40 protein-coding genes and 2 pseudogenes (2 of these 42 running past the window's edge) are annotated in these 57,671 nt (G+C 60.1%); 17 read left to right on the forward strand and 25 right to left on the reverse strand.

Features of this window, described 5'->3' with window-relative positions; translation table 11 throughout:
- The 7 genes from lpdA to sdhC all read right to left on the reverse strand — a co-directional run.
- A protein-coding gene (lpdA, locus tag ACYZT1_RS17110; RefSeq protein ID WP_462015867.1) for a dihydrolipoyl dehydrogenase crosses the window boundary here: on the reverse strand, positions 1-1,166 show its 5' portion. The gene continues 271 nt to the left of window position 1, outside the view; only the first 1,166 of its 1,437 coding nucleotides appear in the window; its start codon is at positions 1,164-1,166; its stop codon lies beyond the left edge, outside the window.
- 108 nt (positions 1,167-1,274) lie between these two features.
- Entirely contained in the window at positions 1,275-2,498 is a 1,224-nt protein-coding gene (gene odhB, locus ACYZT1_RS17115; RefSeq protein WP_462015868.1) for a 2-oxoglutarate dehydrogenase complex dihydrolipoyllysine-residue succinyltransferase, read from the reverse strand.
- Positions 2,499-2,540: 42 nt separating this feature from the next.
- A complete protein-coding gene (locus ACYZT1_RS17120; protein ID WP_462015869.1) occupies positions 2,541-5,372 on the reverse strand; it encodes a 2-oxoglutarate dehydrogenase E1 component in 2,832 nt (943 codons plus the stop codon).
- Between the two features lie 254 nt (positions 5,373-5,626).
- Positions 5,627-6,331, reverse strand: a complete 705-nt coding sequence (locus ACYZT1_RS17125; RefSeq protein ID WP_028621697.1) for a succinate dehydrogenase iron-sulfur subunit — start codon at positions 6,329-6,331, stop codon at positions 5,627-5,629.
- Between the two features lie 11 nt (positions 6,332-6,342).
- Positions 6,343-8,115 (reverse strand): succinate dehydrogenase flavoprotein subunit, encoded by a 1,773-nt coding sequence (sdhA, locus tag ACYZT1_RS17130; RefSeq protein ID WP_462015870.1) that lies wholly within the window; start codon positions 8,113-8,115, stop codon positions 6,343-6,345.
- Between the two features lie 3 nt (positions 8,116-8,118).
- A complete protein-coding gene (gene sdhD, locus ACYZT1_RS17135) occupies positions 8,119-8,487 on the reverse strand; it encodes a succinate dehydrogenase, hydrophobic membrane anchor protein (protein ID WP_462015871.1) in 369 nt (122 codons plus the stop codon).
- On the reverse strand, positions 8,481-8,855 hold the full coding sequence (sdhC, locus tag ACYZT1_RS17140) for a succinate dehydrogenase, cytochrome b556 subunit (RefSeq protein WP_028621700.1): 375 nt from the start codon (positions 8,853-8,855) through the stop codon (positions 8,481-8,483). Before sdhC ends, sdhD begins: the two co-directional genes overlap by 7 nt.
- Positions 8,856-9,217: 362 nt before the next feature.
- Between sdhC and gltA the strand changes: the two genes are divergently transcribed.
- Entirely contained in the window at positions 9,218-10,507 is a 1,290-nt protein-coding gene (gene gltA, locus ACYZT1_RS17145; RefSeq protein WP_462015872.1) for a citrate synthase, read from the forward strand.
- A gap of 151 nt (positions 10,508-10,658) precedes the next feature.
- On the opposite strand, the gene ACYZT1_RS17150 is transcribed toward gltA, so the two are convergent.
- From ACYZT1_RS17150 to ACYZT1_RS17160, 3 genes are all read right to left on the reverse strand, one after another.
- Complete coding sequence (locus ACYZT1_RS17150) at positions 10,659-11,909, reverse strand: IS256 family transposase (RefSeq protein ID WP_462015873.1); 1,251 nt, start codon at positions 11,907-11,909, stop codon at positions 10,659-10,661.
- A gap of 62 nt (positions 11,910-11,971) precedes the next feature.
- A complete protein-coding gene (locus ACYZT1_RS17155) occupies positions 11,972-12,427 on the reverse strand; it encodes a DMT family transporter (RefSeq protein ID WP_462015874.1) in 456 nt (151 codons plus the stop codon).
- Positions 12,427-12,903: a DMT family transporter gene (locus ACYZT1_RS17160; RefSeq protein WP_462015875.1), complete on the reverse strand. Its 477-nt coding sequence runs from the start codon at positions 12,901-12,903 to the stop codon at positions 12,427-12,429. Before ACYZT1_RS17160 ends, ACYZT1_RS17155 begins: the two co-directional genes overlap by 1 nt.
- Before the next feature lie 146 nt (positions 12,904-13,049).
- Between ACYZT1_RS17160 and ACYZT1_RS17165 the strand changes: the two genes are divergently transcribed.
- Complete coding sequence (locus ACYZT1_RS17165) at positions 13,050-13,985, forward strand: LysR family transcriptional regulator (RefSeq protein ID WP_462015876.1); 936 nt, start codon at positions 13,050-13,052, stop codon at positions 13,983-13,985.
- A 230-nt stretch (positions 13,986-14,215) separates the two neighbouring features.
- Here ACYZT1_RS17165 and ACYZT1_RS17170 read toward each other — a convergent pair whose 3' ends face one another.
- Together ACYZT1_RS17170 and ACYZT1_RS17175 are read right to left on the reverse strand one after the other, a co-directional pair.
- The gene (locus tag ACYZT1_RS17170) at positions 14,216-15,295 is read right to left on the reverse strand and encodes a methyl-accepting chemotaxis protein (protein WP_462019269.1); all 1,080 of its coding nucleotides are present in this window, start codon (positions 15,293-15,295) and stop codon (positions 14,216-14,218) included.
- 43 nt (positions 15,296-15,338) lie between these two features.
- On the reverse strand, positions 15,339-16,655 hold the full coding sequence (locus ACYZT1_RS17175) for a Na+/H+ antiporter family protein (RefSeq protein ID WP_462019270.1): 1,317 nt from the start codon (positions 16,653-16,655) through the stop codon (positions 15,339-15,341).
- A 458-nt stretch (positions 16,656-17,113) separates the two neighbouring features.
- Here ACYZT1_RS17175 and ACYZT1_RS17180 point away from each other — a divergent pair.
- Positions 17,114-18,184 (forward strand): annotated as a pseudogene (locus tag ACYZT1_RS17180) (methyl-accepting chemotaxis protein); the annotation flags it as partial.
- Positions 18,185-18,526: 342 nt separating this feature from the next.
- Positions 18,527-19,042, forward strand: a pseudogene (locus tag ACYZT1_RS17185) (methyl-accepting chemotaxis protein); the annotation flags it as partial.
- A gap of 86 nt (positions 19,043-19,128) precedes the next feature.
- On the opposite strand, the gene ACYZT1_RS17190 reads toward ACYZT1_RS17185, so the two are convergent.
- Genes ACYZT1_RS17190 through ACYZT1_RS17205 form a run of 4 tightly spaced genes read right to left on the reverse strand, consistent with a single transcriptional unit; the run spans position 19,129 to position 21,739 of the window.
- On the reverse strand, positions 19,129-20,442 hold the full coding sequence (locus ACYZT1_RS17190) for a sensor histidine kinase (protein ID WP_462015877.1): 1,314 nt from the start codon (positions 20,440-20,442) through the stop codon (positions 19,129-19,131).
- The gene (locus ACYZT1_RS17195) at positions 20,439-21,107 is read right to left on the reverse strand and encodes a response regulator transcription factor (protein ID WP_462015878.1); all 669 of its coding nucleotides are present in this window, start codon (positions 21,105-21,107) and stop codon (positions 20,439-20,441) included. Before ACYZT1_RS17195 ends, ACYZT1_RS17190 begins: the two co-directional genes overlap by 4 nt.
- A gap of 3 nt (positions 21,108-21,110) precedes the next feature.
- Complete coding sequence (locus ACYZT1_RS17200) at positions 21,111-21,431, reverse strand: PepSY domain-containing protein (RefSeq protein ID WP_462015879.1); 321 nt, start codon at positions 21,429-21,431, stop codon at positions 21,111-21,113.
- Positions 21,431-21,739 carry a PepSY domain-containing protein gene (locus ACYZT1_RS17205; protein WP_462015880.1) on the reverse strand — a complete coding sequence of 103 codons (309 nt, stop codon included), beginning with the start codon at positions 21,737-21,739 and terminating at the stop codon, positions 21,431-21,433. Before ACYZT1_RS17205 ends, ACYZT1_RS17200 begins: the two co-directional genes overlap by 1 nt.
- A gap of 243 nt (positions 21,740-21,982) precedes the next feature.
- Between ACYZT1_RS17205 and ACYZT1_RS17210 the strand changes: the two genes are divergently transcribed.
- From ACYZT1_RS17210 to ACYZT1_RS17230, 5 genes are all read left to right on the forward strand, one after another.
- Complete coding sequence (locus ACYZT1_RS17210) at positions 21,983-23,062, forward strand: patatin-like phospholipase domain-containing protein (RefSeq protein ID WP_462015881.1); 1,080 nt, start codon at positions 21,983-21,985, stop codon at positions 23,060-23,062.
- A gap of 94 nt (positions 23,063-23,156) precedes the next feature.
- Positions 23,157-23,513 carry a 6-carboxytetrahydropterin synthase QueD gene (queD, locus tag ACYZT1_RS17215; protein ID WP_059405420.1) on the forward strand — a complete coding sequence of 119 codons (357 nt, stop codon included), beginning with the start codon at positions 23,157-23,159 and terminating at the stop codon, positions 23,511-23,513.
- A 111-nt stretch (positions 23,514-23,624) separates the two neighbouring features.
- The gene (locus tag ACYZT1_RS17220; protein WP_462015882.1) at positions 23,625-24,446 is read left to right on the forward strand and encodes an alpha/beta fold hydrolase; all 822 of its coding nucleotides are present in this window, start codon (positions 23,625-23,627) and stop codon (positions 24,444-24,446) included.
- A gap of 226 nt (positions 24,447-24,672) precedes the next feature.
- On the forward strand, positions 24,673-25,917 hold the full coding sequence (codA, locus tag ACYZT1_RS17225) for a cytosine deaminase (RefSeq protein ID WP_462015883.1): 1,245 nt from the start codon (positions 24,673-24,675) through the stop codon (positions 25,915-25,917).
- Positions 25,918-26,182: 265 nt separating this feature from the next.
- Positions 26,183-27,334 (forward strand): MFS transporter, encoded by a 1,152-nt coding sequence (locus ACYZT1_RS17230; RefSeq protein WP_462015884.1) that lies wholly within the window; start codon positions 26,183-26,185, stop codon positions 27,332-27,334.
- Between the two features lie 217 nt (positions 27,335-27,551).
- Here ACYZT1_RS17230 and ACYZT1_RS17235 read toward each other — a convergent pair whose 3' ends face one another.
- The 5 genes from ACYZT1_RS17235 to ACYZT1_RS17255 all read right to left on the reverse strand — a co-directional run bounded on the left by ACYZT1_RS17235 (position 27,552) and on the right by ACYZT1_RS17255 (position 34,063).
- On the reverse strand, positions 27,552-30,773 hold the full coding sequence (locus tag ACYZT1_RS17235; RefSeq protein ID WP_462015885.1) for a transporter substrate-binding domain-containing protein: 3,222 nt from the start codon (positions 30,771-30,773) through the stop codon (positions 27,552-27,554).
- Positions 30,774-31,397, reverse strand: coding sequence for a response regulator (locus tag ACYZT1_RS17240; RefSeq protein ID WP_462015886.1), 624 nt, complete (start codon positions 31,395-31,397; stop codon positions 30,774-30,776). It abuts the gene before it with no gap.
- Positions 31,398-31,502: 105 nt separating this feature from the next.
- Positions 31,503-31,916: a response regulator gene (locus ACYZT1_RS17245; protein ID WP_462015887.1), complete on the reverse strand. Its 414-nt coding sequence runs from the start codon at positions 31,914-31,916 to the stop codon at positions 31,503-31,505.
- Positions 31,917-32,096: 180 nt separating this feature from the next.
- A complete protein-coding gene (locus ACYZT1_RS17250; protein ID WP_462015888.1) occupies positions 32,097-33,434 on the reverse strand; it encodes a lysine N(6)-hydroxylase/L-ornithine N(5)-oxygenase family protein in 1,338 nt (445 codons plus the stop codon).
- Between the two features lie 146 nt (positions 33,435-33,580).
- Positions 33,581-34,063, reverse strand: coding sequence for a sigma-70 family RNA polymerase sigma factor (locus tag ACYZT1_RS17255; protein ID WP_462015889.1), 483 nt, complete (start codon positions 34,061-34,063; stop codon positions 33,581-33,583).
- Between the two features lie 320 nt (positions 34,064-34,383).
- Between ACYZT1_RS17255 and ACYZT1_RS17260 the strand changes: the two genes are divergently transcribed.
- The 3 genes from ACYZT1_RS17260 to ACYZT1_RS17270 are packed head-to-tail and all read left to right on the forward strand — an operon-like array spanning position 34,384 to position 38,932.
- Complete coding sequence (locus ACYZT1_RS17260; protein WP_462015890.1) at positions 34,384-35,556, forward strand: efflux RND transporter periplasmic adaptor subunit; 1,173 nt, start codon at positions 34,384-34,386, stop codon at positions 35,554-35,556.
- A complete protein-coding gene (locus ACYZT1_RS17265; protein ID WP_462015891.1) occupies positions 35,557-37,530 on the forward strand; it encodes a MacB family efflux pump subunit in 1,974 nt (657 codons plus the stop codon). It begins immediately after the preceding gene.
- A gap of 7 nt (positions 37,531-37,537) precedes the next feature.
- Positions 37,538-38,932, forward strand: a complete 1,395-nt coding sequence (locus ACYZT1_RS17270) for an efflux transporter outer membrane subunit (RefSeq protein WP_462015892.1) — start codon at positions 37,538-37,540, stop codon at positions 38,930-38,932.
- A gap of 47 nt (positions 38,933-38,979) precedes the next feature.
- On the opposite strand, the gene ACYZT1_RS17275 is transcribed toward ACYZT1_RS17270, so the two are convergent.
- Both ACYZT1_RS17275 and pvdP read right to left on the reverse strand, forming a co-directional pair.
- Positions 38,980-40,293 carry an IS4 family transposase gene (locus ACYZT1_RS17275; RefSeq protein ID WP_462015893.1) on the reverse strand — a complete coding sequence of 438 codons (1,314 nt, stop codon included), beginning with the start codon at positions 40,291-40,293 and terminating at the stop codon, positions 38,980-38,982.
- Positions 40,294-40,483: 190 nt separating this feature from the next.
- Positions 40,484-42,112 carry a pyoverdine maturation tyrosinase PvdP gene (gene pvdP / locus ACYZT1_RS17280; RefSeq protein ID WP_462015894.1) on the reverse strand — a complete coding sequence of 543 codons (1,629 nt, stop codon included), beginning with the start codon at positions 42,110-42,112 and terminating at the stop codon, positions 40,484-40,486.
- 250 nt (positions 42,113-42,362) lie between these two features.
- On the opposite strand from pvdP, the gene pvdM reads away from it, so the two are divergent.
- From pvdM to ACYZT1_RS17305, 5 genes are all read left to right on the forward strand, one after another.
- Entirely contained in the window at positions 42,363-43,712 is a 1,350-nt protein-coding gene (gene pvdM, locus ACYZT1_RS17285) for a pyoverdine-tailoring dipeptidase-like protein PvdM (protein WP_462015895.1), read from the forward strand.
- A gap of 30 nt (positions 43,713-43,742) precedes the next feature.
- A complete protein-coding gene (pvdN, locus tag ACYZT1_RS17290; protein ID WP_462015896.1) occupies positions 43,743-45,023 on the forward strand; it encodes a pyoverdine-tailoring periplasmic protein PvdN in 1,281 nt (426 codons plus the stop codon).
- A gap of 665 nt (positions 45,024-45,688) precedes the next feature.
- Positions 45,689-46,567: a dihydropyoverdine dehydrogenase gene (pvdO, locus tag ACYZT1_RS17295; RefSeq protein WP_462015897.1), complete on the forward strand. Its 879-nt coding sequence runs from the start codon at positions 45,689-45,691 to the stop codon at positions 46,565-46,567.
- Between the two features lie 257 nt (positions 46,568-46,824).
- Entirely contained in the window at positions 46,825-48,474 is a 1,650-nt protein-coding gene (locus ACYZT1_RS17300) for a cyclic peptide export ABC transporter (protein WP_462015898.1), read from the forward strand.
- 291 nt (positions 48,475-48,765) lie between these two features.
- Positions 48,766-51,231 (forward strand): TonB-dependent siderophore receptor, encoded by a 2,466-nt coding sequence (locus ACYZT1_RS17305; RefSeq protein ID WP_462015899.1) that lies wholly within the window; start codon positions 48,766-48,768, stop codon positions 51,229-51,231.
- 249 nt (positions 51,232-51,480) lie between these two features.
- Here ACYZT1_RS17305 and ACYZT1_RS17310 read toward each other — a convergent pair whose 3' ends face one another.
- Both ACYZT1_RS17310 and ACYZT1_RS17315 read right to left on the reverse strand, forming a co-directional pair.
- Positions 51,481-52,437, reverse strand: a complete 957-nt coding sequence (locus tag ACYZT1_RS17310; protein ID WP_462015900.1) for an alpha/beta hydrolase — start codon at positions 52,435-52,437, stop codon at positions 51,481-51,483.
- A 71-nt stretch (positions 52,438-52,508) separates the two neighbouring features.
- A protein-coding gene (locus tag ACYZT1_RS17315; RefSeq protein ID WP_462015901.1) for an amino acid adenylation domain-containing protein crosses the window boundary here: on the reverse strand, positions 52,509-57,671 show its 3' end. 6,600 nt of this gene lie beyond the right edge of the window; 5,163 of the gene's 11,763 nt are visible here — the last part of the coding sequence; its start codon lies off the right edge, out of view; the stop codon is at positions 52,509-52,511.

The following is a 57,671-nucleotide window of genomic DNA, read 5'->3' on the forward strand; positions in this document are numbered from 1 at the left end:
GCTGCGAACGGGAAGGTGCCAACGTTAACTTCAACGCCTTCGGCCTTCAAGGCCTGCTCGGTTTTGCCGACCCACGCGATTTCCGGGTGAGTATAAATAACAGACGGGATCAAATCATAGTTCATCTGGGCTTTGTGGCCCTTGATGCGCTCGACGACCATGATGCCTTCTTCCGAGGCTTTGTGAGCCAGCATCATGCCACGCACGACGTCGCCAATGGCGAAAACACCCGGTACAGCGGTCTTGCACTGATCGTCGACAGCAATGAAACCGCGCTCGTCGATCTCAACGCCGCAGTCAGAGGCCAACAGATCAGTGGTCACCGGACGGCGACCAACGGCTACGATCAGCCTGTCGAACGTGATGGTCTGCTCGCCGTTGGCATCGGTGTAGCTCACAACGACTTCGTCGCCGTTCACTTTCGAGCCGGTCACACGAGCGCCCAATTTGATGTCCAGACCCTGTTTGGTCAGGGTTTTCAGCGCTTCCTTGGAAACGGCTGCGTCGGCGGCCATCAGGAAGGTGTCCAGCGCTTCCAGAACAACCACTTCTGCACCGAGACGCGACCACACCGAACCCAGTTCCAGACCGATCACGCCAGCACCGATCACGCCCAGACGCTTGGGCACGGTCTGGAATTCCAGTGCGCCAGTCGAATCAACGATTACTTTCTGGTCGACCGGAGCCGGTGGAATGTCGATCGGACGCGAACCTGGTGCCAGGATGACGTTTTCGGCTTCGATGACTTCCACCGAGCCGTCCGGCTTGGTGACTTCAACTCTCTTGCCTGCCAGCAGTTTGCCGTGGCCCTGGATCGAAGTAACGCCGTTGGCCTTGAACAGGGTGGCGACGCCGCCGGTCAGGTTCTTGACGATGCCAGCTTTACGGCCAACCATCGCAGCGACGTCCATTTTTACTTCGCCGGTCGAGATACCGTGAACGTTGAAGCTTTCTTTGGCTTCCTTGTATTTCCAGGAGCTGTCCAGCAGCGCCTTGGAAGGAATGCAGCCTACGTTCAGGCAAGTGCCGCCCAAGGCTTGTTTGCCTTCAGCATCGGTGTACTTCTCGATGCAGGCAGTGGTCAGACCCAACTGGGCCGCTTTGATGGCAGCCACATAGCCGCCAGGGCCAGCGCCGATCACTACTACGTCAAATTTCTGAGTCATGAAAAAGGTTCCCTTTTAGCAGCGAGCTTCAAGCCGCAAGCTGCTTGCTCAAAGCCCACTCACTCGGCTTGAGCTCGGGGCTTGAAGCTTGCAGCTTGCAGCTGCTTTTTAGATATCCAACAGAAGACGAGCCGGGTCTTCCAGCAGGTTCTTGATGGTAACCAGGAAGGTCACAGCTTCTTTGCCATCGATCAGACGGTGATCGTAGGACAGAGCCAGGTACATCATCGGACGGATAACGACCTGACCGTTGATCGCCATGGGACGCTGCAGAATGTTGTGCATGCCCAGGATAGCGGCTTGCGGCGGGTTGACGATCGGGGTAGACATCATCGAACCGAAGGTACCACCGTTGGTGATGGTGAACGTGCCGCCGGTCATTTCGTCCATGGACAGTTTGCCGTCACGCGCCTTCTTGCCGAAGGTGGCGATGCCGCCTTCGATTTCAGCCAGGCTCATCAGTTCGGCGTTACGCAGAACCGGTACGACCAGGCCGCGATCGCTGGACACGGCAACACCGACGTCGGCGTAACCGTGGTAAACGATGTCGGCACCGTCGATCGACGCGTTGACCGCCGGGAAGCGTTTCAAAGCTTCGGTGGCCGCTTTCACGAAGAACGACATGAAGCCCAGGCGTACGCCGTTGTGGGACTTCTCGAACAGGTCCTTGTACTTCGAACGCAGGGCCATGACTTCGGTCATGTCGACTTCGTTGAAGGTGGTCAGCATCGCCATGTTCGATTGAGCTTCAACCAGACGCTTGGCAACGGTGGCCCGTACGCGGGTCATCGGTACGCGCTTCTCGATGCGGTCGCCGGCAGCGAACACAGGAGCAGCGGCAGCCGGCGCAGCAGCCTTGGCAGGCGCAGCAGCAGGAGCGGATTTCTTCGCAGCAACAGCAGCAACCACGTCTTCCTTGGTGACACGACCACCTTTGCCAGTGCCGGAAACGGAAGCGATGTTGATGCCGTTTTCTTCAGCCAGCTTGCGGGCAGCCGGTGCCGCAACAGGATCGTCTTCGCCTTCGCCAGCAGCGGCTGGAGCGGCGGCTTGCGCAGCGGCCGGTGCAGCGGCAGTCGGAGCGGCAGCAGCGCCGCCCGCTTCGATCGAGCCCAGGACTTCGTCGGACAGGACGGTATCGCCTTCATTCTTGACGATAGCGCCCAGCACGCCGTCAGCAGTCGCCAGCACTTCCAGCACAACCTTGTCGGTTTCGATATCGACGATCAGGTCGTCACGCTTGACGGCGTCGCCCGGTTGTTTGTGCCAGGTCGCCACGGTGCCGTCGGCAACCGATTCCGGGAAAGTGGGGGCTTTGATTTCGATAGCCATTATCTGTGGGTCCTTAAATTCGGTTTCAGGTGCGCGAAGGCGTTAAACAGTAAAGGCGTCTTGCAGCAGTTTTTCCTGCTGCTCAGCGTGCATCGATGCATAACCACAGGCAGGTGCAGCAGAAGCATCACGGCCGGCGTATTCGAGTACGAGCGACTTGTTGTGATTGCCAACGATGCGGCGCATGTGGTGTTGGCTGCAGTACCACGCACCCTGGTTCATCGGCTCTTCCTGACACCAAACGATATGTTTGAGATTGGTGTACGGAGCCAGGACTTCGTTCAAGTCGTCCTCAGGGAATGGGTACAGCTGCTCGATACGCACGATGGCGATGTCATCACGACCTTCGGCACGGCGTTTTTCCAGCAGGTCGTAGTAGACCTTGCCGCTGCACAGAACAACGCGCTCGACCTTGCTCGGGTCCAGTGCATCGATTTCCGGGATCACGGTCTGGAAAGAACCTTCAGCCAGATCTTCCAGGGTCGACACGGCCAGCTTGTGACGCAACAGCGACTTCGGTGTCAGCACGATCAGCGGCTTGCGCAGCGGACGAATCACCTGACGACGCAGCAAGTGGTAGATCTGAGCCGGCGTGGTCGGCACGGCTACCTGAATGTTGTGCTCGGCGCACAACTGCAGGTAACGCTCCAGACGTGCCGAAGAGTGCTCCGGACCCTGACCTTCATAACCGTGCGGCAGCAGCATGGTCAGACCGCAAAGACGGCCCCACTTGTGCTCGCCACTGGTGATGAACTGGTCGATCACCACCTGTGCACCGTTGGCGAAGTCGCCGAACTGGGCTTCCCAGATCACCAGCGCCTCAGGCGTGGTGGTCGAGTAACCGTATTCGAACGCCAGAACCGCTTCTTCAGACAGGAACGAGTCGTACAGATCGAAACGTGGCTGGCCTTTGTACAGGTTCTGCAGCGGGATGTAGGTGCCCGCGTCTTTCTGGTTGTGCAAGACAGCGTGACGGTGCGAGAACGTGCCGCGACCGATGTCCTGACCCGTCATGCGAATCGGATGACCTTCGAACGCCAGGGTCGCGTACGCCATGGTTTCGGCGTAACCCCAGTTGATCGGCAGGCCGCCGGCTTGCATCTTCTGACGGTCTTCGTAGATTTTCGAAACCTGGCGCTGAACCACGAAGCCTTCCGGAATTTCCAGCAGCCTGGCAGACAGTTCCTGCAAGGTCTTCAGGTCAAAGCGAGTGTCGTGACGCGCGGTCCAGGCGTGGCCCAGATACGGACGCCAGTCCACGAACAACTCTTTGTTCGGCTCTTTGACCAGGCTTTTTACAACATGCAGACCGTTGTCGAGCGCGTTGCGGTATTCGTCGACTTTCGCCTGAACACGCTCGGCATCCAGCACACCGCCCTGGGTCAGACGATCGGCGTACAGCTCACGGGTGGTGCGCTGCTTGGTGATCTGCTGATACATGATCGGCTGGGTGCCACTCGGCTCGTCGGCCTCGTTGTGGCCGCGACGACGGTAGCAGACCAGGTCAATCACCACGTCACGCTTGAACTGCATACGGTAGTCAATGGCCAGCTGGGTCACGAACAACACGGCTTCCGGATCATCGCCATTCACATGGAGAATCGGTGCCTGAATCATTTTCGCAACGTCGGTGGCGTACTCGGTGGAGCGCGAGTCGAGCGGGTTGCTGATGGTGAAACCGACCTGGTTGTTGATCACGATGTGCACAGTGCCGCCGGTTTTGAAACCGCGGGTTTGCGACATCTGGAAGGTTTCCATCACCACGCCCTGACCGGCGAATGCCGCGTCACCGTGGATGGAGATTGGCAGCACTTTCTCGCCGGTCGGGTCGTTACGACGATCCTGACGAGCGCGCACCGACCCCTCGACCACCGGGGAAACGATCTCCAGGTGGGACGGGTTGAATGCCATGGCCAGGTGAACTTCACCGCCGGTGGTCATCACGTTGGACGAGAAGCCCTGGTGATACTTGACGTCACCGGAACCCAGCTCGACCTTCTTCTTGCCTTCGAACTCGTCGAACAGCTCGCGCGGGTTCTTGCCGAAGGTGTTGACCAGTACGTTGAGCCGGCCACGGTGGGCCATGCCGATGACGATTTCCTTGGTGCCGTACGAGCCGGAACGCTGGATCAACTCGTCGAGCATCGGAATCAGGCTCTCGCCGCCTTCCAGACCGAAACGCTTGGTACCCGGGTATTTGGTACCCAGGTATTTCTCCAGACCCTCGCCGGCGGTGACGCGCTCGAGCAGGTGGCTCTTGACGTCGGCGGAGTAAGTCGGTCGGCCGCGTACGCTTTCCAGACGCTGCTGGAACCACTGGCGCTGCTCGGAATCGGTGATGTGCGTGAATTCAGCGCCGATGGTGCGGCAATATGTCTGCTGCAACGCTTCGTGAATTTCGCGTAGGCTCGCCTCCTCTTTGCCGATGAACAGGTCGCCGGCACGGAAGGTCGTATCAAGATCGGCATTGGTCAAGCCGTAATGATTGATTGACAGGTCTGCAGGTGCAGGACGCCGCCACAGCCCCAGCGGATCAAGCTGGGCTGCCTGGTGGCCACGCATACGGTAGGCCTGGATCAATCGCAGCACTTCAACTTGCTTCTTCTCGTGCTCACTGCTCACGCTGCCGGCGGAAACCGGTTGGGCGCGGCGCTGGTTCTTTGCCAGCAAGACGAAATGGTCGCGAATTGTGGAGTGCGAAACATCGGTGGCAGAGTTGCCGTCGGCGGGCAACTTCTGGAAGTAGGTGCGCCACTCTTCTGGCACAGCGTTAGGGTCGTGCAGGTAGAGCTCGTAAAGCTCTTCCACATAGGCAGCATTACTACCGGACAGGTAGGCGCTGTTCCACATGCGCTGCATCACGCTTTCTTGCATGCTTGGTCACCCTCGGTTAGGGGAACACCACCGGCGTCGACACCGAGCAAACTTGCAGAAGTCCGAATGCAGCGACTAAAACAAGCCACCTAGGATCACGCTGATAGTCCGGGTACCAGCCCGGATGCCCCTGCTTGTCTCATTTCTTCAAAATAAGAGCCGCCGCTTTGCAAGCTGCTGCTCAGGTTAAAACTACGGCGCCGGTTGAAGCCTGCGCCGCAGCATCTACGGGTACAGCGGTTGAAGCAGCCGAATCACACGCCGCTTTGCAGCAGCATGTTACGGATGTGACCAATGGCCTTAGTCGGGTTCAGGCCTTTGGGACATACGTTGACGCAGTTCATGATCCCGCGGCAGCGGAATACGCTGAACGGGTCATCCAGCGAAGCCAGACGCTCGGACGTCTTGGTGTCGCGGCTGTCTGCCAGGAAGCGATACGCTTGCAGCAGAGCGGCCGGGCCCAGGAATTTGTCCGGGTTCCACCAGAAGGACGGGCACGAGGTCGAGCAGCAAGCGCACAGAATGCACTCGTACAGACCGTCGAGCTTTTCACGCTCTTCCGGGGACTGCAGGCGCTCGATGGCCGGAGCCGGCGAATCGTTCTGCAGGTAAGGTTTCACCTTCTCGTATTGCTTGTAGAAGATGCTCATATCGACGACGAGGTCACGGATGATCGGCAGACCTGGCAGCGGACGAACGATCAACTTGTTGCCTTTTACAACGGCAGACAGTGGCGTGACGCAGGCCAGACCGTTCTTGCCGTTGATGTTCATGCCGTCGGAACCGCAAACACCTTCACGGCAGGAGCGACGATAGGAGAAACCTTCGTCCTGCTCTTTGATCAAGGCCAGCACGTCCAGCACCATCAGGTCTTTACCACCGGTATCGACCTCGAATTCCTGCATGAACGGCGCGGCGTCCTGATCAGGGTTGTAGCGATAAACACTGACTTTCAACATGGCGGCCACCCTTAATAAGTCCGAATCTTGGGTTCAAAAGTCGGAACCGTCTTCGGCGAGAAGTTCACGGCACGCTTGGTCACGCGCTTGTCACCCGGGAAGTACAGGGTGTGGCACAGCCAGTTTTCGTCGTCGCGATCTTCGAAGTCTTCGCGGGCGTGAGCACCACGGGACTCTTTACGCACTTCGGCGGCAATGGCGGTTGCTTCAGCCACTTCCAGCAGGTTTTGCAGTTCCAGCGCTTCGATACGAGCAGTGTTGAAAGCCTGGGACTTGTCGTTGATCTTGACGTTGGCGATGCGCACGCGCAGATCGGCCAGCTGGGCAATACCCTTCTGCATGTATTCGCCGGTACGGAATACACCGAAGTAGTTCTGCATGCAGCTTTGCAGCTCGCGGCGCAGGGTTGCCACGTCTTCACCAGTGGTGCGCTCGTTCAGAGCGGACAGACGCGCCAGTGCGGCATTGATGTCGGCGTCGGTGGCGTCATCGTATTCGATGCCGTCGGTCAACGCTTTTTCCAGGTGCAGACCGGCCGCACGACCGAACACTACCAGGTCGAGCAACGAGTTGCCGCCCAGACGGTTGGCGCCGTGAACCGATACGCAGGCCACTTCACCTACCGCGAACAGGCCCGGGATGATGGCGTCAACGCCGTCGTCGCCCTGGGTGATCGCCTGACCGTGAATGTTGGTCGGCACGCCGCCCATCATGTAGTGGCAGGTCGGAACCACAGGAACCGGAGCAACCACCGGGTCAACGTGAGCAAATGTCTTGGACAGTTCGCAGATGCCTGGCAGACGGCTGTGCAGCACTTCCTCGCCCAGGTGGTCGAGTTTGAGCATCACGTGGTCGCCGTTCGGACCGCAGCCGTTGCCGGCAATGATCTCTTTAACCATCGAACGGGCAACTACGTCACGGCCAGCAAGGTCTTTGGCGTTCGGAGCATAACGCTCCATGAAACGCTCGCCGTGCTTGTTGATCAGGTAACCGCCTTCACCACGGCAACCTTCGGTAACCAGTACACCGGCGCCGGCGATGCCGGTCGGGTGGAACTGCCACATTTCGATGTCCTGCACCGGCACGCCAGCACGCAGCGCCATGCCGACGCCGTCACCGGTGTTGATCAGGGCGTTGGTGGTGGACGCGTAGATACGACCGGCACCGCCGGTAGCCAGAACGGTGGCCTTGGCGCGGATGTAGCTGGTTTCACCGGTTTCGATGCAGATCGCGATCACACCAACGAACGCGCCTTCCTGGTTCTTCACCAGATCGACTGCGTAGTACTCGTTGAGGAACGTGGTGCCGGCTTTCAGGTTGCCCTGATAAAGGGTGTGCAGCAGCGCGTGACCGGTACGGTCGGAAGCGGCGCAGGTACGGGCAGCCTGACCACCTTTACCGTAGTCCTTAGACTGACCGCCGAACGGACGCTGGTAGATGCGGCCCTGTTCGGTACGGGAGAACGGCAGGCCCATGTGGTCCAGTTCGAAAACTGCAGCCGGACCTTCCTGACACATGTATTCGATAGCGTCCTGGTCACCGATGTAGTCGGAACCCTTGACGGTATCGTACATGTGCCAGCGCCAGTCGTCGTTTGGATCTGCCGAAGCGATGGCGCACGTGATGCCACCCTGAGCCGAAACGGTGTGCGAACGGGTTGGGAAAACCTTGGTGATCACGGCAGTCTTGTGACCGCCTTGCGCCAGTTGCAGCGCTGCGCGCATGCCGGCACCGCCACCACCAATAATGATGGCGTCGAATGAAATCGTTGGAATGTTAGCCATGAATCAGATACCCCAGAGAATCTGCACACCCCAGACGAAGTAGGCGAACATCGCAATGCCGCATACTGCCTGGAAAAGGAAACGTACTGCAGTCGCGGACTTGCCCAGCGCCATTGGCGTCAGGTAGTCGGTCGCGATGGTCCACATGCCGACCCAGGCGTGAGCGCCCAGGGCCACAAGGGACAGCAGACTGAAGATGCGCATTCCGTTGTGGGCGAACAATGCATGCCATTGGTCGTAACCAATGCCAGGGTTCGCAACGAGGTATCCGATCAGGAAGATGAAATAAGCCGCGAGAACGACCGCAGACACACGCTGCGCCATCCAGTCGTAGAGGCCTGAACGCGACAGGTTCGTAACGCTGGTTACCATATCCAAACTCCCGCCAGAACGATCAACACCGCAGACACGGCGATAATGATTTTCGAGCCCAGCTTGCCGCCTTCCAGCGTCTCGCCGATGCCCATGTCCATGATCAGATGGCGCACACCGGCAACCAGATGATACAGAAGGGAGGACAGCAGGCCCCATGCTACGAACTTGGCCAGCGGACTGGTCAAGGTTGCCTTCACGTCGGCAAAACCTTCCTCGGAACCCAGGGATTTGCCCAATGCATAAAGCATGAAGCCAAGGCCCAGGAAGAGGATGATGCCGGAAACACGGTGAAGAAACGACGTAACGCCGGTGATGGGGAGTTTGATGGTCCTTAGGTCTAGGTTTACAGGTCGTTGGCTATTCACGGCTTTTTTTCACACTGAAGAGCCCCTAACAATCAGGGCAAAGTTGTTGGGGAGTGCACTGGTCAGGTAACCACCACCCAGGGATGCGACCCCCAATAAAGCAGGCCCAAAAGCCCCTGGCGGTCGGTGGCCGAGTATAGACAGTTAGGCTACTAATGACAACGCGTTCACCTTCCCCTAATAGCGGATTGCACAAGTTGAATAAAAGGCGTAAATGGCGGGCAATTTCGAGGAAAAAGTGCGGTTAAAGCCTTCTGGAGCAAGACTTTAGGCAAATTGACATTCGAATTTATCTCACTATAGTGGTGCGGGCCCTGCGTGGGGGGTCTGTCTGATGATTTGAAGCATAAATAGGAGGCCACATGGCTGACAAAAAAGCGCAGTTGATCATCGAGGGCGCAGCCCCCGTCGAGCTGCCGATTTTAACCGGCACCGTTGGTCCCGACGTTATCGATGTTCGGGGTCTTACGACCACGGGCCGTTTCACCTTTGACCCTGGTTTCATGTCGACCGCTTCCTGCGAATCGAAGATCACCTATATCGACGGCGACAACGGCATCCTGCTGCACCGCGGCTACCCGATCGAACAGCTGGCTGAAAAGTCGGACTACCTGGAAACCTGCTATCTGCTGCTCAACGGCGAATTGCCGACCGCAGAACAGAAGGCCCAGTTCGTCAGCACCGTGAAGAACCACACCATGGTCCACGAGCAGCTGAAGACCTTCTTCAACGGCTTTCGCCGCGACGCCCACCCGATGGCCGTCATGTGCGGTGTAGTCGGTGCCCTCTCGGCCTTCTACCACGATTCCCTGGACATCAATAACCCGCAGCATCGCGAAATTTCCGCGATCCGCCTGGTTGCCAAGATGCCGACCCTGGCCGCCATGGTTTACAAGTACTCCATGGGCCAGCCCATGATGTACCCGCGCAACGACCTGACGTACGCGGAAAACTTCCTGCACATGATGTTCAACACGCCGTGCGAGATCAAACCGATCAGTCCGGTACTCGCCAAGGCCATGGACCGGATCTTCATCCTCCATGCCGACCACGAGCAGAACGCATCGACTTCCACCGTGCGCCTGGCCGGCTCTTCGGGTGCCAACCCGTTCGCCTGCATCGCCGCCGGCATCGCTGCACTGTGGGGCCCTGCCCATGGCGGCGCGAACGAGGCCGTTCTGACCATGCTTGACGAGATTGGCGATGTGTCGAACATCGACACGTACATCGCCAAGGCCAAGGACAAGAACGATCCGTTCAAGCTGATGGGCTTCGGTCACCGGGTTTACAAAAACCGCGACCCACGCGCCACGGTGATGAAGCAGACCTGCGACGAAGTGTTGAAGGAGCTGGGTATTCAGAACGATCCGCAACTCGAACTGGCGATGCGCCTGGAAGAGATCGCGCTGACCGACCCGTACTTCATCGAACGTTCTCTGTACCCGAACGTCGACTTCTACTCGGGGATCATCCTCAAGGCCATCGGCATTCCGACCAGCATGTTCACCGTGATCTTCGCGTTGGCACGCACGGTTGGCTGGATTTCTCACTGGAAGGAAATGCTCTCCAGCCCGTACAAGATTGGCCGTCCGCGTCAGTTGTATACCGGTTATGAGTCGCGTGATATCACCAAGCTGGAAGATCGCAAGTAAGCGCTGTGCTGCGATAATCGTTTGAGCTGCATAAAAACGGCCTCTATTTGATAGAGGCCGTTTTTGGTTATGCCGCGCCTGGGATTATGGGGGAGTATCAGATTTTTTGTGTGCGGGCCGGTAATGGCCTGCCGTCAGGCAGGCCGTATTTTTACCAGGTCAGCCTGATAAATCTGTCTCCGTACAGAATTGCAAATTGATTCATTGCACTCTTCCAGTCGTGCGCCGCGCTGCCCCAATTGGCGGTGATGTTTTGTAGTGCCAGCCAGATCAGCTTGGTTGCCGCATCGTCGGTTGGGAAGTGCCCGCGGGTCTTGATGATCTTGCGTAGCTGAGCGTTGATGCTCTCGATTGCGTTGGTTGTGTAGATCACTTTTCGAATGGCGGGCGGGAAGACGAAGAATGGAATTACTCGATCCCAAGCGCGCCGCCAGGCTGCCACTACCGTCGGATACTGCTTGCCCCATGGACCGTTTTCAAAAGCATCCAGCGCCTGTTCGGCCGCTTCGGCGGTGACTGCCTGATAGACCGGCTTGAGCGCTTTGGCCAGTTCCCGGCGCTTATCCCACGCCGCGTAATCAAGGCTATTGCGGATCAGATGAACGATGCAGGTTTGCAACGTCGTCGCCGGAAACACCGCGCTCAAGGCTTCTGGCATGCCTTTTAGGCCGTCTGTTACAGCGATCAGCACATCACCGACGCCGCGTGTCTTGAGGTCGTTGAAAACCTTCATCCAGAACTTTGCACCCTCAGTGTTCTCGATCCAGATCCCCAGAATATCGCGCGTTCCATCGGGCAAAACCCCTAATGCCAAATAGATTGCCTTGTTGCGCACCAAGCCCTCTTCACGGATTTTGACGCGCAGGGCATCAAAGAAAATGACCGGGTACATCGGTTCTAAAGGCCGCTGTTGCCACGAAGTGATTTCGTCCATGACTTCGCTGGTGACAGAGCTGATGAAGTCAGGCGAGACATCCGTCCCATATTGCTCGGAGAGAAATGCACGGATTTCCCGGACAGTCATTCCACGGGCATACATGGCGATGATCTTGTCGTCGAAGCCGGTGTACCGCCGCTCGTGTTTCGGAATCAGAATGGGTGAAAAACTACCGTCTCGGTCGCGGGGAATATCCAGCCGCAGCGGGCCGTCACCGGTCAGAACCGTCTTAGCGCTTTTACCATTGCGCTGGTTGGTTTCATCCTCGGGGCGCTGCGCGCCCGGCGGATAGCCCAGATGATGGCCGAGTTCGGCGTTCAAGGCGCGCTCGATCAGAGCCTTCTTGAACGCCGCAGACGCATCCTCGATGGCTTCAGCGGTCATCGGCCCGTCAGCAAACTGCTCGAGCAGCTCTTTCGGTATTTTTGGTAATTCTCGCAACGCGGGTTTCTTTTTGGTTGGCATACATGCACCTCTTGCTCATGTTATGCCCGAACACAAAATTTCTGACAGTCCCGATTATGGCGTCAAACGTCGCGCGAACTGCTGCGATACATGAAAACCAGCGCCAACCCCAAAAGCACCATCGCCAGTACTCGACTCCCCGACAATTCAATCGCCGGATTACCCAGCCAGCCGAAGTTGTCGATCAACATCCCCATCCCCAGTTGCCCGACGATAACAGCGACTGTCGCCACGGCGGTCCCGACGCGGGGCACGGCGCCGACCATCACTACCATGTAAACCACTCCGAACAAGGCGCCACCGAGCTGCCATTTCGGTACGTCCAGCAAACTCAACGTATGCGCCGGTTCAAAAAACAGGATCAGCAAACCGGTTACCACGGCACCCACTGCGAACGTCAGCAAACTGCTGCGCAACACGCCGACCGTCTCACCCAGACGCCCGTTGATTGCCGCCTGCACGCTCAGCACCGCACCGGCAGCTACAACCACCGCCAACAAAATAATCAGATTCATCATCAACCTCGAGCAATCAGAACAAGCGCTGCCACAATCAGCAGCAAGGCCAGCCAACGTTCACCGTTGACCTTTTTGCGCGTGGTGCCGAACCAGCCGAAATGGTCGATTAACACGCTTTTGCCGACCTGCCCGGAGAGAATCGCAATCATGGTCATGGCTACGCCGATATGCGGGGTCGCCATCGTCAGCACCACCACGTATATCGGCCCGAGAAACCCGCCGATCAACTGCCAGCGTGGCAACTCGCTCAACGCAGGCCCCTGTCGCGGACCACTGAACAACAGCAGCAGAAACAGAATCGCTGTGCCTACGCCGAAGATGCTCAAGGTCGCCCACAAGTGCCCGACCTGCACGCCGAGCGGCCCCAGCAGGCCCGCCTCCACGGACAGGCCCATGCCGGCGAGTATCACCAGTGGCAGTAGCAACAGCCGCAGCCCCGGTTTGGTCGCCGCGGTTTCGATTGAAGAAGTTTGCATTGGCGCACACCTACCCGTTATCAAATGGACAGCACGATCACCTACAGGCATGTGCCGAATTGCGCGCATTATCGGATGGCCGAGCTTTGCGATAAATGGGATCATCTCGACAACACCTTTGCGCATTACGCACAGCAGGATTGCCCATGCACGGCTTCAATGATTTGGGATTCAAGTCGCTTCGCCTGTTCGTCGCGGTGCTCGACCATGGCAGTTTTTCCGAAGTCGCCCGTCGCGAAGGCCTGGCGCCCTCCTCGATTTCCCGACAGATTCAATTGATGGAGCAGGCCCTGAGCCAGCAATTGCTTTATCGCCACACTCGCGCGGTCACGCCCACCGAGGCCGGGCGCATGCTCGGTTACCACGCACGACGAGTGCTGGCGCAGCTGGAGGAAGCCGAACAAGCCCTGCAGGAACAGCAGAGCGAACCGGGGGGACTGGTGCGGATCAATGCGCCGGTGGTGTTCGGGCAGCGGCACCTGACGCCCTGGCTAGGGCAGTTGTGTGAGCGATATCCGAAATTGCAACTGGATATCCAGCAGACCGACCACTACATCGATCCGCTGCACGAAGGCGCTGACCTGCTGTTTCGCATCGGCACGCTGCATGATTCGAGCATGCAGGCGCGGATTCTGGCGCCCCATCGCTTTCAAGTGGCGGCAAGCCCCGCCTACCTCGCCCGCCAGGGTACGCCGCAACATCCCCACGACCTCGCGGCTCATCAATGCCTGGCCTACAAAGGCGCAGCGGGACAGCAGCGCTGGTTTTTTCGCCGCGATCAGCAGGACTGGACGCCCTGGTCAGTCAAAGGACCGATCACCGGCAACCACGCCGACACGCTGACGCAAGCCGCCGAGCAAGGGCTGGGGCTGGTGATGTTTCCGTCGTGGCTGATTGGCGAAGCGGTGCGCAATGGCACGCTGGTGCCGGTATTGACGGAATATGAGGTGTCAAACAGCCTCGAGCCGCAGCAGATCGCTGTCTTGTGGCCCGGGAGTCGGCGGCTGTCGGTGAAGGTGCGGACGGTAATTGATTTTTATCTGGAGTGTTTTGGCGCGGTGCCGTATTGGGACAGGCCGTAGCCACCAGTCGAACACGATACTGTGGCGAGGGGCCATGTGGCGAGGGGGCTTGCCCCCGTTCGAGTGCGCAGCGCTCGCCAGATTCTGGGGCCGCTGCGCAGCCCAACGGGGGCAAGCCCCCTCGCCACAGAAGCCCCTCTCCACAGCCCCCCTCATTACAGAAGCCTCCTCACCACAGAAGCCTTCTTGCCACAGAAGCCCATGTCCACAGAAGCCCTCCCCCAGGTGGGTCAGATACGGAACTGACCGACCAGCCCGCCCAAGCGTTGGCCGAGGTCGGCCAGGCTGCGGGTGGTCTGGGCGCCGAGTTGGGTTTCGTCGGCGACGCTGTCCACAGCAACAGCGATTTGATGCACGCTGCGGTTGATCTCCTCGGCCACGGCGGTCTGTTCCTCGGCAGCACTGGCGATCTGAGCGTTCATCGAAATGATCGTCGCGATCAACTGCGCCATGGTGTCCAGTGAAGCCCCCGCTTCATTGGCCTGCGCCGACGTACCGTCCCCCGCCTCGCTGGAACGACGCATGGCTTCCACTGCCGATTGGGTGCCGGCCTGCAAGCGGTCGATCATGCTCTGAATTTCCTGGGTGCTGATCTGCGTACGGCTGGCCAGCGCCCGAACCTCATCCGCTACCACCGCAAAACCACGCCCGGCCTCCCCGGCACGGGCGGCTTCGATGGCAGCGTTAAGCGCCGACAGGTTGGTCTGCTCGGCAATCGAACGGATGACCCCAAGCACGCTGACAATCGACGACACATCCTTTTGCAGGCTGTCGAGCGACACACCGCTGCTACGGATGTCGTCCACCCATGCATGAATCTTGACGATGCTGCCTGCGACCACACGCTTGGCGGCCTGGCCTTCTTCATCGGTCTGTTGCGCGGCGACCGCAGCGTTTTGCGCACTTTTGGCCACTTCCTGCGCAGCGGCAGACATCTGGTTGATCGCCGTGGCGACCTGATCTGTTTCGTGACGCTGACGCTCCATCGCCTGATCCGAACGCTGAGCCTGAGCGGAGACCTGATTGACCAGCCCGGTCAGTTGCGAGGTCATTTCCGTGATCTGCCGGACCAGGCCATGAATCTTGTCGACGAAACGATTGAACGAACCGGCCAGTTCGCCGAGTTCATCCTGGCTGGTGATAGTCAGGCGCCGGGTCAGGTCGCCCTCGCCCGCCGCGATGTCGTCGAGATTGGCCTTCATCAGGTTCAGTGGCCGCAGAATGGCGTTGGCCAGCAGCATGCCGGCAACGGCGATCACCAGCGGATCAAAAGTTGAATGCTGGGGGCCGCTCCGCGACCCAACGGGGATAAATCCCCTCGCCACACAGGCTCGCCCCCACAAGCGACAAGGATTAAAGGACCATCGCAGCCACCCAGCCGAATGCCAGCAATGGCAGGTTGTAGTGCAGGAATGTCGGAACGACGGTGTCCCAGATGTGGTGATGCTGGCCATCGATGTTCAGCCCGGAGGTCGGGCCGAGGGTCGAGTCCGAGGCCGGCGAGCCCGCATCGCCCAATGCACCGGCGGTGCCGACGATACAGACGATGGCCATCGGGCTGAAACCCAGTTGCACGCACAGCGGCACGAAGATCACCGCCAGAATCGGCACGGTGGAAAACGACGAGCCAATGCCCATGGTCACCAGCAGACCGACCAGCAACATCAGCAGCGCGCCGATGGCCTTGCTGTGGCCGATCCACGACGCCGAGGTTTCGACCAGGGTCTGCACGTGTCCGGTGGCTTTGATCACTTCGCCGAAGCCCGATGCGGCGATCATGATGAAGCCAATCATCGCCATCATCTTCATGCCTTCGGTGAACAGGTCATCGGTCTCGCGCCATTTGACGATGCCCGACGCCGAGAAAATCAGAAAGCCTGCCAGCGCACCAATGATCATCGAATCCAGCAGCAACTGAACGATGAACGCCGCAGCGATGGCCACACCCGCAACCATCAGGCTTAACGGGTTGTATTGCACCGCGACCTGCTCGACCCGTTCGATTTTAGCCAGATCGTAAACGCGCTTCTTGCGGTAGCTGATAAACGCCACACCCAACCCCACCAGCATGCCCAGCGCCGGGATGCCCATGGCGTGGGTGACGTTGATGCCACTGATATCGACGCCGCTGCGGGCGACATTGGCCAGCAGGATTTCATTGAGGAAGATGTTGCCGAAGCCCACCGGCAGGAACATGTACGGCGTGATCAGGCCAAAGGTGATGACGCAGGCGATCAAGCGACGATCCAGTTGCAGCTTGGTCAGCACATAGAGCAGTGGCGGCACCAGCAGCGGAATAAACGCGATGTGGATCGGCAGGATGTTCTGCGAAGCGATGGCCACCACCCAGAGCAAACCGATCAGCAGCCATTTGACCCGACCGCTGCCGCTCGCGTGATGGCGATCGACCATGGCCAGCGCGCGGTCCGCCAAGGCATGGGCCAGGCCAGACTTGGCAATCGCCACGGCGAAAGCGCCGAGCAACGCGTAGGACAACGCCACGGTCGCACCGCCGCCGAGGCCGCTATTGAATGCCTTGAGCGTTGCGTCGATGCCCAGACCACCGGTCAAGCCACCGACCAGCGCGCCCACGATCAGCGCAATCACGACGTGCACGCGGCACAGGCTGAGTATCAGCATGACGCCAACCGCGGCAATTACTGCATTAATCATCTTTACCTCAGGCCAAACGAAATGAGTCCGGCAGGCGTGCGAGGCGCCGCCAGCGGGGTGAACAACGGGTTTTATCAGAGGGCGCGCACTGTGCAGGATGCAGCGGCGAGCTGCAAGTCCAAAGCTGCCAGCACGCGTGTTTTTCACCTGCACCTCGCAGTTTCCAGCTCAAGTAAGCGGCTGTCGGGCCGCTACAGTGCCAAGTCTCAGATATTTATCGAATAAGGACGTTTCCCATGTCGCTCCGACAACTCTCCATCCAATGGAAGATCACCTTGCTCGCCGGGCTGTGTCTCGCCGGCATCGTGACCTTGCTGGTCGGCCTTTCGCTGTATCGCATGGATCACAGCTCCAAAATGGTAAAAGCTTCGAGCACGCAGATGCTGACCGAAGCTGCCCAGGCGCGGATCGAATCCCAGGGCGAAAACCAGGCGCTGGGGATTCGTCAGCAGTTCATGGATGCCTACCAATACGGTCACGGCTTCTCGCGGCAGGTGCTGTTCCTGCGCGATCAGGCCGAAAAGCGTTTTCTTGACGCGTTCGACCTGCGTGAAGACCTGACACGCCAGGTTCAGGCGGCGCTGCAGGCCAACCCGGAGTTGCTGGGGCTGTCACTGGTTTTCGAACCCAATGCGCTGGATGGCAAGGACGAACTGTTCGCCGGTCAGGCGGAACTGGGCAGCAACGACAAGGGCCGCTTTGCCTTGTACTGGTCACAACCGACCCCGGGCAAGGTGACCGCGATGGCGCTTCCGGAAAGTGACATGGTCGACACCAAAACAGGCCCCAGCGGCGAAGCGGCCAATGCCTGGTTCACCTGCCCGCGCACCACGCTCAAACCCTGTGTGATCGAACCGTATTTCTACGTGATCGACGGCCAGAACGTACTGATGACCAGCATCGTTTTCCCGTTGATGGTCAATGGCAAGGTGATCGCTTCGCTGTCGGCGGACATCAACCTCAACAGCCTGCAAGCGATCAGTCAGGGCGCGAGCAAAAAACTCTATGACGGCCAGACCAACGTCAGCATCGTCAGCCCGGCCGGCCTGCTTGCCGCCTACAGCCGGGACGCCAGCAAACTCAGCCAGCGCCTCGACGCCGTGGACACCGCCAGCGGTGCCGAACTGATTCGTTTGCTCGCCACTAGCCACCAGACCGTAAGCCTGCACAGCGATCGTCAGCTGAAAGTACTGGCACCGTTCGAGACGATTCCGGGCGGCAAATCCTGGGGCGTGCTGCTCGATGTGCCGGAGCGCGTACTGATCGGTCCGGCGGAAGCGCTGGAAAAACAACTCGATGACAGCAACACCGCAGGCGCGTTGGTGGAACTGGGCCTTGGCGCACTGGCCGCGCTGATCGGCCTGCTGCTGGTGTGGTTGATGGCGCGCAGCGTGACCAAACCGATTCTGGGTGTGGCGCACATGCTCGAGGACATCGCCAGTGGCGAAGGCGACCTCACCCGGCGTCTGGCCTACGACAAGCAGGACGAGCTCGGCCAGTTGGCCGGCTGGTTCAACCGCTTCCTCGACAAGCTGCAACCGATCATCGCCGAAGTGAAGCGCTCGGTGCAGGACGCGCGCAGCACAGCGGACCAATCCTCGGCCATCGCTACCCAGACCAGCGCCGGCATGGAACAGCAATATCGTCAGGTCGATCAGGTCGCCACGGCTTCTCACGAGATGAGCGCCACCGCGCAAGACGTCGCCCGCAGCGCCGCGCAAGCCGCCCAGGCAGCGCGCGATGCCGATCATGCGACCCGGCGTGGTTTGACCGTAATTGACCAGACCACTACCAGCATCGACAACCTCGCCGCAGACATGAGTTCGGCGATGGCGCAGGTTGAAGGACTGGCGGCGAACAGTGAGAAAATCGGTTCAGTACTGGAAGTGATCCGCGCCATCGCCGAGCAGACCAATCTGCTCGCGCTCAACGCTGCCATCGAAGCGGCCCGAGCCGGTGAAGCCGGTCGCGGTTTTGCCGTGGTGGCGGATGAAGTGCGCAATCTGGCGCGGCGAACTCAGGAGTCGGTCGAGGAAACCCGCCTGGTGATCGAGCAATTGCAAAGTGGTACTCAGGATGTGGTGGGTTCGATGAATAACAGCCATCGCCAGGCTCAGGGCAGTGTCGAGCAAGTGGGTCAGGCCGTGACGGCGCTGCGCCAGATTGGTGATGCGGTGACGGTGATCAGCGACATGAACCTGCAGATTGCCAGTGCGGCGGAAGAACAGAGCGCGGTGGCGGAAGAGATCAACAACAACGTCGCGACCATTCGTGATGTGACTGAATCGCTGTCGGGGCAGGCCAATGAATCGGCGCGGGTGAGCCAGTCGCTGAACAGGCTGGCGAATCAACAGCAGGGGTTGATGGATCAGTTCAGGGTTTGATCCAGGAATAAGTATCCACTGAAGATCAATTGTGGGAGCGGACTTGCTCGCTCCCACAAGGGAAATCAGATTCGTTCAGAACGATGTCAGCGTTTCGGGAGTTCGATGACGACCTTGAGCCCGCCCCATTCGCTCTCCTCTAACCGCATCACCCCACCCCACGTATCAACGATGTCACGCACAATGCCCAGGCCCAAACCGTGGCCATCGGTCTGCTCATCCAGCCGTGTGCCCCGGTTCAGCACTTGATCGCGCTGTGCCTCGGGTATCCCCGGCCCATCATCTTCCACACTTGACAGAAAGCTTGCGGCCGTCTCGACCACACTGAGTCGCACCTCGGCATCCGCCCATTTGCAGGCGTTGTCCAGCAGGTTGCCGAGCAACTCCAGCAAATCTTCGCGATCCCATGGCAGCAGCAACCCGGCAGGGGTTCGATAGCTCAACTGCAGATGGTCGCCGTGAATCATGTTCAACGTCGCGAGCAGCCCCGGCAATTCTGCGTCGCAATCAAACAACGCTCCCGGCAACGCATCGCCGGACAAGCGCGCACGGTTAAGCTCACGGTTGAGGCGTTGCTGGACCTGTTCCAGTTGTTCCTTGAAGATTTTGCGCAGTTCGGGATGGGCGTCGAGTTTTTCGCTGGACGCCAGGCTCAACAACACCGCCAAGGGCGTTTTCAGTGCATGCCCCAGATTGCCCAGGGCATTGCGCGAGCGCTTGAGGCTGTCTTCAGTGTGCGCCAGCAAATGATTGATTTGCGCCACCAGTGGCTCCAGCTCCACGGGCACTTGATCGTCGAGCTGCGAGCGCTGACCTTGCTGCAACTGAGCAATCTGTTCGCGGGCTTTTTCCAGGGGCCGCAACGCGCGCCGCACGGTGATCCGCTGCAACAGCAGAATCAGCAGCAGCCCCGCCAGGCCCAAGCCCAGACCGATCTGCCGCATGCGCTGGAAACTCTCGCGTACCGGTGTGTAATCTTGCGCCACGCTGATCGAAATCGACTGACCGAGGCGTCGGTAATCCGAGCGCAGCACCAGCAATTGCTGACCTTCCGGGCCCAGTTGCAGATTGCTGTGCAGGCCGGGATGGTCCAGGCGCGGCAGTTCCTGATCCCACAACGAGCGGGAACGCCAGTGGCTGTCAGCAAAATCGATACGGAAATAATGCCCGGAAAACGGGCGTTGGTACGCTGGCGACAAATGCCGCTCATCCAGCTGCAGGCCCTGCGGCCCGCGCACCAGCGCCATCAGCAGGCTTTCACTGTCGTTGCGCAACCCTGCCTCGAGGTAGCGCTGCAGGCCCACCTCGAACAGCCACAAGCTGGTTTGCGCGAGCACCAGGCCGACGATCACCATCACGCTGATCAGGCCCAGGCTCAAGCGGCGCTGGATCGACCTCACTGCGCTTGCCCGCCGAACAGGTAACCCTGGCCGCGACGGGTTTCGATAACGCTGCGCCCGAGTTTGCGTCGCAGGTGGTTGACGTGGACTTCCAGCACATTGGAATCGCGCTCGGTTTCGCCGTCATAGAGGTGTTCGGCGAGGTGGCTTTTCGAGAGGATTTGTTCCGGGTGCAGCATGAAATAGCGCAGCAGGCGAAATTCCGCAGCGGTGAGCTGGATGTCGGCGCCGTCACGGGTAACGCACTGACGCCCTTCATCCAGATGCAACCCGGCCGATTGCAGTGTCGGCTGATTGACCTGACCATGGGAGCGGCGCAGCAACCCCTGGATGCGCAAGTGCAGTTCTTCGGGATGAAACGGCTTGGTCAGGTAATCATCGGCGCCGGCCTTGAGCCCTTCGATGCGTTCGGCCCACGAGCCGCGCGCCGTGAGAATCAACACCGGCGTGGCCAGCCCGCCGGCCCGCCACTGCGCCAGCACATCAAGCCCCGGCACCCCCGGCAGGCCGAGGTCGAGGATGATCAGGTCGTAGGGTTCGCTCCTGCCCTGATGCACCGCGTCGCGACCGTCCGCCAGCCAATCGACTGCGTAACCCTGGCGGTTGAGGCCGGCGATCAGTTCGTCGGCCAAGGGCACGTGGTCTTCCACCAGAAGCAAACGCATCGGTCAATCTTCCTTGTCTTTCAATAACAGGCCATTGGTAGCATCGAGGTCGAGTTCACGGACCACGCCTTCGGGGGTCAGCAGTTCGACTTCATAAATGTAGACGTCGTGTTTTTCTTCCAGCTCGGCTTCGAGCAGTTTCGAGCCGGGGTAACGGTCCAGCGCCTGCTCCAGCAATTGCTCGAGCGGCATGATCACACCTTGCTGACGCAGGCGCAGGGCTTCGTCCTGATCCAGATCGCGGGCCATGGCCAATGAGCAAAACGCCAGGAGCGCCAGGGTCAATCGGCTGCTGACGCTCCATTTCGAAGAAAACACCTTCATTACGTATCCTGATGATCCTTGAGAACCGCACCGCTCACCGCGTCAAGCTCCAGGTCCCACTCGACGCCTTGCGGGTCGCGCATTTCGACCTGATAGATGTACTTGCCGTACTCTTCTTCCAGCTCGGTTTCGGTGATGGTTGAACCCGGATGCTTGGCGATGGCCGTGGCGTTGAGCTTCTCGAAAGACACAATGGTACCAGCGTCGCGCAGCCGCAGGGCTTCGTCGGGGCCGAGGTCGCGGGCGTGAGCGATGCTGGCAGTCATGCCGATGATGGAGGCGGTAAACAGGGCAGTCAGGATTTTCATGGGTGTCTCCGTATTTTTATGTGTTGCGTACGGGGGCTACCTTAGTGAGTCGAACTTAACTGAAACTGAATTGCCATCATTGGTCACGATCTCACGATTTTTTGTGGGAGCGAGCTTGCTCGCGATGGTCGATTGAGCGCCACGTGCCGTTCAGGAATCACGCACTCTCATCGCGAGCACACTCGCTCCCACAGCAGGCGAGGCGCGCCTATAATCCCCCGCTTGCCACACACCGAGGCCGGTATGACCGCCATCCATATCAAATTCCCGTCCCTGACGCTCAAGGCCGGTCCCAGGGCTTTTGCGCGCATCCGTGAAAATGGCTTGAGCGCCGCCGACGTCGGCACACTGCCCGGTGCCGCCGGTGGGCCCAAGGCATTAGGCATTCAAGGTCTGGACCTGGCGCTGTTCGGCGAATGGCTGCCTGCCGCGCCGCGCGAACGCTCGCTGATCGGTGCATCGGTCGGTTCCTGGCGCTTCGCCAGCGCCTGCCTGCCGGATGCCGCCGAAGGGATTCGCCGCCTCGGGCATTTGTACACCGAGCAGAATTTCAACAAAGGCGTGACCATGGCGCAAATCAGTCGGAGCTCGCAAGGCATGCTCGATGAATTGCTCGACGGCCGCGATGCGTCGATTCTGGACAACCCGCATTATCGCTTGAACATCATGGTGGTCAGAAGCCAGGGCCTGCTGGCGGACGATCACCGTGGGCGACTGGGCCTCGGCCTGTCCTCCGTCATTGCCGACAACCTGCGGGGTCGCGCCCGGCTCGCCAGGCATTTCGAACGGTTGATCATTCACGATCCGCGCCTGGCGCCACCGCTCGATGCGCTGAATGATTTTCCGTCGCGCTTCGTTGCACTGAACGCCGGCAACCTGCGTCAGGCCTTGCTCGCTTCGGGTTCGATCCCGATGGTCATGCAAGGCGTGCGTGATTTGCCGGGGGCCGGCGCAGGGATGTTCCGTGACGGCGGCCTGCTCGACTACCACCTCGACCTGCCCTACAGCGGCAACGACATCGTGCTCTATCCCCACTTCACCGACCGGGTGATTCCCGGCTGGTTCGACAAGACCCTGCCGTGGCGTCGCGCCTGCCCTGCGCGCCTGCAGGATGTCTTGCTGCTGGCGCCGTCGAAGGATTACCTGGCGCGCCTGCCCTACGGCAAACTGCCGGACCGAAACGACTTCAAGCGCTTCATGGGCGATGCTCCGGGCCGGCAAAAATACTGGCGCGCCGCGATGGAAGAAAGCCGCCGGCTGGGCGACGAGTTTCTCGAACTGGCCGCCACGGGTGGTTTGGGCGAGCGCTTATTGACCCTTTAGTCAGTGTTTTCCCGCAAGCGCAAACGCAAGCTGTTAAACTCGCCGCCTGCCCACATCGCTGCGGCGATCGCCACCTGACAGAGCTGAAAACACTGTGGAAATTTTCAAAGAATTTACCTTCGAATCCGCCCACCGCCTGCCCCACGTACCGGACGGCCACAAGTGCGGTCGCTTGCATGGCCACTCGTTCAAAGTGGCAATTCACCTGAGCGGCGACCTCGATCCGCACACTGGCTGGATTCGTGATTTCTCCGAGATCAAGGCGATTTTCAAACCGCTGTACGAGCGTCTGGATCACAACTATTTGAATGACATTCCTGGCCTGGAGAATCCGACCAGTGAAGTGTTGGCCAAATTCATCTGGAAAGAGCTCAAGCCTTTGTTGCCTGAACTCAGCGCGATTCGTATCCACGAAACGTGCACCAGCGGCTGCATTTATCACGGCGAATAATTCGACCTCGCAGACACATGCGTTTCGTCAGCTGTGCATCAAACCACCTTTAGAGGTGGTTTTTTATGCCTATGCTTTTTGCACGATCGCCGACCGAGAGGCACCTCCTTCATGACTGACTGGCCGCTACCGCAAACTTTCCACTTCAACGGGCACGCTGTTCGCTTTGCCGTGCGCGGTGACGGGCCGCCGCTGGTGTTTGTGCACGGCACACCGTTCTCTTCTTATGTGTGGCACCGGATTGCGCCGCATTTCATCGCTACGCATCGGGTGCATTACTTCGATCTGTTGGGGTATGGGCAGTCGGAAAAAATCGACGGCGATGTCTCGTTAGGTGTGCAAAACGAGCTGCTCGCGCAACTGCTGGATCATTGGGGGCTGAAGCAACCTGACGTGGTCGCCCACGATTTTGGTGGGGCCACGGCGTTGCGCGCGCATCTGTTGAACGACAAGGATTATCGCAGCCTGACGCTGATCGACCCGGTCGCGCTGACGCCGTGGGGTTCGCCGTTTGTGCAGCATGTGCGCCAACACGAAGCGGCGTTCAGTGGCGTACCGGATTACATCCAGCAGGCGATTGTGCCGGCTTATATACGCGGGGCGATCAAGCGAACAATCCCGGATCATGAACTCGCCCCTTACGTCCAGCCGTGGCTGGGCGCGTCTGGGCAAGCGGCGTTTTACCGGCAGATTGCGCAGATGGACCAGCGCTACACCCGTGAAGTCGAAACGCTGTATCCGTCCGTTCGCTGTCCTGTGCAAATTCTGTGGGGCGAGGACGATCAGTGGATCCCCATCGAGCGCGGGCGCGCCCTGCAGCAGTTGATTGCGGGGGCGCAGTTTCAGGCAATCCCCAATGCCGGGCATCTGGTTCAGGAAGATGCGCCAGAGGCCATTGTTGCGGCGTTACTCAGATTCCTGCCGCAACCCTGAAGACACCGCTGTCACTGTAGATGCGCGGGTTTGCTCCGGGCGGCGATCCGACAATAGCGACCTGACACTCAACACAATGGTTGACCGGTCGGTCCTCATCGCGAGCAGGCTCGCTCCCACAGGGGGGCGCGCCGCTGGCAGGCATTGCCGCTGCGCGGTAACGTATGTGTTATCGAAGTTCGAAGCGCCAACGCACCACTGCAAGATCTCTAAAAGGATTCGCCTGATGCACATCATCAACGCTCGCCTGCGCAACCAGGAAGGTCTGCATGAACTGCACCTGGAAAACGGCCTGATCAGCAGCATCGCCCGCCAGACCGAAGCGCCGACCCTGGGCCCCGACGATCTCGACGCCGGCGGCAATCTGGTGGTGCCGCCGTTTGTCGAACCGCACATTCACCTCGACGCAACACTGACCGCCGGCGAGCCGCGCTGGAACATGAGCGGCACGCTGTTCGAAGGCATCGAGTGCTGGGGCGAGCGCAAAGTCACCATCACCGAGGAAGACACCAAAACCCGCGCGAAGAAGACCCTCCAGAATCTCGCCGCGTACGGCATCCAGCATGTGCGCACCCATGTTGACGTTACCGACCCGCAACTCACTGCGCTCAAGGCGATGCTGGAAGTGCGCGAGGAAAGTCGTCACCTGATCGACATGCAGATTGTCGCGTTTCCACAGGAAGGCATTGAGTCTTACCGCAACGGCCGTGAGCTGATGGAAGAAGCCATCAGCATGGGCGCCGATGTGGTCGGCGGCATTCCGCATTTCGAGTACACCCGCGATCAGGGCGTGAGTTCGGTGAAATACCTGATGGACCTGGCCGAGCGCACCGGTTGCCTGGTGGACGTGCATTGTGATGAAACCGATGACCCGCATTCGCGCTTTCTGGAAGTGCTGGCCGAAGAAGCCCGTAGCCGCGACATGGGTTCCCGAGTCACGGCCAGTCACACCACCGCGATGGGCTCCTATGACAATGCGTACTGCGCCAAGCTGTTCCGCCTGCTCGGTCATTCGGGAATCAGTTTTGTGTCGTGCCCGACCGAAAGCATTCACCTGCAAGGGCGCTTCGACAATTTCCCGAAACGCCGAGGCGTTACCCGGGTGAATGAGTTGCTGGAAGCCGGCATGAACGTGTGTTTTGGCCAGGATTCCATCGTCGACCCGTGGTACCCGCTGGGCAACGGCAACATATTGCGAGTGCTTGAGGCCGGTCTGCACATCTGCCACATGCTCGGCTATCGCAACCTGCAAAGTGCGCTGGATCTGATCACCGACAACAGCGCCAGGGCCATGGCCCTCGGCGACCGTTATGGACTGGAGCGCGGGCGCCCGGCGAATCTGCTGATTCTGTCGGCGGACAGCGATTACGAGGTGATCCGCAGTCAGGGCTTGCCGCTGTATTCGGTGCGCGGCGGGAAGGTGCTGATGAAGCGGCAGATGCCGGTGGTGGAATTCAGCGGGCTGAGCTGAGTTTCACCGGCGAGGAAACCACTTCGCACCGGCGGGGTTGGTTGTGATGACGCCTTCGCGAGCAGGCGCGCTCCCACACGGAACGCGCTGACCTGTGGTTTCAGCCAAATCCCCATCCCCAAGCGCTGGCGCCCCTCCAGTCGGCGCACCTGTCGCGAAGCAGTGACGGGCTGTGCAAGGATGTCAGCCAGACTGACCCACTGATCGAACCACATTGGTCAGTCACTGTCCCTTGGGGACGCGACGATTTTTGCCAAGGATTGATATGACCAGTCTCAATACCCAGACCACCTTCGTGCCCGGCCGCCTGGAGCAAATGTCCACGCGCGTGGCTTTTTTTATTGCCGGTGTCGGGATTGCCGCCTGGGCGCCGTTGGTGCCGTACGCAAAGGCTCGCGCCGGGCTGGATGAAGGAACGCTCGGGCTGCTGCTGTTGTGCCTCGGCGTGGGCTCTATTCTGGCGATGCCGATGGCCGGGCTGTTGGCGACGCGCTTTGGTTGTCGTCGTGTGGCGGTCGGCGGCACCTTGTTGATCTGTGCTGCTTTGCCTTTATTGGCGACGGTGACTTCGATACCGGCGCTCATCGCGACGTTGTTCATGTTCGGTGCAGGCCTGGGCACAGTGGACTCGACGGTAAACCTGCAAGCGGTGATCGTCGAGCGGGCGAGCGGCAAAAACATGATGTCGGGCTTTCACGGGCTGTTCAGCCTCGGCGGAATTGTCGGTGCGGCGGGTGTCAGCGCTCTGCTCGGTCTGGGCCTGTCACCTCTGGGAGCGATGGCGGTGGTGATTGTCGTGCTGCTGCTGGCGTTGCTGAAAGCCGCGCCGCATATGCTGCCGTATGGCAGCCAAAGTTCGGGGCCTGCCTTTGCCGTGCCGCACGGCATCGTGCTGTTTATCGGCGGGATGTGTTTCATCGTGTTCCTCGCCGAAGGGGCGGCGCTTGACTGGAGTGCGGTGTTTTTGACACAGGAACGCGGAATCGAGACGGCATACGCCGGGCTCGGTTATGCCGCGTTCGCGCTGACCATGACCGTCGGCCGTTTGACCGGCGACCGAATTGTCCGCCGCCTGGGCGCCACGCGAGTGATCGTGTTTGGCGGATCGACTGCGGCTGCGGGTCTGTTTCTGGCAACGTTTGCGCCAACCTGGGAACTGGCGCTGACAGGTTACGCGTTGCTCGGTGCGGGTTGTTCCAACATCGTGCCGGTGTTGTACACCGCGGTGGGCAAACAAACGGTCATGCCTGAAAGCATCGCGGTGCCGGCCATCACCACGATGGGTTATGCGGGCATTCTCGCAGGCCCGGCAGTGATCGGCTTCATCGCCCACGGCAGCAGTTTGAGTTTTGCCTTCGGGTTGATGGCATTGTTGCTGGTGGCGGTGGCGATTGGTGGAAAGGTGTTGAAGGTCTAAGGCTGGGTGAATGTGACACCGCCTTCGCGAGCAAGCTTTGCTCCCGCGTGACACCGGTTTTGTGTGGCGGCAAAGGGAGGAATCTCCGCTTCATGCACCCCACGGCGTACGTGAAAGCTGCGTTGGCGGTCAGGCCGTCATTCTCAGGCGGCGGGTCCAGATGCCAATCCACTCTTCGTCGGGATTAAACCTGTTGCGGGTCGTCGGTACCGGCGCATCAGTCCCGTGCGAGGTATTGATCCAGACGGGTCATGGCCTGTTGCAACTGGTCGACGGCGGCGTCGATCAGCGCGGCATCGCCGTCGCTGCAAGCTTGCTCCAGTGCTTCGCAGCATTGGACCAGATGATCCGCCCGTACCATCAACGCACCACCCTTGATGCGGTGAGCGAGGGTGCTCAATTCATGTGAATGACCGCCGGCATGAGCCTTGAGCAGATCTTGCCGGTCTCTGCGATTGGTCTCGGCCAGATCTGCGAGCAACTGCGTGATCAGCTCACGGTCAGTACCGGCGTAACGTTGCAGACCGCTCAGATCGATTTCTGGCGGTGCCGCTTCCTCGACCGGCACGACCGTTGCGAAGCGTGCCGCCAGCCAGGTGCTCAGGTCCGCCAGGCGAATCGGTTTGAACAGACAGTCGTCCATGCCCGCTTCCAGGCAGCGGGTTTTTTCACCGGGTTGTGCATTGGCGGTGAACCCCAGGATCAGTGTGGGTGGCAACCCTTGGGCACGTTCATCATCGCGGATGGCAGCGGCGAGTTCATAACCGCTGAGCACCGGCATGTTGCAATCGGTAATGAGCACATCGAACTCATGCTTGCGCCACTTTTCCAACCCTTGCTGGCCATCCTCGGCGTCCATTACGCTGTGGCCCAGATAGCTCAATTGCCGCGTCAGCAACAGTCGATTGGCCGAGTAATCGTCGATCACCAGAATCGTCAACGGGCGCGTCGCCACCGCTGCTTTCTCGGTCGGCTCGCTCGCCGGCAAGGCCTGCAAGGTCGGCAGATCGAGGCTGAGTCCTATCCGCGTGCCGCCCCCCAGAATGCTGTAGAGCTGCAATCGGCCGCCCATCATCTCGCACAAGGTGCGACTGATCACCAGCCCCAGACCAGAGCCCTGCCGGGCAGAGTACGGGTTATTGCCGGCCTGCACGAACGAGCTGAACAACCGCTGCTGATCACTGGCGCTGATGCCGATGCCGGTGTCTTCGATCCATACTCGAACCTGCAAATGCCCCGGTAATCCGGGTTCGATTTGCAGTGTCAGGCTCACTTGGCCTTCGCGAGTGAACTTGATGGCGTTGCTCAGCAGGTTGGAGAGCACTTGCTTGAATCGAGTGGGGTCAACCCATACTTCCTGATCGCTGCGTTCATCGAGTTCGACGCGCCAGTCGAGTTTTTTCTGCCTCGCCAGACCTTCAAACACCCGGCACACCGACTCGGTCAATGAACGCAGGTTGGCCCGCTCCGGGGCCAGCGTCAGACGCCCGGACTCGATTCGGGCGATGTCCAGAATGTCTCCGATCAGCCCCAGCAATTGCTGCCCGGCATCCGAAGCCACCTCAATCGCCGAGCGATCGACGAGCCCCTCATCCGCCTTTTTCAATGCCAGTTCGAGCATGCCCAGCAACGCACTCATGGGTGTGCGAATTTCATGGCTCATGGTCGCCAGAAACGTGGTCTTGGCGCGATTGGCATCATCGGCGACATCCTTGGCTTCCTGCAGCTGGCTGAGCAGCTGCTGGCGCAGACGAATCTGGCGACGCTGCCAGACGATCCACGATAACGCCAGCACCAGCAATAGGCCGGCAGCGGCAAACGCCTGAATAATGCCTTGGCGATTACGCAGCCAGAAGCTTTGTTCCACCATCAGATCGTTGCGCCAGTACAGCGTGAGTTCATCGATTTCTTCAGGTGCGATGCTCAGTAGCACCTTGTCGAGAATCGAATGCAGCTCGACCGCATCGCGACTGGTCGCCAGCGTGGCGCGGGCCGGATCGGTGCCAACCGTGCTGGTCACCTGCAGCCTGTCTCGGTAGAGCCGGGAAATCATGTAACGCGCACCGATCAGGGAGTTGATGGCGCCATCTGTCTCGCCGGACGCGACCATCGCCATCGCTTCCGCAGTCAGTGGCGCGTCGACCAGTTTGATCTGCGGGAAATACTGGCGAATGAATTCCCCGGCACTGTTGCCCTGGGTAATGGCGAGCGTCTTGCCGGCCATGTCGTCGAGTGTCGCCGGATTGCCGGGACCGATGCGCGTGACCAGCACGATGGGACTGGTCAGAAACGGCCGGGTGAAACGCAGGTGAGTTTCCCGCTCGATGCTGGGGCTGACCCCCGCCACCAGATCGACCTGCCCGGTGTTGATCCATTCGAGCATTTGCGCCACTGATTTTGTAGGCCGTATGTCGAAGTGCAGACCGGTGCGCAGACTGACCTTTGCCAGCACGTCGGCGGCGATACCGAGCAGCTTGCCTTCACTGTCAAGGAAAGAGACCGGCATCAGGTTCTGATTGATCGCCACGCGCAAGCGTGGATGGCGGTCGAGCCACTGTTGTTCGGCGACGCTGAAATTCATCGTCTGCGTGGCCACGATGGAAGCGCCGTTCGCCCCCCAGCGACGCAGGATATTGAGGCGCTCGTTGGTCGGTACCAACGCCAGCGCCTGGTTGACGATGCGCTGCAATTGTTCGTTGGTGCGGTTCATTGCAAACGCGAAACCGCCCGGCTCGATGTGCGAAAAATCAGCCATCTGCACGTTGTTGAGGTAGTTTTTGCTAATCAGGTGATGGGTGCTGATCGCATCGCCCAGGTAGACGTCGGTCTGCCCAAAAGCCACTGCCCCGACCGCTTCCAGGGTCGAGGGGAAGAGCTGAACATGCGCCTTGGGGTAAAAGGCCTGAACCTGTTGTTCTGGCAGGTAGTGATAAAGCATGGCCAACCGTTGCCCGGCGAGGCCGGGTTGCAGGGCGTGCGGCAAATCGGTTCGCGTCACCAGCACCGGTTGATCATCGGCATAGACTGCGGACATGCGCAGTTGCGGGTCCTCAACTTCGTACCGGTTGGCGGTTCCCAGCAGATCCGCAGTGCCCAGCTTGAGCGCCCGCACCGCCTCACCACGCGTTGCGTAGCGCTGAACGACGATTTCCACCTGCAATAATTGCTGGAGCAAACCGGCATAATCCGCAGTCAGGCCTTCGTAATCTCTGCCCGTTGTAGTGATATCGAAGGGCGGGTAGTCCGGTGCAGAGACCGCCAGCACCAACCGGCCCTTCTCACGCAGCCAGCGAGCGTCGTCTTGCGCAAGCTTGACACCCGGCCCGTCAACAGTGGAGCGACCCAGCAGCGTCAGCGTGCGCGGCTCGGCGCAGATGCCTGTTGCCCATAGCAAGGTGCTGAACAGAAGTGCCGCAAGATACTTCACTGAAGCCTTCATTCAGATCAGGTGATTGCGTTTGGCGAAATCACGCAGATGTACGGCAGAGTCGACGCTGAGTTTTTCGATCAAACGGGTCTTGTAGGTGCTGATGGTCTTATGGCTGAGGTTCATCAGGGAGGCTATTTTCTTGTTGGACATGCCTTGGGCCAGATGCTGAAAAATCGACAGTTCACGGTCGGAGAGTGTCTCGATCATCTGCGCCTCGCTGCGCTGCAGGCTGTTCAACGACACCGAACTGGAGGGCATTTTGACGAAGTAGCTGTAACCGGCCATCACCGCCTGCACGCCCTTGTGCAAATGCTGCAGATCATTGGTTTTGGACACGTACGCTTCCGCGCCGGCACGCATGCAGCGGTCCTGATAAAAGCGCGGCTCCTGTGCGGTGAATACCAGCACCCGGCACTTCACCCCGCTTGCCTGGATCCGCATCAGCACATCGAGGCCATCGAGCGTTGGCATGACCAGATCGAGCACCACCAGATCGGGTTTGTGCTCACGAATCATCGGCAACACTTCGCTGCCGGAGGAGGCTTCGAGGATGCGTTGGAACCCCTCCCCCTTCAACACCATGGCGACGGCGGCGCGGACCACCGGATGATCGTCTGCAATCAGCGCTTGCATGAAATCTCTCTGTACTTGGGGCCATCGATCGGGCTGGACAACCCCGGCGAAGCCGAATTAAACGTAGCGCTGTGCCGTGACTTTCGCATGAAAGCCAAGCGGCATCTACCCGATAGAAACGACGCTCCCGACGAACGGTGACACCTGATCGACGCCGGCCATCAGTTGCCGGACGGTGCACAAGTCCGGCAGCGCCGCGGGGCTGAGCTGGACTGTGCGGCAAGCGCCGGCAGGTATCGATGGCAGGCGCACACGATCACTGTCGTATATAAACGCATGGTTGACCTGGGGGTTGTCGATGAAAAAATCGAGTGGATCGATTGAGGCGCGGGTCATGGCCCCATTCATCAGCACCAGGTCAAACGGCTCGCTGGCGTATTCCACCAAGGTGAGCAGCTCGTCGAGGTCGTGCACGGGGGCAATGCAGAAATAACCCAGCTGATTGAACAGTCGCTCTATGCGCATGCGATGAAAGTGCTGCTCATCGGCAATGAGGATGCGTAAAGTTTTAGTCGGCAAGCTGCCCCCCGGAGGACATGGAATTCGTGGGGGCAAAGCCTACGGAAGACGCTCGGAGCTTGATGTAGGACTATTCCGAAATTCCGTGAGACTTATTTGGTGCGGCCTCGTAGGAGGCCAGGGCGGGAATCAGGTGATGGATGATCGTTCCCACGCGCGTGGGAACGGTCCGGGAGGCGATCAGCTGGCGGCTGCGAGCAACACGTCTATCACCGAACGGCTATGTGTACGGGACTTGCCATGTGCATACAGGGAGCCGGCGATTTCATCGGCGCGAATGGGCAGGATCGACAACAAGGTATCACTCAAACCGTGGCTCGCCTGACAGAAGCCCTGCATGTAAATGCCGGCCTTGCAGCGATCGTCGGTGATCAGTTTGTAATGGCGGTCCACTTCGAAATCGCCTAGATATTCCTGCATCGGCGCCAGCAGGTGACGATGCATTTGGCGTTCATAACCGGTAGCCAGAACCACGGCGTCGTAATGGCCAACTGTCAGCTCGCCTGTGGCGTTGTTCCGCACCGACAACTCAATGCCTCGCTCGGTTGACGTGGCCTTCTCCAGGGTGGTCAGGGTGCGGAACGCGTGACGAGCGATGCCCGAGACTTTCTGCCGATAGAAGATCCCGTAAATGCGCTCGATCAGGTCGATGTCCACCACCGAATAATTGGTGTTGTGATATTCGTTGACCAAGCGTTCGCGCTCGCTGCTGACCTGCTGGAACACCAGGTCGGTAAATTCCGGCGAAAACACTTCATTGACGAACGGGCTGTCATCCGCCGGTTTCAGCGCCGAACCGCGCAGGATCATGTCGACCCGCACCGAAGGGAAGCTGTCATTCAAATCGATGAACGCTTCCGCTGCGCTCTGCCCGCCGCCGATGATCGCAATGCGCATCGGTTTGTTGTTAACGCACGGCTGCCTGGCCATTTGCGCCAGGTACTGCGAATGGTGGAACACCCGGGCGTCGTCCTTCAGCGCTTTGAATGCTTCGGGAATACGCGGCGTGCCACCGGCGCTGACCACCACTGAACGGGTAATGCGTACCTGCTGCTGGCCGTCGGTATCGCGGGAAATCACCCGCAGCGCTTCGACCTGCTGGTTATGCTGCACTGGCTCAATCGTCAGCACTTCTTCGCCGTAGCGGCTCTGCTCGGCAAACTGCCCGGCAACCCAGCGCAGGTAGTCGTTGTACTCCATGCGGCAGGGATAAAAAGTGCCCAGGTTGATGAAATCGACCAGACGACCGTGATGTTTGAGGTAATTGACGAACGAGTAAGGACTGGTCGGATTGCGCAGGGTGACCAGGTCCTTGAGAAAGGAAATCTGCAACTCACTCTGAGACACCAGTGTGTTGCCGTGCCAGCGGTAGTCCGCCTGCTTGTCGAGAAACAGCACATCCAGCTTGCCCTGGCTCGGCCCGCGTTCTTGCAGAGCGATGGCCAACGCCAGGTTCGAAGGTCCGAAACCGACGCCGATCAGGTCGTGAACGATGGGCGATGCAATTGCCTGTGTCATTTCCAGTGTCCTCTGGATGAACCCCTTAACAGTGGGGCGTAAGCCTAAGTGACCTGAGCAGCGTGAGCCGGACTGCAAGTCGTCTGTTGAATAGGAACGAGGACAATGAAATGAAATTTAACACTACTTTCGACAAGCAGACGGGATCAATGCGCGTCCCACTGACGCATCCGCACCCGGCAATGCTTCATCGCATTGACGATGTGCTTCTCGACCAACGCTCGGGAAATCCCCAGCCTCTCTGCAATTTCCGGATGCGACAAACCATCGATCTTGCGCAACAGAAAACTTTCGCGGCACAGCCGGGGCAATTCCGCCAACGAACGCTGAAGCATCTCCAGGCGCTGGCCGTGATCAAGGCTATGATGCGGCGACGGGGTGAAGTAGCGCTCTTCGTTGTCGAGCACCTCCAGCGATTCGACCTGGCGCAGGGCATTGCGCCGATGGTCGTCGATCACCAGATTGAGCGCGGTGCGATAAAGGAAGGCCCGCGGCTGCTCGATCGGCGTTTCGCTGGAGCGCTCCAGGATTCGCAGATAGGCGTCATGCACCACATCTTCAGCAACCTGACGGTTGCCTAGCTTGGTGTAGAGGAAACACACCAGCTCGCGGTAGTAGTTTTCCAACATGACTCCCGGCCACACAGGGTGCGGTTTCTGTCCTTGAGCCAGACCCGAGACCGTCAAAATGGACGATGGCAGGATAGTGGCAATTTCGAGTGGGTAATTTATAGTAATTCTCATATAGATTTAAAGCGCTGATTCGATCTGGCAGACAAACCGGCCCCCCTTCTGACCTGTAAAACCTTGTGTCTGGGCCTAAATTCCTTCGCGATTCCAACGTTTACAGGACAGCCCCCGTTTCTGTCGGCCCTCCGGCAGCGTTCGACCATCGGTACTTTCAGGTACCACTCGAGTGACGGGCCGAACTCCATTGGCCGGAACCCTGCATGAAACGTCCCCGACATACCCGACGCGCCTTGCTTGTAGCCCTGTGTCTGATTCCCCTGATTGCCGTGGCCGCCTGGCAGGTCCTGCCGCCGGGTCGCGATCAATTCACCACGGTGCAAGTCGCACGCGGCAACATCGAAAGCAGCGTCACGGCCCTCGGCACCCTGCAACCCCGACGCTACGTGGACGTGGGCGCGCAGGCATCCGGGCAAATCCAGAAAATCCATGTGGAAGTCGGTGATGTGATCAACGAAGGCCAGTTGCTGGTGGAAATCGATCCGTCCACGCAACAGGCCAAGCTCGACGCCGGGCGTTTCTCGGTCGAAAACCTCAAAGCGCAGCTCGATGAGCAACGGGCGAAAAACGAACTGGCGCGGCAAAAGTTCCAGCGCCAGCAGAACCTCAAGGCCGGCGGAGCCACGCGCGAACAAGACGTGCAAAGCGCCCACGCAGAACTGCGTGCGACCCAGGCCCGCATCGACATGTTCCAGGCGCAGATCCGCCAGGCTCAGGCCAGCCTGCGCAGCGATCAGGCCGAGCTTGGCTACACGCGCATTTACGCGCCGATGAGCGGCACGGTGGTGGCCCTCGATGCCCGCGAAGGGCAGACCCTCAATGCGCAACAGCAAACGCCGCTGATTCTGCGCATCGCCAGGTTATCGCCGATGACGGTGTGGGCCGAAGTCTCGGAAGCTGATATCGGTCACGTCAAACCCGGCATGATGGCCTGGTTCACCACCCTCAGCGGCGGCAATCGACGCTGGAACAGCACCGTGCGGCAGATTCTGCCAGTGCCGCCCAAACCACTGGACCAAACCAGCCAGGGCGGCGGCAGTCCGGCGAGTTCGGGTAAAAGCGGCAGCGCTCGCGTGGTGCTGTACACCGTGTTGCTGGATGTCGACAACGCTGACAACGCGCTGATGGCGGACATGACCACTCAGGTGTTCTTCGTAGCCGATCAGGCAAAGGATGTCCTCACCGCACCGATTGCTGCGCTGCACAGTGACACGCAATCCGACAGCCAGATTGCACAGGTCGTCGCCAGCAACGGTGAGGTGCAGCCACGGACAGTGCGCACCGGCATCAGCGATCGCTTGAACGTGCAGATTCTCGAGGGGCTCGAAGAGGGCGACCATCTGTTGATCGGCCCGGCGAACGGGAGTGGCGGCTGAATGCAGACGCCCCTGATCGCCCTGCAAGACATCTGCAAATCCTACGGCGGTGGTGATTCACCGCAGGTCCACGTCTTGCGCGGCATCGACCTGTCGATCCATGCCGGGGAATTCGTTGCGATTGTGGGCGCCTCCGGTTCCGGCAAATCGACTTTGATGAACATCCTCGGCTGCCTCGATCGCCCCACCTCGGGCGTATACCGTTTTGCCGGGGAAAACGTCGCCGCACTCGACAGCGATGAACTGGCGTGGCTGCGTCGCGAAGCCTTCGGTTTTGTGTTCCAGGGCTACCACCTGATTGCGTCCGGCTCGGCCCAGGAAAACGTCGAGATGCCGGCGATCTACGCAGGCTTGCCGGCTGCCGAACGCCATGCCCGCGCCGCCGCCCTGCTCGACCGACTCGGCCTGGCCTCGCGCACCGGAAACCGTCCGCATCAACTTTCCGGCGGCCAGCAGCAACGCGTGTCCATCGCCCGCGCCTTGATGAACGGCGGGCACATCATTCTCGCCGACGAACCGACTGGCGCCCTCGACAGCCACAGCGGCGCCGAGGTCATGAAGCTGCTGGACGAACTGGCGAGCCAGGGTCACGTGGTGATCCTCATCACCCACGACCGCCAGGTCGCGGCGCGCGCCAAACGCATTATCGAAATCCGCGATGGGCTGATCATCAGCGACAACGTGCACGACAAACCCGAGGTGCAAACCAGCACCAACGCCGGCGCCCTGCAAGCCGTCGACTTGCGCAAACGCCTGACCGAGGGCGCCGAAGCCACCGGCGCGTGGAAAGGCGAATTGTTGGACGCCGTGCACGCGGCCTGGCGGGTGATGTGGATCAACAGGTTTCGCACTGCGCTGACGCTGCTCGGGATCATCATCGGCGTCGCATCGGTGGTGGTGATGCTGGCGGTCGGTGAAGGCAGCAAGCGTCAGGTGATGGCGCAAATGGGTGCGTTCGGCTCCAACATCATTTACCTCAGCGGCTGGGCCCCGAACCCCAGAACACCCTTGGGCATCATCACCCTCGATGACGTCGCCGCGGTGGGCAGCCTGCCCCAGGTGACGCGCATCATGCCGGTCAACGGCCAGGAAGCCGGGGTGCGTTTTGGCAACCTCGACCATGTGAGCTACGTTGGCGGCAACGACACCCACTTCCCGGCGATCTTCAACTGGCCGGTGGTGCAAGGCCGTTATTTCACCCAGGACGATGAACGCAACGCAGCGGCGGTCGCGGTGATCGGCCACAAGGTGCGGACAAAATTGCTCAAGAACGTGGCCAACCCGATCGGCCAGTACATCCTGATCGAAAACGTGCCGTTCCAGGTGGTCGGCGTGCTGGCGGAGAAAGGCGCCAGTTCCGGCGACAGTGACAGCGACGACCGCATCGCCATTCCGTATTCGGCCGCCAGTGTGCGGCTGTTCGGCACTCACGACCCCGAATACGTGGCTATTGCCGCGGCTGATGCGCGCAATGTCAAAGAGACGGAAAGCGCCATTGAGCAGTTGATGTTGCGCCTGCACAACGGCAAGAAGGATTTCGAGCTAACCAACAACGCGGCGATGATCCAGGCCCAAGCCCGCACGCAAAATACCCTGTCGCTGATGCTCGGTTCGATTGCCGCGATATCGCTCCTGGTGGGCGGCATCGGCGTGATGAACATCATGCTGATGACGGTACGCGAACGCACCCGCGAGATCGGCATCCGTATGGCCACCGGCGCCCGCCAGCGCGACATCTTGCGCCAGTTCCTCACCGAAGCGCTGATGCTGTCGGTGGTTGGCGGTCTCGCCGGGATTGCCCTGGCACTGATCGTCGGCGGCGTGCTGATTCTCAGTGAAGTGGCGGTTGCGTTTTCCTTGATAGCGGTGCTCGGCGCCTTCGGCTGCGCCCTGGTCACCGGTGTTGTCTTCGGCTTCATGCCCGCCCGCAAAGCTGCCCGGCTCGACCCGGTCACGGCCCTTACCAGTGAATGATCCTTCGATGAAGCCGCAACCGAGTTTGCTGACCCTCTGCCTTTTGCTCGGCGCGTGCGCCAGCCCTGACCCGCGTTTGGACAGCGGCCTGCAGCCGCCACCCAACTGGCAGTCGACGTACGATGAAAACGCCGTGTCGAGCAACACCCGATGGTGGACGCAGTTTGGCAGCCCGCAGCTCGATCAACTGATTGATCAGGCGCGTGTTGGCAGCTACGACCTGGCGGCGGCACTGACGCGAGTTCGTCAAGCCCGGGCGGCGACCGTGATTGCCGGTGGTTCGCTGCTGCCGGAAGTGAAGTCAGCGGTCAACGCCAATCGCCAGAAGCTGATGCGCGGCAACGGCTACAGCCAACTGGACGCTGACAGCAGCGACACCTCCGTGGATTACTTCGATGCCAACTTTAGCGCCAGTTATGAAATCGACTTCTGGGGCGGTCAGCGTGCTGCGCGCAACAGTGCACAATCGAGCTTGCAGGCCAGTGAGTTCGATCGCGACACGGTCGAGTTGACGCTGCTCAGCGCTGTCGCCAACACCTATGCGCAGGCCCTGTCGCTGCAGGAACGGCAACGTATCGCCCAGCTCAATCTGGCGAACGCACAAAAGGTGTTGAGGCTGGTTCAGATGCGCTTCGATGCGGGTTCTGCCACCGCACTGGAGCTGGCCCAGCAAAACAGTCTGGTGGCGGCGCAGCAACGACAATTGCCGCTGGTCCAGCAACAAGCCGAGGAAGCGCGGATAACCCTTGCGGCCCTCCTCGGCCGCCCCGTTCAGGCATTACAGCTCGACGATCAGCGCTTCGCTCAGCTCAGGTGGCCAGTCATCGGTGCAGGCGTGCCGAGCGACCTGTTGAACCGGCGGCCGGACATTGCTCGAGCTGAAGCGCAGCTGGCTGCCGCCAGGGCCGACGTGAGCGTGGCCCGGGCGAAAATGCTGCCAACACTGACGTTGAGCGCCCAGATCGGTTCTGGCGCCGACACCTTCAGCGACGTGCTGCGCAGTCCGTTTTACAACCTCACCGCCGGAGTGGTCGGGCCTGTTTTCAACAACGGCCGTCTTGGTGCCGAACGCGACAAGGCCACGGCCCGCCAGCAAGAACTGCTGGAAATCTACCGTGGCGCAATCATCAACGGCTTTGCCGACGTGGAGAAAGCTCTCAACAACATCCGCGGACTGGATACACAGCGCCAATGGCAAAGCGAGGAGCTGAGCCAGACGCAGACCGCCTTCAATATTGCGCAAAGTCGTTACCAGGCCGGCGCCGAGGATTTGCTCATAGTGCTCGAGACCCAGCGCACGTTGTATGCGGCGCAGGATTTGAATGTGCAGCTGCGGTTGTCGCGGCTGCAGGCAAGTATTGCGTTGTACAAGGCGTTGGGTGGTGGGTGGCAGGTTCAGTGATTTGCGGTGCCTGTCCGGCCGCCATCGCGGGCAAGCCCTAATGCCAGTCAGTTAAGCCCTCCAGCCTTCTTTTTGGGATATTTGACTGGTCTAGGCTTGACCACCCTTGGGTAACTTCGCTGTCGTCTGGCAGGTAGCATGAAGTGTTGAGCCTGGACTCTCAGCTCTGCCAGTCGTTTAGGGATCGTACCTGGCGTTTCAAGCGGGCAGAAACGCAGCGCGTTGCTGACCGCTTGAGCCAACCAGAGAAAGCTCAAACGTTGTGGTACCACCTTTATTTCTTCAGCCATCAAGCGCATCTCCTGGCGGATCAGGTTGTAGGCCAGCAGAGCTCCCCACAGTTCTTGGCGCACCAGATCAGGCTGTTTACTGCGCAATTGCTCTCCTTTGAGCAGGTTTTGCTTGATCTCGCGGTAACCCAATTCGATTTCCCAGCGTTCGTTGTAGTGCCCTGCCACCTGATGGGCAGGGTAACGTTCGGCATCGATCAACGAGGTGAGATAGCGGCGGGGTTTGTCGTCTATCGAGTACTCAATCAGTCGTGCCTGCCAATGGCTAGGAAGGTCGGGACGTTGCTTGAGTGCATCTCTGGAAACAGTCAGTCGCACAAGCCAATCACCGGCGCCCAACTCTTTGATCACCTCGTATTTAAGCGGTTTGCGTGCCCGCATGAGCCAGTGCCGTTCGGTTCCGCTTTGCTGCCAGTCAAGCAAGAGCGCTGCCGAGTAGTAGGCACGGTCAAAAATCGTCACCGAGTGATCGCTTACCGATTTCTCAAGACCTTTGGCATGGCGAAGTTCGCCGACCGAAAACTCGCCAAAACAGGCGTCCCGAATCAAGTGACTATAGGTATCCATCAGGCAAACACCGCGCACTTGTGGCCAGGCTCCGTCTCCCGAGTGAGTCCGCCCGCCACCGAAGGCTTGGCGGTTTTCCGGTGTGTCGGGGGTAGACCACACCACGCCGTCTACCGCAAAGCTGCGTAACCCTAAAAAGCCAGCCGAAGCTGGCTGCTCAGCACCGCCCCATGACTCTGCCAATTGCTTAAACAGTGCCGCCAGAGGCTCTGATCCAAGCCGTTGCCGGGCCTGGACTGCGGCGCTAGGCACAGGCACCTTTGCTTCGCCCAAAGCCAGTCCCAGCTGCTGCACGATGAGCCAAATCGGCTCGTTCTTGAACAAGGCCAACCCCACCACCAACCAGACAATGCGCTCGGCCGGCAGGCGTCTGCGGCGCAGGGAAACAGTTCCGGTCGAAGCCAGCGCTTGCTCGATCCACAGGGGATCGATCAATTGCGCGAAGCGTTCGAAAGAGATCGGATTGAGTTTGGTAACTTCTTGAAGGGCGTTTTGCAGGGACATGAAGCGGACTCATAAAAACATAAACCCGTTTCTATTACTGCTGGGCGGGCAAGTCAATTCCTTAACTGACTGGCATTAGGGCAAGCCCGGCTCCCACAAGGTGATACGTCATGCCCAAAATAGGCGGCACACATAAATCCCTGTGGGAGCGGGCTTGCCCGCGATTGAACGATAACGCGGTATCACCTGCTTAAGTAGTAATCGGCCTGGCCTTCAAATGCCGCGCATACCAAGGCCGTTGCGGCACTTTTCTGAACAAATCCGCCAGTTTTTTCTCGTCTTCCCCAAAGGTGATCCGCAACGCCAGCTTCATGGTTTCCGGGTCCATCTCAACCGACTTGCCGGTTTGCAACCCCGGCGTCGTGCTGCAACCATGGGTGCCCGGCCCCAGCCACGGGTCGTCGATTTCGACCCAACGTCCCGGCGCAAACCAGGCCACGCCATTCACCTCAAGCCGGCTGACCTCCCCCGGATGAAAGCGCTCATGCGCGCGGAACCAGTCTTCCACACGATCATCGATCCAGCCATGGAAATGCCAGAACACGGGGTTCACATGGGACGAAAACGGGTCGCCGAGAAAATCGTTTTCCGGCGCATACCAGCGCGCGGAGAAGTCTGCCGGATCCCGCGCAAACGGCACCGGCTGGCCATTGGACGGATCACGGGGCACCGAGGCCCAGCGCATGTGCAGCCAGTCGTGCAGCCCTAATTCAACCTCTGAACCGAACTGCCCCAGGGTGAGCTTCGACAGATAACGCGGATCACGGTAGCGCGACTCCCAGACCTGAAAGTTACTGTGGTAAGTCTCGGCCGTCTTGATGTCGCTCACCCATTGCGAGTACTCGGCATCGTCGTCGGCCAGCCAGGTCGGTGGCAGCGCAGTGCCGTCGTGGTTATCGCAGTCATTGGCGAAACCGATGCGATCGCGGGCCAGTTCCGGCCGTGGTAATGGAAAGTGCTGCCACGACGGCAAGTCCTGCATCGAACGCGCCGTGCCCAGCATGTGCCGGTGCATGAAGAAGAAGTCCACACCCGAGCCGTTGCGATCCTTGCGCGCGCCACGGGCATCACGCTCTTTATCCCGCGGCCCCGGCTGCCAGCCAATGCCTCGCAAAGCGTTGCGCTTGTCTTCGGACAGCGTGTGCCATTTGTCGCGCGAGGCGTGCCAGAGCTGGTGAAACAGCCGATGTTCGGCGGACACCAGCCAGGCCAGTAGCGGCGCGTTGAGACCGGCTCGCTCGCGAGCCTCGGGAAAAACCCGCTTGAGCGCGATAAAACGATTGTCCTGCGCGGTCATCATCAGTGGGCGATCAAGGTTCAACACCCAACCACTGAGCGTGCCGCTACCCGCATTGCCGAATCCGGCCCAGACTTCGTCCAGCACCATGCGAAATTCGTAATCCGGCGTGCCACTGGCGGCGTTGGCACTGATCAGCCGCCAGCTCAGTTCCGCCGGCCTGGCTGGCGCCAGATCGCCCAGCACTCGATAGCGCGGCTCCTCATCCGAACGCAAGCGCTGGGCGGTGTCGAGAAACCCGACCAAGCCGCGCCCTTTGTGGCCAACATCGAGAAACACTTCCAGCCCGTCCCGTGGCAGGCCTTCGATGCCGGCGTCACGTCCTTCGAAACGAATCTGCCAGACACCGCGCAATGCGTTCGCCAACTGCAGGCCCGCGCTATCCGCCACATCGAATGAAGCTTCACCGGGGGTGATCGTCGGGTCCGGTTTCGTCCATTCGCGATGCCCATAAAAAGCCGCAGGCACGGCGGCGCCGGTCAGTGCCAGACCTGCCATGAACCATCGTCGAGAAATCGTCATTGCCCTACCTGTATCAGCCATGAAGCAGGCTTTATCCAAGCTAGAACGATTGTTGCCTCCGAAAATTTAAAAGCATCGCCAGCAGTCTGGCTCCTACAAGGTTTGGGTAAGCACCGAAGATCTGCTGTGTGCGAGCCTGCTCGCGATGGGGTCATCAGCCCCACTAAATTTGCAAACGGGCCGCTCGTTCTTCCCAGATAGCAAAGGCCCCTGCGCCCGCAAAGGGGCGGCGAACCTGACTGAGATGGCAATGACAAAACCACGTTCGAAAAAGGCCCTGTACATCGGCCTGCCGCTGGCCCTGGCGATCAGTGCCGGGGCGGGGTTCGCGGCCTGGAATTACGGCTTCAAGGATAACCCCGGCTATCCGGCCAACGTCATGAAACAGGCCGATGAGCTGCAAGAACGCATCCTTTCCTTCGACAGCCACGTCACCGTTGCGCTGGACTTCGGCACCGCCGGCAATGAAGCGGACAAGGACGGCACTGGCCAATTCGACCTGGTCAAGGCCGGCCGCGGTCGCCTGTCCGGCGCGGCCCTGACGATTTTCGGCTGGCCGGAGATCTGGAACGGCGCCAACGCCCCCCATCGCCCCACCGCCGGTTTCGTCGACGAAGCCCGGTTCGAACAGGAAACCCGCTACAAAATCATCAGCACGATGGTTCGCGACTTTCCCAACCGGGTCGCCATCGCCTACACCCCCGACGATTTTCGTCGCCTGCACGGCGAAGGCAAGTTCGCGATCTTCCTGAGCATGCTCAACGCCTACCCCCTGGGCAACGACCTGAACGCCCTGGACATGTGGGCCGCTCGCGGCATGCGCATGTTCGGTTTCAGCTATGTGGGCAACAACGCCTGGGCCGATTCTTCACGACCGCTGCCGTTCTTCAATGATTCGCCAGACGCCCTCGGTGGTCTGTCGGAGATCGGCAAACAAGCGGTGCATCGCCTTAACGATCTGGGCGTGATCATTGACGTTTCCCAGATGTCGACCAAGGCTCTGGAGCAAGTTGCGCAGTTGAGCCGCACGCCCATGGTCGCCTCGCATTCGGCACCGCGCGCTCTGGTGGACATCCCGCGCAACCTCAGCGATCGGGAAATGCAACTGATCAAAAACAGCGGCGGCGTGGTGCAGATAGTCGGCTTCCCGACCTACATCCGCCCGTTGAGCCAGGCTACCCGGGACAAACTCAATGCGCTGCGCGCACGTTTCGACCTGCAACCGTTGCAAGGTCTGGAAATGGCATTGATGCCGGGCGATCCAGTCATTACCGTCTGGTCCGACCAGCGTTTCGGCGAATACGCCAGCCAGCTCTATACTCTTGTCGATGAAGAACCGAAGGCCACACTCAAGGACTACGGCGACGCGATCGACTATGCAGTGAAGAAGATCGGTATCGACCACGTTGGCATCAGTTCCGACTTCAATGACGGCGGCGGTCTGGATGGCTGGAAAGATGTCAGCGAAGCACGCAACGTAACGGCCGAGCTGATCAGTCGTGGCTACAGCGAGGCCGATATCGCCAAGCTGTGGGGTGGGAATTTCCTGCGGGCCTGGGACCAGGTGCAGAAGTCATCCAGACCGGTGGCGAAAAACTGATCTCCCACACTGCAAAGGCGAGCCGAGCACATGACTAACCGTCGATCATTCCTCAAGCAGGCCGGTATTCTGGCGGCTGGCTTGCCCCTGAGTGCTGCCGTGAATCTGCCGGCAGTGGCTGTCAATTTACAGCCACTGCCCAGAGACAAATGGGCGCAATTGCGTCTGTTGTTCGACCAGGACCCGGACTACCTGCACCTCGCCAACTTTTTGGTGACGTCCCACCCTCGGCCGGTGCGTGAGGCGATTGAACGCCACCGCGCCAACCTGGATCGCAACCCGGGCCTGGCGATGGACTGGGACCTGGGCGAGACCGAACAACGCGAGCAGGCGGTTCGCGCCTGGGCCGGCCGCTACCTCAATGCCAAACCTGAGCAGATCGCGCTGACCGGCAGCACCACCGAAGGCTTGTCAATGATCTACGGTGGCATCCATGTGGGCCGGGACCAGGAAATCCTCACCAGCGAGCACGAACACTACGCCACCAACTACGCCTTGGGCTACCGCCAGCAGAAGGACGGGGTCAAGGTGCGCAAGCTCAAGCTCTTCCGCAACAGCCACAACGTGTCGGCGGATGAGGTGCTGGGCTCGATCGCCAAAGGCATCCGCCCGAAAACCCGCGTGCTGGGCATGACCTGGGTGCAGTCCGGCAGCGGCGTGAAACTGCCGATTGGTGAGATCGGCAAACTGGTGGAGGAGCGCAATCGCAACCGTGACGAGAAGGACCGCATCCTGTATGTGGTCGACGGGGTTCACGGTTTCGGCGTTGAAAACCTCGACTTTCCCGACATGCACTGCGATTTCTTCATCGCCGGTACCCACAAATGGATGTTCGGCCCACGCGGCACCGGGATCATCTGCGCCCGTTCCGCCGAACTCAAGGACGTCACGCCAACCATTCCAACCTTCTCCGTAGCAACAACGTTCTCGACCATCATGACCCCCGGCGGCTATCACTGCTTCGAACACCGCTGGGCCCTGGACGAAGCCTTCAAGCTGCATCTGGAGCTGGAAAAAGCCGAGGTGCAGGCGCGGATCCATGCGCTCAACACTTTTGCGAAAAACCGGCTGCTGGAACATCCCCAGATCGAACTGGTGACGCCCAAGAGCCCGGACTTGTCTGCCGGTTTCACCTTCTTCCGGGTCAAAGACCGCGACTGCGAAAAAATCGCCGCCCGGTTGATGGAAAACCGTGTGGTCTGCGACTCGGTCGACCGCGACGTCGGACCGGTGATCCGCATCGCACCAGGCCTGCTCAACACCGAGAGGCACATCGACCGCTTCATGGCCCTGCTGCGCAAGATCGCATGACCCTGTGGCAAGGAAGCTTCCGTGGCTTGAGGGCTTTTGTGGCAAGGAGATTTCCGTGGTGAGGGTCTTTTGTGGCGAGGGGGCTCGCCCCCGTTCGGCTGCGAAGCAGTCGCAAAATCTGCTGGCACGATGTATCTGAAGAAATGCCGGGGGCGGCTGCGCCACCCAACGGGGGTAAACCCCCTCGCCACAGAAGCCCCGATCCACAGGCTAGCCCCCTCACCACAGAAGTCCCGATCCACAGGCTAGCCCCCTCGCCACCGTGACTCCGCTTTCCTTCCAATCGAGACGACAGATGAACCGAGATCCATTAATCGCGCCCTTCAGGGTAGTCGCCCTGACCGCCCTCCAACTCCGAGAGCAATATCGACCGTTTCATGGCCCTGCTGCGCAAGATCGCATGACCCTGGGGCAAGGAGATTTCTGTGGTGAGGGTCTTTTGTGGCGAGGGGGCTCGCCCCCGTTCGGCTGCGAAGCAGTCGCAAAATCTGCTGGCACGATGTATCTGAAGAAATGCCGGGGGCGGCTGCGCCACCCAACGGGGGTAAACCCCCTCGCCACAGAAGCCCCGATCCACAGGCTAGCCCCCTCACTACAGAAGCCCCGATCCGCAGGCTAGCCCCCTCGCCACCGTGACTCCGCTTTCCTTCCAATCGAGACGACAGATGAACCGAGATCCATTAATCGCGCCCTTCAGGGTAGTCGCCCTGACCGCCCTCCTCGCCGGTCTGCTGCCGACCACCGCCCAGGCGGCCACTTCCGCGCACCCCGGCAAAGTATTCAAGGACTGTCGCGACTGCCCGGAAATGGTCGTGCTGCCCGCCGGCACCTTCACCATGGGCACGCCAGACGAAGAAGTCGGTCGGGAACCCGACGAAAGCCCCATGCACGAGGTGACCTTTGCCAAACCGTTCGCCATGAGCCGGTTCCAGGTCACCGCCGGTGAATGGGACAGCTACGTGCGCGAGAGTGGCGTGACCATCGCCAACGGCGATACGCGGCCGGGTCGCGAATGTGTCGCCAGCAAACCGCGTTACCCACAAGGCCCGCGTCAGCCGGCGGTGTGCATGAACTTCGATGACGTAAAAAACTACGTCGCCTGGCTCTCGAAAAAGACCGGGCAGCAGTACCGCATGGTCAGCGAAGCCCAACGCGAATACGCCGCGCGCGGCGGCACCAAAGGACCGTTCCCGTTCCCGTTCGATGATGGCAAGGCATACAGCATCAGCAAGCATGCCAACACTTACGGTCCGGCGGACGGTTACAGCCACAGTTCGCCGGTCGGCAGCTACCCACCCAACGCATTCGGTCTGTACGACATGCACGGCAATGTCTACGAATGGGTCGAAGACTGCGAGCACCCGGACTACATTGGCGCTCCAACCGACGGCAGCGCCTGGGTCGAGCCCGACTGCGAAGCGGTGCGTATTCGCGGTAACGACTGGGGTGAAGCGCCGGTGTTCTCCCGCTCGGGCAACCGCAATAGCCAATACCGGCAAGAGCGTGGCGACTGGATGGGGTTCCGAATCGTGCGTGAGCTCTAGGCCCCCCCTCATTAATTGCACAATTAATGGAATCCCCTGTAGGAACGAGACTGCTCGCGAAGGCGGACGAACAGTCGACATTTGTTTGACTAGAAGTCAGTCATCGCGAGCAGGCTCGCTCCCACAGGGTATGCGTAGTGTCAGTGATTTTTGCTATTGCCCCGCAGCCCTCACCGCCAGTCGGCGACCTTGTAAATTACCCCCTCGATCAGCCGTTCTACTGGGTATCTGCCTTTATACCCAAGGAACTGTTTTCCATGACCCAGCCTCCCCGTGGCGCCATCGGCGAGTTGTTCGCCCTGTTGAAACCGTTCCGACTCATCGTCGCCGCGTCTATTTTCCTGGGCATGGTCGGCGGCTTGAGCGTCACGGTGCTGCTGGCGACCATCAACAATGCCCTGCATTCGGACACCGGCCTGACCCAGGGCGTCGTCACCCTGTTTGCCGGCCTGTGCCTGTTGGCGCTGCTGAGCTCGATCTGTTCGGACATCGGCACCAATTACGTTGGCCAGCACATCATCGCCAGGCTGCGCAAAGAGCTCGGTGAAAAAGTCCTGTCGGCGCCGATTGAACAAATCGAACGCTATCGCAGCCATCGCTTGATTCCGGTACTGACCCACGACGTCGACACCATCAGCGACTTCGCCTTCGCCTTCGCCCCGCTGGCGATTTCCGTGACCGTGACCTTGGGGTGCATGGGCTACCTGGCCATCCTGTCGTGGCCAATGTTCCTGATCATGATCGCCGCGATCCTGATCGGCACATCGATCCAGGCTTACGCCCAAAGTAAAGGAGTGCAGGGCTTCATGGCCGCCCGGGATGCTGAAGACGAACTGCAGAAGCACTACAACGCGATTGCCGAAGGCGCCAAGGAACTGCGGATACACCGTCCGCGTCGCCAGCGCATGTTTGTCTCGGGCATCAAGGCCACAGCCGAATTCATCTGCAACACCCAGGTCCGTTCGATCAACACCTTCGTCATCGCCAAGACCTTCGGCTCGATGCTGTTCTTCGTGGTCATCGGCCTGGCGCTGGCGTTGCAAACCTTTTGGCCAAGCGCCGACAAGACCGTCATGAGTGGCTTCGTGCTGGTGCTGCTGTACATGAAAGGCCCGCTGGAGCATTTGATCAGCACGTTGCCAATTGTCAGCCGTGCGCAGATTGCCTTCCGCCGGATCGCCGGGTTGTCGGAGCAGTTTTCCACCCCCGAACCCCATCTGCTGCTCAGCGATAAAGGCAACGTCAAGCACGCGGTGCACGAACTGAAACTGGCCGATGTGGGTTTCAGCTTCCCGGCGGCCGACGGCGCTGCACCTTTCCAGCTCGGGCCGGTAAATCTGACGATCCAGCAAGGCGACATCACCTTTATTGTCGGCGAGAACGGGTGCGGCAAGACCACGCTGATCAAATTGCTGCTGGGTCTGTACACGCCACAACAAGGCGAGATCCGCGTCAACGGCGAGGCGATCGATGCGCAGAATCGTGATGATTACCGCCAGTTGTTCACCACGATCTTTGCTGACTACTACCTGTTCGATGATGTGGTTCAGGGCGATCAGCACATTCCCGAAGACGCCAACAAATACCTGCAACGCCTGGAGATCGCGCACAAGGTCAGCGTCAAGGACGGCAACTTCACCACCACCGACCTCTCCACCGGCCAGCGCAAACGCCTCGCGTTGGTCAATGCCTGGCTCGAAGAACGTCCGGTGCTGGTGTTCGATGAGTGGGCGGCCGACCAGGACCCGACCTTCCGCCGGATTTTCTATACCGAACTGCTGCCGGATCTCAAACGCCTGGGCAAAACCATCATCGTAATCTCCCACGATGACCGCTACTTCGACGTAGCAGACCAGTTGGTGCGGATGCAAAGCGGCCGGGTGGTCACCGAACTGGCACCGGCCTGATTGCGCACACGAGGAGATTACCTGTGGCGATGGGGCTTGCCCCCATTCGGCTGCGCAGCAGTCGTAAAACCTGTGTGCTCGGTATGACTGACTGGCGCTGGGGGCCGCTTCGCAGCCCAACGGGGGCAAGCCCCCTCGCCACAGGAATCACCCTCACCACGAAACGGCGTTGTTTGTCCTTTGTGAAATTTATTTGACGGGTTTCTTTCCGGTTTTTGGTTTGTGCCGCGTCTAATAATCATTCTTATTAACAAAAACTCTAATCGACAATTTCAGGAGCTCAGGTAAGTAATGCGATCTCTACCACCCCGCACACCTCTCGCGCTGGCCGTAAAACGCCCGGCTTTGCATCGCGCCCTGTTCACCAGCGTTCTGCTGACCGCTACCTTGTTCGGGAGCTCGATGGCCAATGCTGCGGCTGTAAAAGTGAATATTGCCGGGCAGCCGCTGTCCAGCGCGCTGACCGAGCTGGGCATGCAGACCAACCTGCAGATTCTGTACAGCCCTGACCAGGTCGCCGGCATCAAGTCCCGTGCCGTGTCCGGTTCTCTGGAACCGTCCGAGGCGCTGAGTGCTTTGCTCAAAGGCACCGGCATCTCGTTTCAGATCAATGGCAACAGCGTCACCCTGGTTTCCGGTGGCGGTTCAACTGTGCAACTGGGCGCTACCACCATTTCCGGCCAGGCCCTTGGCCTGACTACGGAAGACACTGACTCCTACACCACCGGCGCCACCACAACCGCGACCAAGCTGCCGCTGACCCTGCGCGAAACGCCGCAATCGGTGACGGTGGTGACGCGTCAGCAAATGGACGATCGTGGTGTACAGAGCGTTGGCGATGCCTTGCGCAATACCCCCGGCATCACGTCGCAGAAATACGACAGTGACCGCACCGAATTTTCCGCCCGTGGCCAGGCCATCACCAATTTCCAATACGATGGCGTCAATACCATCTACGACGGTGTGTACGGTGAAAACCCGAACAACAGCGACGACTCGGCCAGCCTGGACCATATCGAAGTCATCAAAGGCGCAACCGGCCTGATGACCGGTACCGGCGACCCTTCCGCCACGGTCAACCTTATCCGCAAGAAGCCGACCAGGGAATTCAAGGCCTCGGTCAGCGCCACCGCCGGCCGCTGGGACAAATACCGTGCGGAAGGCGACATTTCCGGCCCGCTGACCGATTCCGGCAACGTGCGCGGCAGATTCGTGACCGTGTATCAGGACGCCAACTCGTACCTGGATCACTACAGCCAGAAGAAAGATTTGTTTTACGGCGTCCTTGAAGCCGACCTGACCGACGACACCCTGCTGACCTTCGGCATCGACCGGTCCAGCGCGACCCCGCGCGGTTCGTCCTGGACCGGTAACCCGACGTACTTCGCCGATGGCGGGCGTACCGAGTTTCCGCGTCACTTCAACCCGGCTGCCGACTGGAGCCGTCGTGATTTCGACAGCACCACCTACTTCGCATCGCTGGAACAAGCGCTGGCCAATGACTGGAAACTCAAAGTCAGCCTGGACCAGAAAACCACCGATCACGACACGCGACTGGCCTCGGCCAGCGGCGGCAACCCGGACCGCGTTACCGGTGAAGGCATGTTCATGTACTGGGGTCGCTGGGAAGGCCATCGCGTGCAGAACACTGCTGACGTGAACGTCTCCGGTCCCTTCAGCCTGGGCGGTCGTGAGCACGAACTGGTCGCCGGTGTCATGGCATCCCACTCGCGTCAGACCGGTGCGACCTACGACACCAGCGCGTTCTCTCAGGTGCCGGGCAGCATTTATGACTGGAACGGCGAACTGGCGAAGCAGGATTTCCCGAAGAACGGCAAATACGAACGCACCCAGAGCCAGAACGGTGTTTACCTGGCCACGCGCCTGCGTCCCACCGATGACCTGTCGTTCATCCTCGGTACCCGTCTGAGCACTTTCAAGTACAGCGAAGACTACAGCTACTACCCGGGCGCCAACCAGACCGACACCCACGCCAGCTACAAGGAACATGGTGTCGTCACCCCTTACGCCGGTGTGGTTTACGACCTGAACGACACGTACTCCGCGTACGCCAGCTACACCAATATCTACCAGCCGCAAATCTACAAGGACGCCACTGGGTCCACCCTGGAGCCGGTAGAAGGCAACGCTTACGAGACCGGCCTTAAAGCGGCCTACTTCGAAGGCAAGCTGAACGCCAGCCTGGCGTTTTTCCGCATCGAACAGGACAACGTCGCTGAATCGATCGGCACCAACCCGGTCACCAACGAAGGCATCTACAAAGCCATCGACGGCGCTACCACCAAGGGCGTGGAACTGGAACTGGCCGGTGAACTGGCCGACGGCTGGAACCTGTCCGCCGGGTACACCTACGCCCGTACCCGCGACCAGGACGAGCAACGGATCTTCGGCTACCCCCTGTCCACCACCCGCCCTGAACATGTCGTGCGTACCTTCACCACTTACCGTTTGCCAGGTGTGATGAACAAGTTCACCGTCGGCGGCGGCGTGAGCTGGCAGAGCGCGTTCTACGGCAAGATCTACAGCGCCAACGTGGGCGACTACACCCGGATCAGGCAAGGTGGCTATACCCTCGTGGACCTGATGACCCGTTACCAGTTCGACGACCACCTGAGCTTCACCGTCAATGCCAACAACGTCTTCGACAAGAACTACCTGACGGGCCTGGGCAACTTCGATACCACCTTCTACGGCGAGCCGCGTAACGTGCAAGTCACCGCGAAGTATGATTTCTGAGTCGTGAGCTGGAATGAAAAATGCCTGTGTCGTGAGATGCGGGCATTTTTTTGGGCTGGTAGATGCGTGTTGAATGTCAGGCCGCCATCGCGAGCAAGCTCGCTCCCACATGGGATCTTCAGTGTTCACAAAACCCCTGTGGGAATTAGCTTGCTCGCGATGGCGCCCGTCAAGCCAACCCAGAACAACTGCCGGACACAAAAAAACCGCCACCCCTGATCCAGGCATGGCGGTTTTTTTCATTTCAACTCAAACCCGCAAACGCACCCACCCCGCCACTTGCGAGTGAATCCCTTCCACCTCCCCTAACAACCCCGCCATGCGCATGAAATCATGGGTCATTCCCGGCTGCTCCAGTAACGTCACTTCATTGCCCGCCGCGCGCAACAAGTCGGCATACGCCACCCCTTCGTCACGCAACGGATCGTACCCGGCCAGGTACACCAGCGCCGGCGCCATGCCTGAAAGATCAGGCGCCAGCAGCGGCGAGCAACGCCAATCCGCAAGGTCCTCTGCCGTGCGTGCGTAATGCGCGTAGAACCAGTCCAGCGTTGGCGTCTCCAGCAAATAGCCTTCGGCGAAATCACGATGGGATGCGCGCTTTGTGGTCGCATCCGTCACCGGGTACAGCAGGACCTGCGCCTTGGGTTTCAAGGTCAGTTCCGCAGGCTCACGCACCGCCATGATCGACAGCACCGTGGCCAGTGTCGCGCCCACGCTGTCACCGACCAACGCCACCCGGTTTGCATCCAGCCCCCGCGCCGCGCCTTCGCGCACCAGCCAGTTGCCGGCATCGCAGGCGTCCTGCACTGGCGTCGGGAAACGCCACTGCGGCGCCAGTCGATACTCCACGGTCAGTAACGCAAACCCGCCCTGCGAGGCGAGTCGCCGGCACAGCGCATCATGGGAATCGAGGCTGCCAACCACATAACCACCGCCATGGAAATACAACACCACTGGCTGCAAGCCGTCGACCGGTGGCCCATCGCGATACAACCGCGCCGACAGACTGTGGCCGTCCCGTGCAGTCAAGGTGAAGTTCTCGCAGACCACGTTGTCCAGGGGTACATCGAGAAATCCGGAGGAGGTTTCAAAATCGATCCGCGCCTGTTGGGGCGACTGTTCATGCATCGCACGACTTTTGCCGGTCAGCCGGCCGAACTCGGCGAGTTCGAGAAATGCTTCAAGTTCTGGCAAAACCGCCATGGACAAATCCTTCTACATATCAGGTCAATACTGTTGCTTTTGCATGAGCGGTGTGGGCTGTGTAGGAACCGTCAGGCAATTACCAAACGTTGTTCCAGCAAGCCTTCAAGCTCATCGAGCAACTGATCACCGCGCAGCAGTTCGTAGTGCCCGCCCGCCAACAGGCGATCAACACCATGGCTGCCGACCTGGGCCTCGAACACCCGGCGCTCGTCGTCGCGTTCGGCCACCCACCAGCGATGGGCCCAAGCCTGGATCGTCGGCAGATGACGATGCGCCAGCGCCAGATGTTTGAGGCGTAAGCCGGTGGCGAAGATATGCGCAAGCTCAGCCGCGCCCAATGCGGCCTGTTCGTCGGAACCGTGCAACGCGGCTTCGATGACGGCGGTGCAACCCTCGCGTTCACCCAAGCCATCGGTTTCCAGCGCCATCAAGGCTTGAGCCTCATTAGCGGGCAAACCAAGCACAAATTTGAGGAAATCGCTCAGGTCTTCGCGCCAGTCCCCCGCTTCTGCGGCGCCAGCCACGTAGCTGTCAACGAGCCCGGCAAACGCCACGGCTTCGCCCTGATTTTCAAGTTCGTGAGCGACCAGTTGCGTCAACGCACCACCCAACGACCAGCCCAGCAAGTAATACGGCCCCTTGGCCTGCTGAGCACGAATCCGGTGCGCATAGGCCTGGGCCATCGCTAAAAGCGACTCGTCCTGCCAGTGCGGGTCCAGCAGCATGCGGCATTGCACGCCGTACACCGTGCGCCGGCCTTCCAGTCGCCGCGCCAGCGGTTCGTAGTCGAACACCGTGCCGAACCCGGCGTGCAGGCAAAACAGCGCCGGCACATTCGGGATCCGTGCATTCAGCGCCAGCAGAGGATCCGGCGCAGCCGAGGGTTCGGCGGTCTGATAGCCACTGAGTTCGGCAATGGATGGCTTCTGCATCAGGTCCCGCAGCTTCATTTCAAAGCCCGGTTGTGACTGACTGCGTACCCTCGAGATGACTTTCAGCACCTGCAAGGAATCCCCGCCCAGCTCGAAGAAGTTGTCGTCGATGCCCACTTGCGGCACGCCGAGCACCTCTTGCCAGATGGCGGTCAGCGCCGTCTCCAGTGCATTGCGTGGCGCGCGATAGCCGCCAAGTGCCCATTCCGGCGTCGGCAGCGCGCGACGATCGAGCTTGCCGTTGGCCGATAGCGGGAAACGCTCCAACACAATGATGCGCGCCGGCACCATGTAATCGGGCAGTTGCGCTTGCAGTTCGGATTTCACGCGACGATCCAGCCCGACAGCACCTGCCGCCACCACATAGCCAACCAATTGCTTGCCGGTGGGCGTGTCGTGCACCACCACGGCGGCCTCCTGCACGTCCGGACACTCACGCAGACGCGCCTCGATTTCGCCCGGTTCGATGCGGAAACCCCGGATCTTCACCTGCTGATCGAGACGCCCCAGGTAGTCGATCAACCCGCATTCGCGCTGGCGCACCAGGTCGCCGGTACGGTACATGCGGCCGCCTGCCTCAAACGGATCGGGGATGAAACGCTCGGCGCTCATGCCGGGACGCTGGTGATACCCGCGCCCCAGGCATTCGCCACCCAGATACAACTCACCACTGACACCGACCGGCAACGGATTGAGGTCGGCATCCAGCACATACACACCACGCCCGGCCACACCGCGCCCGATCGGTGCATAGGCGGCGTCGCAGGTGTCGCTGGCTTCGGCACGCCACAGCAGCGGCGTAACCACGGTTTCGGTCGGGCCATAACCGTTGACCAGACGCTGCGGACGCAAGGCACGCTTGACCTGCTCGAAGCTGGCCTGCGGCACTGCATCGCCGCCAAAGCAATACACCTGGACCGCGGGCGGATTGCCCAGACGCTCGGCCACTTCGGCCATCTGTTGCAGGTACGCCGGCGGAAAGCAGGCGACGGTGACGGCATGACGCTGCATCACTTCCAGGGTTTGCTCAGGGGTCCACACACTGTCATCGCGGATGACCAGACTGCCCCCGGCCAACATCACACTCAACCAACGCTCTTGCGCGCCGTCGAAGGCGAATGACATGAAGTGCAACTCACGGCTGCGCGACGCCAGTTCGTAGAGTTCGATGATGCCGCGGCAATGCCGGGCAATGGGTCCACGCGCCACGGCCACGCCTTTCGGTTGGCCGGTGGAACCGGAGGTGTAAATCAGGTACGCCAAGTGCCCCGGCAAAGGATGGGAAACCGGGCACGCGACGTTGTCGGCAATGCTCAATTGATCCAGCAACAGGCGTGGCGGGCTGTCGGCCCAAGTCAGTCGATCACCCAGATCGCTGTCACAGAGCAACAGGCTGGCCGCCGAATCGCTCAACAGCCAGGTCAGTCGTTCAGTCGGGTACGCCAGGTCCAAAGGCAGATACGCCGCGCCTGCTTTGAGCACTGCGAGGAACGCGACGATCGTGCGTTCGGAACGCGGCAATGCCACCGCCACCAGGCTCTCCGGGCCGATACCGCGATCGATCAAGTGCTGCGCCAGCCCATTGGCCTGCGCCTCAAGTTCGGCATAACTGATGTCCCGATCTTCACAGATCAAGGCGATTTTCTGCGGCTGCGCTTTTACGTGCAAAGTGAACGCATGCAGCAAATCAGCGCTGTCATCGCACGCCTGCGGCAAGCTTAAACGTGCCTGCGGCAAGCCAATATTGCCGAGCAGACACGAGGCATCTTCAGGCAACGCACGCAGCAACCCTTCCAACTGCGCACGGATTCGTTCCACTTCTACATCACTGAAGCGATCACGCAGGAACAGGTATTCGACTTCCAGACCTTCCTCGTTGGCACTGACCATCAGGTCCATCGGGAAGTTAGTGACGCCGCCGCTGCCGACTTCGGCAAAGCGCAGTTCCCCTTCCTCGCCCCCTTTCAAGGCTCGGTCCACCGGATGGTTTTCGAACACGATGATGCTGTCGAACAGACCCTGGCCACCTTGGCCGGCCCAGCGCTGAATGTCCGACAGCGGTGTGTGCTCGTAGTCGCGGACCCTCAGGTTGTAATCCTGCAAGTCGCGCAACCACTCGCCCAACGGTTGTTGCGGATCGAGTGTTTGAATGACAGGCAAGGTATTGATGAACAGGCCGAGCATGTCCTGCGCACCGGCAAGCCCCGTTGGACGCCCCGCAACCGTGGCGCCGAACGCGACGCTGCGTTGACCGCTGTGGCGTTGCAGCAACAACAGCCACGCACCTTGCACCAGCGTGTTCAGTGTCACGCGCTGACGCTTGGCGAAGGTGTGCAGTTTGCGCGTGGCTTGGGCGTCGAGGTTGCTGTACATCACGCCGTGACCGGAACCTGTTGCACCCGAAGCCTTGGCCAGAATGGTCGGCTCTTCGAGCAGCGTAAGGCGTTCACGCCAGAAGCCTTCAGCCTGTGCACCGTCCTGGCGTTGCAGCCAGGCGATGTAGTCGGCGTAACGACCGGTCAGGGTTGGCAGGCTGTCGTTGTGATACAGGCGCAGCATGTCGCCCAGCAGACGCGAGGCGCTCCAGCCGTCGAGCAACAGGTGATGGTAAATCCAGATCATCTGGTAGCGGTCATCACCCAGACGCACCAGGATGAAACGCATCAACGGCGGGCAGCTCAGATCGAAGCCCTTGGCCTGTTCCGCCGCTGCCAGTTCGCTCAGCGCCTGTTCGGTGTCGCTACGCTCGCGCCAGTCGAGTTCCTTGATCGGCAACTCGACGTCGGCAAACACTGCTTGCAGCGGATCAGCCAACCCGTCGCGCCAGCGGAACGCCGCGCGCAGCACTTCATGACGCGCAACCAACGTCTGCCAGGCCGCGCGGAAACGCGGCAGCTGCAAACCGTCGACCGCCACGCTCAACTGGTTGACGTAGGGGTTGAGCTCCGGTGAATCGAGGCAATGGAACAACATGCCTTGCTGCATCGGCGACAGCGGATACAAATCCTGCAGACCTTCACGGGCGGCGATATCGATGTGCGGCACCAGCGAAAACGCGTCGACGTTGGGTGCTTCGATCAGCGTTGCTCCACGGCTGCTGGCCACTGTGGCCAACGCACGAATGGTTTGCTGCTCGAACAGTTGTTTGGGACTGAACACCAGCCCGCGCTGCCCGGCACGGCTGACCGCCTGCAGCGAGATGATCGAATCACCGCCCAGCTCGAAGAAGTTTTCGGTGACGCCCAGCGAATCCACGCCCAACAGTTCCTGCCAGATCTCAACCAGCAATGCTTCGGCGGGCGACGCGGCAGGCACGTGATCGTGGTTCTGCCGAGTGGCCTGCGGCGCTGGCAGGCCCTGGCGATCGAGCTTGCCGTTCGGCGTCAGTGGCAGCGCGGCCAGGCACATCAAATGCGCCGGCAACATGTGCGCCGGCAGCCGGCTGCGCAGATGAGCCGTCAGCGCCTCACGCAACGCCGGTTCATCGGCGAGCGGATCGCGGGGTACCACGTAACCGACCAACTGCCGGTTGACCGGGCCTTCGCGATCAATCACCAAGGCTTCACGCACGCCGTCATGTTCCAGCAGGCAGGCTTCGATCTCGCCGAGCTCGATGCGGAACCCGCGAATTTTCACTTGCTGGTCGATGCGGCCGAGGTATTCGACGACGCCGTCGGCACGGAACCGTGCAAGGTCGCCACTGCGATACAAGCGGCCGCCGGGCACAAACGGGTCCGGTACGAAACGTTCAGCGGTCAGCTCCGGACGTTGATGGTAACCACGGGCAACTCCTTCGCCGCCCAAGTACAACTCGCCCGCGATGCCGACCGGCACCGGCTGCAGACCGCCATCCAGAATATAGGCGCTGCGATTGCCGACCGGCCGACCGATTGGCATGAACGCTGAATCGAATTCGGTATCCGGGTATGCCAGCCAGATCAGCGGCGTGATCACCGTTTCGGTCGGGCCGTATCCGTTAATCAGGCGCTTGGGTTGCAGCACCTGCTGGACTTCATCGAACGCATGCCGGGCCATGCCCTCACCACACGGGGTGTACGAACGGATCGGCAAGTCACGCCCCGCTTCGCCCATGAAATCGGCAATCTGCGAGAGATAAGTCGGGGTGAAGCAGGCGATGGTGATGCCGTGTTTTTCGATCTCGGCGCAGGTGCGCTCCACGCTCCACAATTCGTCATCGCGCGGCATCACCGCCGAACCGAACATCAGTGGCGTCAGCCAACGCTCGTGGGCGCCGTCGAAACTGATCGAGGCGAATTGCAGTTCGCGATCGTCCGGGGT

Source organism: Pseudomonas sp. PB3P13, assembly GCF_054897735.1.

What these genes read in the sequence shown, in the direction of transcription:
- odhB (WP_462015868.1), bottom strand. Translation starts at nt 2,498, where the DNA reads ATGGCTATCGAAATCAAAGCCCCCACTTTCCCGGAATCGGTTGCCGAC.
- ACYZT1_RS17120 (WP_462015869.1), bottom strand. Translation starts at nt 5,372, where the DNA reads ATGCAAGAAAGCGTGATGCAGCGCATGTGGAACAGCGCCTACCTGTCC.
- ACYZT1_RS17125 (WP_028621697.1), bottom strand. Translation starts at nt 6,331, where the DNA reads ATGTTGAAAGTCAGTGTTTATCGCTACAACCCTGATCAGGACGCCGCG.
- sdhA (WP_462015870.1), bottom strand. Translation starts at nt 8,115, where the DNA reads ATGGCTAACATTCCAACGATTTCATTCGACGCCATCATTATTGGTGGT.
- sdhD (WP_462015871.1), bottom strand. Translation starts at nt 8,487, where the DNA reads ATGGTAACCAGCGTTACGAACCTGTCGCGTTCAGGCCTCTACGACTGG.
- gltA (WP_462015872.1), top strand. Translation starts at nt 9,218, where the DNA reads ATGGCTGACAAAAAAGCGCAGTTGATCATCGAGGGCGCAGCCCCCGTC.
- ACYZT1_RS17150 (WP_462015873.1), bottom strand. Translation starts at nt 11,909, where the DNA reads ATGCCAACCAAAAAGAAACCCGCGTTGCGAGAATTACCAAAAATACCG.
- ACYZT1_RS17155 (WP_462015874.1), bottom strand. Translation starts at nt 12,427, where the DNA reads ATGATGAATCTGATTATTTTGTTGGCGGTGGTTGTAGCTGCCGGTGCG.
- ACYZT1_RS17160 (WP_462015875.1), bottom strand. Translation starts at nt 12,903, where the DNA reads ATGCAAACTTCTTCAATCGAAACCGCGGCGACCAAACCGGGGCTGCGG.
- ACYZT1_RS17165 (WP_462015876.1), top strand. Translation starts at nt 13,050, where the DNA reads ATGCACGGCTTCAATGATTTGGGATTCAAGTCGCTTCGCCTGTTCGTC.
- ACYZT1_RS17195 (WP_462015878.1), bottom strand. Translation starts at nt 21,107, where the DNA reads ATGCGTTTGCTTCTGGTGGAAGACCACGTGCCCTTGGCCGACGAACTG.
- ACYZT1_RS17200 (WP_462015879.1), bottom strand. Translation starts at nt 21,431, where the DNA reads ATGAAGGTGTTTTCTTCGAAATGGAGCGTCAGCAGCCGATTGACCCTG.
- ACYZT1_RS17205 (WP_462015880.1), bottom strand. Translation starts at nt 21,739, where the DNA reads ATGAAAATCCTGACTGCCCTGTTTACCGCCTCCATCATCGGCATGACT.
- ACYZT1_RS17210 (WP_462015881.1), top strand. Translation starts at nt 21,983, where the DNA reads ATGACCGCCATCCATATCAAATTCCCGTCCCTGACGCTCAAGGCCGGT.
- ACYZT1_RS17220 (WP_462015882.1), top strand. Translation starts at nt 23,625, where the DNA reads ATGACTGACTGGCCGCTACCGCAAACTTTCCACTTCAACGGGCACGCT.
- codA (WP_462015883.1), top strand. Translation starts at nt 24,673, where the DNA reads ATGCACATCATCAACGCTCGCCTGCGCAACCAGGAAGGTCTGCATGAA.
- ACYZT1_RS17230 (WP_462015884.1), top strand. Translation starts at nt 26,183, where the DNA reads ATGACCAGTCTCAATACCCAGACCACCTTCGTGCCCGGCCGCCTGGAG.
- ACYZT1_RS17235 (WP_462015885.1), bottom strand. Translation starts at nt 30,773, where the DNA reads ATGAAGGCTTCAGTGAAGTATCTTGCGGCACTTCTGTTCAGCACCTTG.
- ACYZT1_RS17240 (WP_462015886.1), bottom strand. Translation starts at nt 31,397, where the DNA reads ATGCAAGCGCTGATTGCAGACGATCATCCGGTGGTCCGCGCCGCCGTC.
- ACYZT1_RS17250 (WP_462015888.1), bottom strand. Translation starts at nt 33,434, where the DNA reads ATGACACAGGCAATTGCATCGCCCATCGTTCACGACCTGATCGGCGTC.
- ACYZT1_RS17255 (WP_462015889.1), bottom strand. Translation starts at nt 34,063, where the DNA reads ATGTTGGAAAACTACTACCGCGAGCTGGTGTGTTTCCTCTACACCAAG.
- ACYZT1_RS17260 (WP_462015890.1), top strand. Translation starts at nt 34,384, where the DNA reads ATGAAACGTCCCCGACATACCCGACGCGCCTTGCTTGTAGCCCTGTGT.
- ACYZT1_RS17265 (WP_462015891.1), top strand. Translation starts at nt 35,557, where the DNA reads ATGCAGACGCCCCTGATCGCCCTGCAAGACATCTGCAAATCCTACGGC.
- ACYZT1_RS17270 (WP_462015892.1), top strand. Translation starts at nt 37,538, where the DNA reads ATGAAGCCGCAACCGAGTTTGCTGACCCTCTGCCTTTTGCTCGGCGCG.
- ACYZT1_RS17275 (WP_462015893.1), bottom strand. Translation starts at nt 40,293, where the DNA reads ATGTCCCTGCAAAACGCCCTTCAAGAAGTTACCAAACTCAATCCGATC.
- pvdP (WP_462015894.1), bottom strand. Translation starts at nt 42,112, where the DNA reads ATGACGATTTCTCGACGATGGTTCATGGCAGGTCTGGCACTGACCGGC.
- pvdM (WP_462015895.1), top strand. Translation starts at nt 42,363, where the DNA reads ATGACAAAACCACGTTCGAAAAAGGCCCTGTACATCGGCCTGCCGCTG.
- pvdN (WP_462015896.1), top strand. Translation starts at nt 43,743, where the DNA reads ATGACTAACCGTCGATCATTCCTCAAGCAGGCCGGTATTCTGGCGGCT.
- pvdO (WP_462015897.1), top strand. Translation starts at nt 45,689, where the DNA reads ATGAACCGAGATCCATTAATCGCGCCCTTCAGGGTAGTCGCCCTGACC.
- ACYZT1_RS17300 (WP_462015898.1), top strand. Translation starts at nt 46,825, where the DNA reads ATGACCCAGCCTCCCCGTGGCGCCATCGGCGAGTTGTTCGCCCTGTTG.
- ACYZT1_RS17305 (WP_462015899.1), top strand. Translation starts at nt 48,766, where the DNA reads ATGCGATCTCTACCACCCCGCACACCTCTCGCGCTGGCCGTAAAACGC.
- ACYZT1_RS17310 (WP_462015900.1), bottom strand. Translation starts at nt 52,437, where the DNA reads ATGGCGGTTTTGCCAGAACTTGAAGCATTTCTCGAACTCGCCGAGTTC.